General features: G+C 50.2%; 65 protein-coding genes, 1 tRNA gene and 3 rRNA genes (2 of these 69 only partly in view). 59 read left to right on the top strand and 10 right to left on the bottom strand.

What is annotated here, in order from left to right:
* Together LCF41_RS19815 and glyA are read left to right on the top strand one after the other, a co-directional pair.
* Positions 1-726 carry the 3' portion of a YggS family pyridoxal phosphate-dependent enzyme gene (locus tag LCF41_RS19815; protein ID WP_225085994.1) on the top strand. It extends 87 nt beyond the left edge of the window, so the window shows 726 of its 813 coding nt (coding positions 88-813); its start codon lies beyond the left edge, outside the window; the stop codon is at positions 724-726.
* Between the two features lie 32 nt (positions 727-758).
* Positions 759-2,030: a serine hydroxymethyltransferase gene (gene glyA, locus LCF41_RS19810; RefSeq protein WP_225085993.1), complete on the top strand. Its 1,272-nt coding sequence runs from the start codon at positions 759-761 to the stop codon at positions 2,028-2,030.
* A gap of 73 nt (positions 2,031-2,103) precedes the next feature.
* Here glyA and pmrB read toward each other — a convergent pair whose 3' ends face one another.
* From pmrB to eptA, 3 genes are read right to left on the bottom strand one after another with little or no spacing between them, the layout of a single operon-like run.
* Complete coding sequence (gene pmrB, locus LCF41_RS19805) at positions 2,104-3,192, bottom strand: two-component system sensor histidine kinase PmrB (protein ID WP_225085992.1); 1,089 nt, start codon at positions 3,190-3,192, stop codon at positions 2,104-2,106.
* Positions 3,189-3,857, bottom strand: coding sequence for a two-component system response regulator PmrA (pmrA, locus tag LCF41_RS19800; protein WP_225085991.1), 669 nt, complete (start codon positions 3,855-3,857; stop codon positions 3,189-3,191). Before pmrA ends, pmrB begins: the two co-directional genes overlap by 4 nt.
* A complete protein-coding gene (gene eptA / locus LCF41_RS19795; RefSeq protein ID WP_225085990.1) occupies positions 3,854-5,500 on the bottom strand; it encodes a phosphoethanolamine transferase EptA in 1,647 nt (548 codons plus the stop codon). Before eptA ends, pmrA begins: the two co-directional genes overlap by 4 nt.
* 370 nt (positions 5,501-5,870) lie before the next feature.
* On the opposite strand from eptA, the gene LCF41_RS19790 reads away from it, so the two are divergent.
* The 40 genes from LCF41_RS19790 to LCF41_RS19595 all read left to right on the top strand — a co-directional run bounded on the left by LCF41_RS19790 (position 5,871) and on the right by LCF41_RS19595 (position 27,948).
* A complete protein-coding gene (locus LCF41_RS19790; protein ID WP_010296984.1) occupies positions 5,871-6,593 on the top strand; it encodes a helix-turn-helix transcriptional regulator in 723 nt (240 codons plus the stop codon).
* Positions 6,593-6,982 (top strand): sulfurtransferase complex subunit TusD, encoded by a 390-nt coding sequence (gene tusD, locus LCF41_RS19785; RefSeq protein ID WP_225085989.1) that lies wholly within the window; start codon positions 6,593-6,595, stop codon positions 6,980-6,982. The genes LCF41_RS19790 and tusD overlap by 1 nt, the downstream gene beginning before the upstream one ends.
* 9 nt (positions 6,983-6,991) lie before the next feature.
* On the top strand, positions 6,992-7,351 hold the full coding sequence (tusC, locus tag LCF41_RS19780) for a sulfurtransferase complex subunit TusC (protein ID WP_225085988.1): 360 nt from the start codon (positions 6,992-6,994) through the stop codon (positions 7,349-7,351).
* Between the two features lie 18 nt (positions 7,352-7,369).
* Complete coding sequence (gene tusB, locus LCF41_RS19775) at positions 7,370-7,657, top strand: sulfurtransferase complex subunit TusB (RefSeq protein WP_225085987.1); 288 nt, start codon at positions 7,370-7,372, stop codon at positions 7,655-7,657.
* A 131-nt stretch (positions 7,658-7,788) separates the two neighbouring features.
* Complete coding sequence (gene rpsL / locus LCF41_RS19770) at positions 7,789-8,163, top strand: 30S ribosomal protein S12 (protein ID WP_005969567.1); 375 nt, start codon at positions 7,789-7,791, stop codon at positions 8,161-8,163.
* Between the two features lie 96 nt (positions 8,164-8,259).
* Positions 8,260-8,730 (top strand): 30S ribosomal protein S7, encoded by a 471-nt coding sequence (rpsG, locus tag LCF41_RS19765; RefSeq protein ID WP_009111198.1) that lies wholly within the window; start codon positions 8,260-8,262, stop codon positions 8,728-8,730.
* 96 nt (positions 8,731-8,826) lie between these two features.
* Positions 8,827-10,941 carry an elongation factor G gene (gene fusA / locus LCF41_RS19760; protein ID WP_039352652.1) on the top strand — a complete coding sequence of 705 codons (2,115 nt, stop codon included), beginning with the start codon at positions 8,827-8,829 and terminating at the stop codon, positions 10,939-10,941.
* Between the two features lie 69 nt (positions 10,942-11,010).
* The gene (tuf, locus tag LCF41_RS19755) at positions 11,011-12,195 is read left to right on the top strand and encodes an elongation factor Tu (protein ID WP_012772931.1); all 1,185 of its coding nucleotides are present in this window, start codon (positions 11,011-11,013) and stop codon (positions 12,193-12,195) included.
* 276 nt (positions 12,196-12,471) lie between these two features.
* On the top strand, positions 12,472-12,666 hold the full coding sequence (bfd, locus tag LCF41_RS19750; protein ID WP_039349749.1) for a bacterioferritin-associated ferredoxin: 195 nt from the start codon (positions 12,472-12,474) through the stop codon (positions 12,664-12,666).
* A gap of 72 nt (positions 12,667-12,738) precedes the next feature.
* A complete protein-coding gene (bfr, locus tag LCF41_RS19745) occupies positions 12,739-13,212 on the top strand; it encodes a bacterioferritin (protein ID WP_010286186.1) in 474 nt (157 codons plus the stop codon).
* Between the two features lie 299 nt (positions 13,213-13,511).
* Positions 13,512-13,823 (top strand): 30S ribosomal protein S10, encoded by a 312-nt coding sequence (rpsJ, locus tag LCF41_RS19740; protein ID WP_001181005.1) that lies wholly within the window; start codon positions 13,512-13,514, stop codon positions 13,821-13,823.
* Between the two features lie 32 nt (positions 13,824-13,855).
* A complete protein-coding gene (gene rplC, locus LCF41_RS19735) occupies positions 13,856-14,485 on the top strand; it encodes a 50S ribosomal protein L3 (protein WP_010304941.1) in 630 nt (209 codons plus the stop codon).
* Between the two features lie 10 nt (positions 14,486-14,495).
* Complete coding sequence (rplD, locus tag LCF41_RS19730) at positions 14,496-15,101, top strand: 50S ribosomal protein L4 (protein WP_015841926.1); 606 nt, start codon at positions 14,496-14,498, stop codon at positions 15,099-15,101.
* Positions 15,098-15,400, top strand: a complete 303-nt coding sequence (rplW, locus tag LCF41_RS19725; RefSeq protein WP_225085986.1) for a 50S ribosomal protein L23 — start codon at positions 15,098-15,100, stop codon at positions 15,398-15,400. Before rplD ends, rplW begins: the two co-directional genes overlap by 4 nt.
* A gap of 17 nt (positions 15,401-15,417) precedes the next feature.
* A complete protein-coding gene (gene rplB, locus LCF41_RS19720) occupies positions 15,418-16,239 on the top strand; it encodes a 50S ribosomal protein L2 (RefSeq protein WP_010286179.1) in 822 nt (273 codons plus the stop codon).
* A 16-nt stretch (positions 16,240-16,255) separates the two neighbouring features.
* Positions 16,256-16,534, top strand: coding sequence for a 30S ribosomal protein S19 (rpsS, locus tag LCF41_RS19715; protein WP_004929772.1), 279 nt, complete (start codon positions 16,256-16,258; stop codon positions 16,532-16,534).
* 14 nt (positions 16,535-16,548) lie between these two features.
* On the top strand, positions 16,549-16,881 hold the full coding sequence (gene rplV, locus LCF41_RS19710; RefSeq protein WP_180743836.1) for a 50S ribosomal protein L22: 333 nt from the start codon (positions 16,549-16,551) through the stop codon (positions 16,879-16,881).
* A 17-nt stretch (positions 16,882-16,898) separates the two neighbouring features.
* A complete protein-coding gene (gene rpsC / locus LCF41_RS19705; RefSeq protein ID WP_005970274.1) occupies positions 16,899-17,600 on the top strand; it encodes a 30S ribosomal protein S3 in 702 nt (233 codons plus the stop codon).
* A 12-nt stretch (positions 17,601-17,612) separates the two neighbouring features.
* On the top strand, positions 17,613-18,023 hold the full coding sequence (gene rplP / locus LCF41_RS19700; RefSeq protein ID WP_005970273.1) for a 50S ribosomal protein L16: 411 nt from the start codon (positions 17,613-17,615) through the stop codon (positions 18,021-18,023).
* Complete coding sequence (rpmC, locus tag LCF41_RS19695) at positions 18,023-18,214, top strand: 50S ribosomal protein L29 (RefSeq protein ID WP_005970272.1); 192 nt, start codon at positions 18,023-18,025, stop codon at positions 18,212-18,214. The genes rplP and rpmC overlap by 1 nt, the downstream gene beginning before the upstream one ends.
* Positions 18,214-18,468 (top strand): 30S ribosomal protein S17, encoded by a 255-nt coding sequence (gene rpsQ, locus LCF41_RS19690; protein WP_011095505.1) that lies wholly within the window; start codon positions 18,214-18,216, stop codon positions 18,466-18,468. Before rpmC ends, rpsQ begins: the two co-directional genes overlap by 1 nt.
* A 163-nt stretch (positions 18,469-18,631) precedes the next feature.
* On the top strand, positions 18,632-19,003 hold the full coding sequence (gene rplN / locus LCF41_RS19685) for a 50S ribosomal protein L14 (protein WP_000613954.1): 372 nt from the start codon (positions 18,632-18,634) through the stop codon (positions 19,001-19,003).
* Between the two features lie 10 nt (positions 19,004-19,013).
* Positions 19,014-19,328 (top strand): 50S ribosomal protein L24, encoded by a 315-nt coding sequence (rplX, locus tag LCF41_RS19680; RefSeq protein WP_015841924.1) that lies wholly within the window; start codon positions 19,014-19,016, stop codon positions 19,326-19,328.
* A 14-nt stretch (positions 19,329-19,342) separates the two neighbouring features.
* The gene (gene rplE / locus LCF41_RS19675) at positions 19,343-19,882 is read left to right on the top strand and encodes a 50S ribosomal protein L5 (RefSeq protein WP_005970265.1); all 540 of its coding nucleotides are present in this window, start codon (positions 19,343-19,345) and stop codon (positions 19,880-19,882) included.
* Between the two features lie 13 nt (positions 19,883-19,895).
* Positions 19,896-20,201 (top strand): 30S ribosomal protein S14, encoded by a 306-nt coding sequence (rpsN, locus tag LCF41_RS19670; RefSeq protein ID WP_010286114.1) that lies wholly within the window; start codon positions 19,896-19,898, stop codon positions 20,199-20,201.
* A 33-nt stretch (positions 20,202-20,234) separates the two neighbouring features.
* Entirely contained in the window at positions 20,235-20,627 is a 393-nt protein-coding gene (gene rpsH / locus LCF41_RS19665) for a 30S ribosomal protein S8 (RefSeq protein ID WP_005970261.1), read from the top strand.
* Positions 20,628-20,639: 12 nt separating this feature from the next.
* On the top strand, positions 20,640-21,173 hold the full coding sequence (rplF, locus tag LCF41_RS19660) for a 50S ribosomal protein L6 (RefSeq protein ID WP_015841923.1): 534 nt from the start codon (positions 20,640-20,642) through the stop codon (positions 21,171-21,173).
* Between the two features lie 9 nt (positions 21,174-21,182).
* Positions 21,183-21,536 carry a 50S ribosomal protein L18 gene (rplR, locus tag LCF41_RS19655; RefSeq protein ID WP_010286111.1) on the top strand — a complete coding sequence of 118 codons (354 nt, stop codon included), beginning with the start codon at positions 21,183-21,185 and terminating at the stop codon, positions 21,534-21,536.
* Between the two features lie 14 nt (positions 21,537-21,550).
* Positions 21,551-22,051: a 30S ribosomal protein S5 gene (gene rpsE / locus LCF41_RS19650; protein WP_005970257.1), complete on the top strand. Its 501-nt coding sequence runs from the start codon at positions 21,551-21,553 to the stop codon at positions 22,049-22,051.
* A gap of 5 nt (positions 22,052-22,056) precedes the next feature.
* Positions 22,057-22,236 carry a 50S ribosomal protein L30 gene (gene rpmD / locus LCF41_RS19645; RefSeq protein WP_004846568.1) on the top strand — a complete coding sequence of 60 codons (180 nt, stop codon included), beginning with the start codon at positions 22,057-22,059 and terminating at the stop codon, positions 22,234-22,236.
* A 3-nt stretch (positions 22,237-22,239) separates the two neighbouring features.
* Positions 22,240-22,674 carry a 50S ribosomal protein L15 gene (rplO, locus tag LCF41_RS19640; protein ID WP_015841922.1) on the top strand — a complete coding sequence of 145 codons (435 nt, stop codon included), beginning with the start codon at positions 22,240-22,242 and terminating at the stop codon, positions 22,672-22,674.
* 7 nt (positions 22,675-22,681) lie between these two features.
* On the top strand, positions 22,682-24,013 hold the full coding sequence (gene secY, locus LCF41_RS19635; RefSeq protein WP_005970255.1) for a preprotein translocase subunit SecY: 1,332 nt from the start codon (positions 22,682-22,684) through the stop codon (positions 24,011-24,013).
* A gap of 33 nt (positions 24,014-24,046) precedes the next feature.
* On the top strand, positions 24,047-24,163 hold the full coding sequence (rpmJ, locus tag LCF41_RS19630; RefSeq protein WP_002227352.1) for a 50S ribosomal protein L36: 117 nt from the start codon (positions 24,047-24,049) through the stop codon (positions 24,161-24,163).
* A gap of 146 nt (positions 24,164-24,309) precedes the next feature.
* Positions 24,310-24,666 carry a 30S ribosomal protein S13 gene (gene rpsM, locus LCF41_RS19625; protein WP_010286058.1) on the top strand — a complete coding sequence of 119 codons (357 nt, stop codon included), beginning with the start codon at positions 24,310-24,312 and terminating at the stop codon, positions 24,664-24,666.
* Between the two features lie 16 nt (positions 24,667-24,682).
* Complete coding sequence (rpsK, locus tag LCF41_RS19620) at positions 24,683-25,072, top strand: 30S ribosomal protein S11 (protein WP_002919257.1); 390 nt, start codon at positions 24,683-24,685, stop codon at positions 25,070-25,072.
* Between the two features lie 30 nt (positions 25,073-25,102).
* Positions 25,103-25,723, top strand: coding sequence for a 30S ribosomal protein S4 (gene rpsD / locus LCF41_RS19615; protein WP_010286047.1), 621 nt, complete (start codon positions 25,103-25,105; stop codon positions 25,721-25,723).
* Between the two features lie 25 nt (positions 25,724-25,748).
* A complete protein-coding gene (locus tag LCF41_RS19610; RefSeq protein WP_005970247.1) occupies positions 25,749-26,738 on the top strand; it encodes a DNA-directed RNA polymerase subunit alpha in 990 nt (329 codons plus the stop codon).
* Positions 26,739-26,778: 40 nt separating this feature from the next.
* Positions 26,779-27,171, top strand: a complete 393-nt coding sequence (gene rplQ, locus LCF41_RS19605; RefSeq protein ID WP_005970246.1) for a 50S ribosomal protein L17 — start codon at positions 26,779-26,781, stop codon at positions 27,169-27,171.
* Positions 27,172-27,262: 91 nt separating this feature from the next.
* A complete protein-coding gene (locus LCF41_RS19600; protein WP_225085985.1) occupies positions 27,263-27,622 on the top strand; it encodes a DnaJ family domain-containing protein in 360 nt (119 codons plus the stop codon).
* 113 nt (positions 27,623-27,735) lie between these two features.
* Complete coding sequence (locus tag LCF41_RS19595) at positions 27,736-27,948, top strand: alternative ribosome-rescue factor A (protein ID WP_180743850.1); 213 nt, start codon at positions 27,736-27,738, stop codon at positions 27,946-27,948.
* Positions 27,949-27,978: 30 nt separating this feature from the next.
* On the opposite strand, the gene mscL is transcribed toward LCF41_RS19595, so the two are convergent.
* The 5 genes from mscL to def form a co-directional block, all read right to left on the bottom strand.
* Positions 27,979-28,392, bottom strand: a complete 414-nt coding sequence (gene mscL / locus LCF41_RS19590) for a large-conductance mechanosensitive channel protein MscL (protein WP_225085984.1) — start codon at positions 28,390-28,392, stop codon at positions 27,979-27,981.
* Between the two features lie 90 nt (positions 28,393-28,482).
* Positions 28,483-29,859: a Trk system potassium transporter TrkA gene (gene trkA, locus LCF41_RS19585; RefSeq protein ID WP_010304922.1), complete on the bottom strand. Its 1,377-nt coding sequence runs from the start codon at positions 29,857-29,859 to the stop codon at positions 28,483-28,485.
* Positions 29,860-29,915: 56 nt separating this feature from the next.
* Positions 29,916-31,205 carry a 16S rRNA (cytosine(967)-C(5))-methyltransferase RsmB gene (rsmB, locus tag LCF41_RS19580; RefSeq protein ID WP_225085983.1) on the bottom strand — a complete coding sequence of 430 codons (1,290 nt, stop codon included), beginning with the start codon at positions 31,203-31,205 and terminating at the stop codon, positions 29,916-29,918.
* Between the two features lie 66 nt (positions 31,206-31,271).
* A complete protein-coding gene (gene fmt / locus LCF41_RS19575; protein WP_225085982.1) occupies positions 31,272-32,219 on the bottom strand; it encodes a methionyl-tRNA formyltransferase in 948 nt (315 codons plus the stop codon).
* A 23-nt stretch (positions 32,220-32,242) separates the two neighbouring features.
* On the bottom strand, positions 32,243-32,755 hold the full coding sequence (def, locus tag LCF41_RS19570; RefSeq protein ID WP_225085981.1) for a peptide deformylase: 513 nt from the start codon (positions 32,753-32,755) through the stop codon (positions 32,243-32,245).
* A 128-nt stretch (positions 32,756-32,883) separates the two neighbouring features.
* Between def and dprA the strand changes: the two genes are divergently transcribed.
* Genes dprA through LCF41_RS19540 form a run of 6 tightly spaced genes read left to right on the top strand, consistent with a single transcriptional unit; the run spans position 32,884 to position 36,691 of the window.
* Entirely contained in the window at positions 32,884-34,005 is a 1,122-nt protein-coding gene (dprA, locus tag LCF41_RS19565) for a DNA-protecting protein DprA (RefSeq protein WP_225085980.1), read from the top strand.
* On the top strand, positions 33,977-34,450 hold the full coding sequence (locus LCF41_RS19560) for a DUF494 family protein (RefSeq protein WP_225085979.1): 474 nt from the start codon (positions 33,977-33,979) through the stop codon (positions 34,448-34,450). The genes dprA and LCF41_RS19560 overlap by 29 nt, the downstream gene beginning before the upstream one ends.
* Positions 34,451-34,470: 20 nt before the next feature.
* Entirely contained in the window at positions 34,471-35,028 is a 558-nt protein-coding gene (locus LCF41_RS19555; protein ID WP_225085978.1) for a DNA topoisomerase family protein, read from the top strand.
* On the top strand, positions 35,021-35,590 hold the full coding sequence (gene tsaC, locus LCF41_RS19550) for an L-threonylcarbamoyladenylate synthase type 1 TsaC (RefSeq protein WP_225085977.1): 570 nt from the start codon (positions 35,021-35,023) through the stop codon (positions 35,588-35,590). Before LCF41_RS19555 ends, tsaC begins: the two co-directional genes overlap by 8 nt.
* 19 nt (positions 35,591-35,609) lie before the next feature.
* On the top strand, positions 35,610-36,437 hold the full coding sequence (aroE, locus tag LCF41_RS19545) for a shikimate dehydrogenase (protein ID WP_225085976.1): 828 nt from the start codon (positions 35,610-35,612) through the stop codon (positions 36,435-36,437).
* Positions 36,434-36,691 (top strand): DUF1488 family protein, encoded by a 258-nt coding sequence (locus LCF41_RS19540; protein ID WP_225085975.1) that lies wholly within the window; start codon positions 36,434-36,436, stop codon positions 36,689-36,691. The genes aroE and LCF41_RS19540 overlap by 4 nt, the downstream gene beginning before the upstream one ends.
* Here LCF41_RS19540 and LCF41_RS19535 read toward each other — a convergent pair.
* The gene (locus LCF41_RS19535; RefSeq protein ID WP_225085974.1) at positions 36,676-37,224 is read right to left on the bottom strand and encodes a gamma carbonic anhydrase family protein; all 549 of its coding nucleotides are present in this window, start codon (positions 37,222-37,224) and stop codon (positions 36,676-36,678) included. The two genes, LCF41_RS19540 and LCF41_RS19535, sit on opposite strands and share 16 nt — an antisense overlap.
* A gap of 489 nt (positions 37,225-37,713) precedes the next feature.
* On the opposite strand from LCF41_RS19535, the gene LCF41_RS19530 reads away from it, so the two are divergent.
* From LCF41_RS19530 to aceK, 9 genes are all read left to right on the top strand, one after another.
* Positions 37,714-39,255, top strand: a 16S ribosomal RNA gene (locus LCF41_RS19530).
* Between the two features lie 86 nt (positions 39,256-39,341).
* Positions 39,342-39,417 (top strand) — tRNA-Glu (locus LCF41_RS19525).
* 260 nt (positions 39,418-39,677) lie between these two features.
* Positions 39,678-42,583 (top strand): 23S ribosomal RNA (locus LCF41_RS19520).
* A 135-nt stretch (positions 42,584-42,718) separates the two neighbouring features.
* Positions 42,719-42,834, top strand: a 5S ribosomal RNA gene (gene rrf, locus LCF41_RS19515).
* Together the 16S, 23S and 5S rRNA genes with 1 tRNA gene alongside form the textbook arrangement of a ribosomal RNA operon.
* 87 nt (positions 42,835-42,921) lie before the next feature.
* A complete protein-coding gene (locus tag LCF41_RS19510; RefSeq protein WP_225085973.1) occupies positions 42,922-43,293 on the top strand; it encodes a YjaA family stress response protein in 372 nt (123 codons plus the stop codon).
* A 130-nt stretch (positions 43,294-43,423) separates the two neighbouring features.
* Positions 43,424-44,353 (top strand): homoserine O-acetyltransferase MetA, encoded by a 930-nt coding sequence (gene metA, locus LCF41_RS19505; RefSeq protein WP_225085972.1) that lies wholly within the window; start codon positions 43,424-43,426, stop codon positions 44,351-44,353.
* Between the two features lie 282 nt (positions 44,354-44,635).
* The gene (aceB, locus tag LCF41_RS19500; RefSeq protein ID WP_225085971.1) at positions 44,636-46,234 is read left to right on the top strand and encodes a malate synthase A; all 1,599 of its coding nucleotides are present in this window, start codon (positions 44,636-44,638) and stop codon (positions 46,232-46,234) included.
* Positions 46,235-46,265: 31 nt separating this feature from the next.
* Positions 46,266-47,573 carry an isocitrate lyase gene (gene aceA / locus LCF41_RS19495; protein ID WP_225085970.1) on the top strand — a complete coding sequence of 436 codons (1,308 nt, stop codon included), beginning with the start codon at positions 46,266-46,268 and terminating at the stop codon, positions 47,571-47,573.
* Between the two features lie 49 nt (positions 47,574-47,622).
* Positions 47,623-49,350, top strand: coding sequence for a bifunctional isocitrate dehydrogenase kinase/phosphatase (gene aceK, locus LCF41_RS19490; RefSeq protein ID WP_225088233.1), 1,728 nt, complete (start codon positions 47,623-47,625; stop codon positions 49,348-49,350).
* A 341-nt stretch (positions 49,351-49,691) separates the two neighbouring features.
* Here aceK and iclR read toward each other — a convergent pair whose 3' ends face one another.
* Positions 49,692-50,522, bottom strand: coding sequence for a glyoxylate bypass operon transcriptional repressor IclR (gene iclR, locus LCF41_RS19485; protein WP_180742824.1), 831 nt, complete (start codon positions 50,520-50,522; stop codon positions 49,692-49,694).
* Between the two features lie 192 nt (positions 50,523-50,714).
* Between iclR and metH the strand changes: the two genes are divergently transcribed.
* Positions 50,715-54,398 (top strand): methionine synthase, encoded by a 3,684-nt coding sequence (gene metH / locus LCF41_RS19480; protein ID WP_225085969.1) that lies wholly within the window; start codon positions 50,715-50,717, stop codon positions 54,396-54,398.
* 530 nt (positions 54,399-54,928) lie between these two features.
* On the top strand, positions 54,929-55,376 hold the start of the coding sequence (locus tag LCF41_RS19475) for a helix-turn-helix transcriptional regulator (RefSeq protein ID WP_225085968.1). 509 nt of this gene lie beyond the right edge of the window; the window shows 448 of its 957 coding nt (coding positions 1-448); the start codon lies at positions 54,929-54,931; its stop codon lies off the right edge, out of view.

The raw sequence follows: 55,376 nt of genomic DNA, 5'->3' as shown, positions 1-55,376 counted from the left end.
CTGGCGGCGGTTCAGGCTCGCATCGAAGCGGCTTGTCATCGCGTTGGCCGCGATCCCGCCATGGTGCGATTGCTGCCTGTCAGCAAGACCAAACCTGAAAGCCGCCTGCGTATGGCGTATAGGGCAGGTTGTCGGGTATTGGGCGAGAACAAAGTGCAGGAAGCGTACGGTAAATGGGAATCTATGCAGGATTTAACCGATTTACAGTGGTCGGTCATTGGGCACCTGCAAACTAACAAGGCTAAGCTGGTGGCACGTTTTGCTACCGAGTTTCAGGCGTTGGACAGCCTGCGGTTGGCTGAAGCGCTGGATCGTCGTTTGCAGGTTGAAGGACGTTCGCTGGATGTTTTCGTGCAGGTAAATACCTCCGGTGAAGCCAGCAAATACGGCCTGCCTCCTGAGGATGTTCCGACTTTTATTCAGGCGCTTCCCGCCTTCTCTGCGCTACGTGTGCGTGGGTTTATGACGTTGGCGCTGTTCTCCAGCGAAGCCGAACGCGTACGTCAGTGTTTTATACGGTTGCGTCAGTTGCGCGATCGGTTGCAGCAAAATCTCCCTGTCGGCATTGAACTGGATGAATTATCCATGGGCATGTCCGGCGATTTCGAAATAGCCATTGAGGAAGGCGCTACCGTGGTACGCGTCGGTCAGGCAATCTTTGGCGCCCGTCCGTTACCGGATAGCTACTACTGGCCTGACGAACCCCTCACAGAATCACTCGATTAAAAAACCAATGACGAACGTATAGGACGATGCCCATGTATGACGCTTCTCTTACCCTCACCGACTTCGACCCGGAACTGGCCGACGCCATCCGGCATGAAGAACAGCGGCAGGAAACCCACATTGAACTCATCGCCTCAGAGAACTATGCCAGCCCGCTGGTGATGGCGATCCAGAACTCTGTGTTCACCAACAAATATGCGGAAGGCTACCCTGATAAACGCTACTACAGCGGCTGTGAATATGTCGACGTGGCCGAACGTTTGGCTATCGAGCGGGCCAAAGCGCTGTTTGACTGCGATTATGCTAACGTCCAGCCCCATGCTGGCGCTCAGGCTAATGCGGCCGTGTTTCTGGCGTTGACGAATCCGGGTGATACCGTGATGGGCATGAATCTCGCTCAGGGCGGGCATCTGACCCATGGTAACCCCTCCAACTTTTCTGGTCGCCACTACAACATCGTCCCTTATGGATTAAACCCCGATACGGGGCTGATCGACTACGATGAAATGGAGCGTATTGCGTTGGAAACCCGGCCAAGGATGTTAATTGGCGGGTTCTCCGCCTATTCTCGTCACAAAGATTGGGCGCGTATGCGCGCGATTGCTGACAAGGTGGGCGCTATCTTCTGGGTGGACATGGCTCATGTCGCGGGGTTGGTCGCAGCCGGAGAGTACCCGAACCCGCTCCCTCATGCGCACGTCGTCACCAGTACAACCCATAAAACGCTGCGTGGCCCGCGCGGTGGGATTATTTTAGCCAAAGGGCAGAGTGAGGAATTCTACAAAAAGCTTAACTCCGCCGTGTTCCCCGGTATTCAGGGCGGTCCGTTGATGCACGTTATCGCAGCCAAAGCGGTGGCATTCAAGGAAGCGTTGCGTCCCGAATTCACGGTTTATCAACGCCAGGTCGTGGCCAACGCTCGTGCCATGGCTCGCGTCCTCCAACTGCGCGGCTACAAGATTGTCTCTGATGGTACCGACAACCATTTAATGCTGATCGATCTGTCCGCCAGACCCTACACCGGTAAGGATGCCGATGCTGCCCTGAGCGAGGCTTACATCACGACAAACAAGAACTCGGTGCCTAACGACCCGCGTTCCCCCTTTGTGACCTCAGGTCTGCGCATTGGAACGCCAGCCGTGACGACGCGCGGTTTTGGTGTGGTGGAATGCGAACAACTGGCGGGATGGTTATGTGACGTGCTGGATGGGCTGGGCGACGGAAATGACGCATTAACGGCAGTACGCGATCGTGTGCGTCAGCAGGTCGTGGCGCTGTGCCGACGTTATCCGGTGTACCAATAAGGCAGGCGAGGTTGTTGCACAGGGATGTGCCGTCCAACCTTAAAGAAATGTGTGCTACCGCTTATATTGTCGTTCAGACGGCGTCTGGGGATTCGTCAGGGATGGTAAGCACCACGCGGGCGAGGGTGCCGGAACCTTGCGGTCGATTACTCAGGAAAAACTGCCCATCGTGCAATTGAGCAATGCGTGTCACGATACTCAGTCCGAGGCCGATACCGCCATAGCGGCTGTCCATGCGGACAAATGCCTTGCTCAGCTCACCAACCTTGCTTTCATCAATACCCGGACCTTCATCTTCGACCTGCAATTCAAGATGTTGCAATGTTTTCAGACTCACGGTGATCTGGCTGGCTTCCGGGCTATAACGGTAGGCATTTTCTACCAGATTGCGTAACAGTAGCTGAAGGAGGGTGGCATCACCGCGAATGACGGTATCGTCTTGGGGTAAGGTCAACCTCAATGTCTGCTGGCGCTTTTGCAGCATCTCAGTCAGTTCATCCTGCATGGGAAAAATGACGTCTCTCAGTAATGCAACATTCTGGTGATGGCCTGCTGAAAAATCTTGTCCTGCACGGGCGAGTAACAACAACTGCTCGACAGTTTTCACCATTTTATCAATGCGTTTGATAAGGGCGCTGGCGTCAATCTGATGCTGCTGTTGGTATAATTCGAGATGTAACCGAATACCGGATAACGGGGTGCGTAATTCATGTGCGACATCCGCAGTAAATTGCCTGTCGCGTTTCAACGTTTCGTCCAGACGTTGAAAAAGCTGGTTGATACTGTGTGTGACGGCCGCGATCTCTTTTATGTCACTCTGTTGTGGTAAGGGTTCCAGATTTTCGGCGGTGCGCTCCTGTAATTCTTCCTGCAAACGGGAAAGTGGACGAGTGATCCAATTGACCGCCTGAACACACATGAGCAATGTCAGTATAACCATCACCAGACTTGGAACACTCAACGAGGCAATTGCCTCATTAATTTCTTGATCGATCTGTATGTTCTGGGCGCTGGCGCTGAGCGATTTATCGACTAGCAGGTTGATCTGCTCTTCGCTTTCGTGCCAGAGCCAAAATACGCTAATCATTTGGCAAACCAGTAAAATACCACCCAGTGCCAGCACTAAACGCAGACGCATGCTGATGACGGCATCGTCTTTCATGGTTGTTCACCTTTAGTCAGCAGATAGCCAAAGCCTCGTAGGGTTCGGATACGGTCTTTCCCGATTTTTTGCCGCAGGTTATGGATATGCACTTCCAGAGAGTTAGAAGACGGGTCATCGCTCCAGGAGTAAATATCCTGATGCAGAACTTCTCGATGCACCTGAGAGCCTGCTTTTAGTACCAAACGAGACAGTATCGCGAATTCTTTTGGTGTCAGCACGACAGGCTTGCCGTCGACCAAAACCTGCTGATTGTTTAAATCTAGCGTGATGTTGTCAACCTGTATCAAGCTGTTGCTTGAGCCTTGGTTGCGTCGAATCAGCGCGCGTACACGCGCCTGTAATTCCGTCAATGCGAACGGTTTAGCAAGATAATCGTCTGCGCCCACATCCAGCCCATTAACGCGATCGTCGACGTTATCCCGTGCCGTTAAGATGAGCACGGGATGTTGGTAATCGTTTTTACGCCAGCGAGTGAGCAAAGTAAGACCATCTTCGTCAGGTAAACCCAAATCGAGAATAACAAGACTGTAGTGTGCGCTGCTGATGAGCGCATCTGCTTCTTTGGCTGTGCCTGCGCAATCGCAGGCATAACCTTCGTGACTCAATGCCAGTAATAATCCTTCCTGCAACAGCTTATCGTCTTCAACAATCAATAGTTTCATGTTGCCTTGTCCCTGCACGGCTGGAGGATATCGAGCTGAAGCTGATATTCTTTCGTGGCGATAGTAAACATCCCCAGTATGGTATGGAAAAGATTATCTTGCGAATACGCCTGCTGTTTCGCGTTCTGGCGCAGACAGGTGTCCTGAATGGCCTGTTGTTGCTGGTAACCCGGCGATAACCACATCAGCATTGGCACGTGCGTTTGCTGCTGCGGCGCAATAGAGTAGGGCATGCTGTGCAGGTAGATACCGTTTTCTCCTAATGATTCGCCGTGGTCGGACAGGTAAACCAGTGAGGTATTAAATTTATCCTGATGCTGTTTCAATAAATTGATCGCTTTATCCACAACAAAATCGACATACAGGATCGTATTGTCATACGTGTTGGTCAGCGCTTCCTGCGTACAGGTTTGAATCTGGTTGGTATCACACGTTGGGGTAAATTTCTTAAAGGCATCAGGGTAGCGCTGGTAATAGCTCGGGCCGTGGCTACCTATCGTATGTAATACGATAATCCCGTCATTATCGAGCTTATTAATATAGTCTTCGACGCCGTGAAATAACGCTTCATCATGGCATTCGCCGTTGGTGCATAGTTCCGGCAGCTTCAGCGATGTCACATCAACGGTTGGCACACGCGTACAGGCATCTTTGCAGCCGCCGTCATTTTCCTGCCAGAGTACGTTAACCTTTGCCCGTTGTAATATATCCAGCAGCCCTTCCTGATGGCTCGCTAAGTCACCGTTAAAGCTTTGGCGTGGCATGTTGGAGAACATGCAGGGAACAGAGACGCCCGTTGAGGTACCGCACGATGAGGTGTTTTCAAAATAAACCACATTGTCTTTTGCCAGCAGCGGATTCGTTTCTTTCTCGTAGCCGCCCAGCGAAAAGTTTTGTGCCCGGGATGTCTCTCCCACGACCAGAATAACCAGGTTCTTTTTTGCCGTCGGGGACGGTGACGACACTTTGTGAGCATCCAGGCCGATTTGCTCCAGGGGTAAATTAGCCAGCGCGCTGTGTTTATGGTAGGACAAGCTGGCTGCCACAATGTTGCTGGGCGTAATCGCTTTTACCAGCTCTTTGTTATTACGCATGAACGAGGCGTAATCTTTATAAAAGAAGGCCGCGACAGATAAAATGGCGAATAACGAAATAATAACGCTAAGAAAGCGCATGCCAATATAGAGCGTTGTCGGCTTAGCGGGTTTTATTTTTATCCAGATGGCGAGTGCGGCAGGAATGACGCCAATGAAGAATACCCACGTGACAAGCTGTGGCGTAAGCAGTGAAAAAGATTCGCTGGCCGTTGTCTCCAGAATATTCTGGATCATGGTGCGGTCAATGATAATGCCGTAGTTCAACATGAAGTACTGCGCGGCGGCGCCGCTCAGCAGGAAGAAAACAATCACGGCCTTACGCAGATAAGGTACTGCCAGAAGAGTGAAAATAATATTCAGCACCGCGAAGATCACGACGGGCATGCTGAGAAAGAAAGGAATATTGATCCAGTCTGTCATGTCCAGCAGTTGCAGCGTCTGACGATAGTAAGCGATGTTCTGAACCAGAGTAATAAAGGCAGAAAAAATCAGTACGAACGTGATGCTGCTCAGGTGTGGTCTGCCCATCGGTATTCGTTTTTTCATATACGTCTCTCGTGATTTCCATGAGTGAGAGGAAAGAAGACGCAGACTCTAGCGGGATTAAATTAATACAACCTTAAGAGGTAGCCCGTTAAATTCAGGGACGCGAGAGTGGACATTTGCTAGACTATGTCCCTTGTCAATACAAAATAAAGATACCCGTAATACTTCAAGCTGCTTGTGCGTTGGCCGCCCTGACTCACCCCAGTCACTTACCTGAGTAAGCCCCGGGGATTTGTGCGGTTGCTGCGTTACAAGGCCATGAATCGGCCTTGCCCTAAAGGGTCAACGCAGAGCGTTGTTCAAAACGCTAACGTTTTGTCACGCAACTCGAATTATTGTGGGGATAATGATGCTGAGGGTGGTGTCTGCCATGTCTAATTCGCTTGTATCTGGCGAATCTTATGAGCTTGATTTGCTGGATGAACGTCCTTTCAGCCAGACGGACTATGAGATCCTGAAATCATATGAAGCGGTGGTTGATGGCTTGGCCATGTTGATTGGCGAGCATTGTGAGATTGTGTTGCACTCGCTTGAGGATCTTAAATGTTCCGCCGTGCGTATTGCGAATGGAGAGCATACCGGCAGGAAGATTGGCTCGCCGATTACGGATCTTGCATTGCGTATGCTGCATGACATGGCAGGTGAGGATAGCAGCGTATCGAAGGCCTATTTTACCCGCGCAAAAAGCGGTGTGTTGATGAAGTCAGTCACGATTGCAATCCGTAATCGCGATCAGCGCGTGATTGGACTGCTGTGTATCAACATGAATCTGGATGTGCCTTTCTCCCAGATCGTGCAGACTTTTATTCCACCTGAAACGCATGATGCCGCCTCTTCTGTTAACTTTGCGTCATCCGTTGATGACCTTGTTGCACAAACGTTGGAATTCTCTATTGAGGAAGTCAATGCGGATCGCAATGTCTCCAATAATGCGAAAAATCGCCAGATCGTACTGAGCCTGTATGAGAAAGGCATCTTTGATATTAAAGACGCCATCAACCAGGTCGCTGAACGTCTCAATATTTCCAAACACACGGTCTACCTTTATATCCGTCAATTCAAAAGCGGCGACTTCAGCGGGCACGAACGTTGATGCTGAGTTACTGTTTGCTGGTGACTGGCCCTGCCTATGGCACACAGCAGGCGAGCAGCGCGTTGCAGTTTGCGCAGGCGCTGTTGGCGGAGGGGCACAGCTTGAAAAGTGTGTTCTTCTATCGGGAAGGCGTGTTGAATGCCAACCAACTGACGTCGCCCGCTAATGATGAGTTTGATCTTGTACGCGCCTGGCAGCAGTTGGGGGCAACGCATCAGGTGGCGCTGAATGTCTGTGTTGCTGCTGCGCTGCGCCGAGGCGTAACCGATGCACAGCAAGCCACCCAGCTCAATCTTGCCGGTGCAAACCTGCAACCCGGCTTTGTTCTTAGCGGGTTGGGGGAGCTAGCGCAATCGGTGCTGACCTGCGATCGGGTTATTCAGTTTTAAGGTAGTGTTATGAAGCGAGTCGCATTTGTTTTTACGCATTCCCCACATGGTAACGCGTCCGGGCGAGAGGGATTGGATGCGCTGTTGGCGATGTCTGCTCTGACGGAAGACATTGGCGTGTTTTTTGTCGGCGACGGTGTATTTCAACTGCTGCCGCAGCAGCAGCCAGAGCAGATTTTGATGCGTAATTACATCGCAACGTTTGGCGTGCTGCCGCTGTACGATATCGACAGTTGCTATCTGTGCGAAACGTCCGTGCGTCAGCGTGGATTGAATATCGATACCGACTGGGTTTTGGATGTGGAGCTGTTAGCGCCGGAAGCCTGGCGCAGCAAACTGGCTAGCTATCATTCTATCCTTTCATTCTAGCGACGGATCTCTCCATTTATGCTGCATACGCTCTCATGCTCCCCTTATCACGCTGACCTCGATACGCTATTGCGTAGCTTGGGTAACGGCGATGTTGTCGTCCTACTGCAGGATGGTGTTATCGCGGCTCTGGCTGGTGGCAGCATTATCCATCGTCTTCTGGATTCGTCAGTTCCTCTCTATGCGCTCCGGCCTGATGTCGTAGCGAGAGGCATGGCTGAACAAATTTCAAACAGTGTCGTACTCATTGACTATAATAAATTTGTTCAACTGACAGTGGAGCACCCGCAGCAACTCGCGTGGTAACGCTGAATTTTTGTATATTTCTTGACTCCTTCCACTGCCAGCCCTAAAATTCTGCGTCCTCATACTTTGCCTTGCGCAGACATGAGACGATTTATTACGTGTTTACGAAGCAAAACCCAGGAGCTTTTTTAATGGCAACAATTAACCAGCTGGTACGCAAACCACGCTCCCTGAAGGCTGCTAAAAGCAACGTTCCGGCGCTGGAAGCATGCCCGCAGAAACGTGGCGTATGTACTCGTGTATATACTACCACCCCTAAGAAACCGAACTCCGCACTGCGTAAAGTATGCCGTGTTCGTTTAACTAACGGTTTTGAAGTTACCTCCTATATCGGTGGTGAAGGTCATAACCTGCAGGAGCACTCCGTGATCCTGATCCGTGGCGGTCGTGTTAAAGACCTGCCAGGTGTGCGTTACCACACCGTTCGTGGCGCGCTGGACTGCTCAGGTGTTAAAGACCGTAAGCAATCCCGTTCCAAATACGGCGTGAAGAAGCCAAAGGCTTAATGGTTCTCCGTTAAGTAAGGCCAAACGTTTTAACTTAAATGTCAAACTAAACTCGTAGAGTTTTGGACAATCCTGAATTAACAACGGAGTATTTCCATGCCACGTCGTCGCGTCATTGGTCAACGTAAAATTCTGCCGGATCCTAAGTTCGGATCAGAACTGCTGGCCAAATTTGTAAACATCCTGATGGTAGATGGTAAAAAATCTACTGCTGAAGCAATCGTCTATACCGCGCTGGAGACCCTGGCTCAGCGTTCTGGTAAAGATCATCTGGAAGCTTTTGAAGTAGCTCTGGACAACGTTCGCCCGACTGTCGAAGTTAAGTCGCGCCGCGTTGGTGGTTCTACTTATCAGGTACCAGTAGAAGTCCGTCCGGTTCGTCGTAATGCTCTGGCAATGCGTTGGATCGTAGAAGCTGCTCGTAAACGCGGTGATAAATCTATGGCTCTGCGCCTGGCGAACGAACTTTCTGATGCAGCAGAAAATAAAGGTACTGCTGTTAAGAAACGTGAAGACGTTCACCGTATGGCTGAAGCCAACAAGGCGTTCGCTCACTACCGTTGGTAATCCCTTCGTTGTAGTCATGCTAACCAAGCGGGCGCTAAAAATAGCCAACCCGCTTGGGTTAACTAAATTGAACGCCCTAGTATATAGAGGATACAAATGGCTCGTACAACACCCATCGCACGCTACCGTAACATCGGTATCAGTGCGCACATCGACGCCGGTAAAACCACTACTACCGAACGTATTCTGTTCTACACTGGTGTAAACCATAAAATCGGTGAAGTTCATGACGGCGCGGCTACCATGGACTGGATGGAGCAGGAGCAGGAACGTGGTATTACTATCACTTCCGCAGCGACTACTGCATTCTGGTCTGGTATGGCTAAGCAGTATGAACCGCATCGCGTAAACATCATCGACACCCCAGGACACGTTGACTTCACTATCGAAGTAGAACGTTCTATGCGTGTACTTGATGGTGCGGTAATGGTTTACTGCGCAGTTGGTGGTGTTCAGCCACAGTCTGAAACCGTATGGCGTCAGGCAAACAAATATAAAGTTCCACGCATTGCGTTCGTTAACAAAATGGACCGCATGGGTGCTAACTTCCTGAAAGTTGTTGGTCAGATCAAAACCCGTCTGGGCGCGAACCCTGTTCCGTTGCAGTTGGCGATTGGTGCTGAAGAAGGTTTCACCGGTGTTGTTGACCTGGTGAAAATGAAAGCCATCAACTGGAACGATGCCGATCAGGGCGTGACCTTCGAATACGAAGATATCCCGGCTGATATGCAAGATCTGGCTGACGAATGGCACCAGAACCTGATTGAGTCCGCAGCTGAAGCTTCTGAAGAGCTGATGGAAAAATACCTGGGTGGCGAAGAACTGACTGAAGAAGAGATCAAAAAAGCTCTGCGTCAGCGCGTTCTGAACAACGAAATCATCCTGGTAACTTGTGGTTCTGCATTTAAGAACAAAGGTGTTCAGGCGATGCTGGATGCGGTAGTGGATTACCTGCCATCTCCAGTTGATGTACCTGCGATCAACGGTATTTTGGATGACGGTAAAGACACGCCGGCTGAGCGTCACGCAAGTGATGAAGAGCCGTTTGCTGCGCTGGCGTTCAAAATCGCTACCGACCCATTTGTGGGTAACCTGACGTTCTTCCGCGTGTACTCTGGTGTTGTTAACTCCGGTGACACCGTACTGAACCCAGTTAAATCAGCACGTGAACGTTTTGGTCGTATCGTTCAGATGCACGCTAACAAGCGTGAAGAGATCAAAGAAGTTCGTGCAGGCGATATCGCTGCTGCTATCGGTCTGAAAGATGTAACGACGGGTGACACTCTGTGTGATCCAGACAACGTCATCATTCTGGAGCGTATGGAATTCCCTGAGCCGGTAATCTCCATCGCTGTAGAACCAAAAACCAAAGCTGACCAGGAAAAAATGGGTCTGGCATTGGGCCGTCTGGCTAAAGAAGACCCGTCTTTCCGTGTATGGACTGACGAAGAATCTAACCAGACTATCATCGCTGGTATGGGTGAATTGCACCTCGATATCATCGTTGACCGTATGAAGCGTGAATTCAACGTTGAAGCGAACGTGGGTAAACCACAGGTTGCTTATCGTGAAGCGATTCGTGCGAAAGTTACCGATATCGAAGGTAAACACGCCAAGCAGTCTGGTGGTCGTGGTCAGTATGGTCATGTTGTTATCGACATGTACCCACTGGAGCCGGGCTCAAATCCGAAAGGTTACGAGTTCATCAACGACATCAAAGGTGGTGTAATTCCTGGCGAATACATCCCTGCCGTTGATAAAGGTATCCAGGAGCAACTGAAAGCGGGTCCTCTGGCTGGTTACCCAGTGGTTGATCTCGGTGTGCGTCTGCACTTCGGTTCTTTCCATGACGTTGACTCCTCTGAACTGGCGTTTAAACTGGCTGCTTCTATCGCCTTTAAAGATGGCTTTAAGAAAGCAAAACCTGTTCTGCTTGAGCCGATCATGAAGGTTGAAGTTGAAACGCCGGAAGAGAACACTGGTGACGTTATCGGTGACCTTAGCCGTCGTCGTGGTATGCTGCGCGGTCAGGAATCCAACGTTACTGGCGTTGTGATTCACGCTGAAGTTCCGTTGTCTGAAATGTTCGGATACGCAACTCAACTGCGTTCTCTGACCAAAGGCCGTGCTTCTTACTCCATGGAGTTCCTGAAGTACGATGATGCGCCTAACAACGTTGCTCAGGCCGTAATTGAAGCCCGTGGTAAATAAGCCTCAGGGTTAAAACAAAATCCCGTGCTCTCTCCATAGGGGGAGAGCATTTGAGTAAGGAATATCGCCGTGTCTAAAGAAAAATTTGAACGTACAAAACCCCACGTTAACGTCGGTACTATCGGCCACGTTGACCATGGTAAAACTACTCTGACTGCTGCAATCACTACCGTTCTGGCTAAAACCTACGGTGGTAACGCGCGTGCATTCGACCAGATCGATAACGCGCCAGAAGAAAAAGCACGTGGTATCACCATCAACACGTCTCACGTTGAATACGATACCCCGTCTCGCCACTACGCGCACGTTGACTGCCCAGGACACGCCGACTATGTGAAAAACATGATCACCGGTGCTGCCCAGATGGACGGCGCGATCTTGGTTGTTGCTGCGACTGACGGCCCAATGCCTCAGACGCGTGAGCACATCCTGCTGGGTCGTCAGGTTGGCGTACCTTTCATCATCGTGTTCCTGAACAAATGTGACATGGTTGATGACGAAGAGCTGCTGGAACTGGTTGAGATGGAAGTGCGTGAGCTGCTGTCTCAGTACGACTTCCCAGGCGACGACACGCCAGTCGTTCGTGGTTCTGCGCTGAAAGCGCTGGAAGGCGAAGCTGAGTGGGAAGCAAAAATCATCGAACTGGCAGAGCACCTGGATTCTTATATCCCAGAGCCAGAGCGTGCAATTGACAAGCCGTTCCTGCTGCCAATCGAAGACGTATTCTCCATCTCCGGCCGTGGTACCGTTGTTACCGGTCGTGTAGAGCGCGGTATCGTTAAAGTCGGTGAAGAAGTTGAAATCGTGGGTATCAAAGACACCGCGAAATCTACCTGTACCGGCGTAGAAATGTTCCGCAAACTGCTGGACGAAGGTCGTGCAGGTGAGAACGTTGGTGTTCTGCTGCGTGGTATCAAGCGTGAAGAAATCGAGCGTGGTCAGGTACTGGCTAAGCCGGGTTCAATCAAGCCACACACCAAGTTCGAATCAGAAGTGTATATCCTGAGCAAGGATGAAGGCGGCCGTCATACCCCGTTCTTCAAAGGCTACCGTCCTCAGTTCTACTTCCGTACAACTGACGTAACGGGCACCATCGAACTGCCAGAAGGCGTAGAGATGGTAATGCCGGGCGACAACATCAAAATGGTTGTTACCCTGATCCACCCAATCGCGATGGATGACGGTTTGCGTTTCGCAATCCGTGAAGGCGGCCGTACAGTAGGCGCGGGCGTTGTTGCTAAAGTTATCGCTTAATCGCTGATAAGCTTAATGCATGAAAAAGGCACTTCGGTGCCTTTTTTTATGGCGGAGATTCAGAGCTACACCCGTCGTATCGTCGTAAGCAACATTGAAAATTGCTTACGGCGATTTTTTATATCTGAACGATAAGATGTAAATTGAAATAAAAACAATTCTTATTTACAATGTGTCGATTGATTAAAAAATCGCTAGGAGCGGTTTCAAATACCGTTTGCAGTGTCCCGAAAGGTAGCGTGAAAGACACTCGCGATAACGATGAGTCATTTCGGTATGTATGTTTGTTTGTGCAACGCAATTTCTGACAAAACTATTCGTAATGCTGTTCGTCAGCACCAGCCTCAATCCATGCAGCAGCTACGCAAACTCGTTCCTATTGGTACAGACTGCGGTAAGTGCATTCGTCAGGCGCGTGTCATTTTCGAGGAAGAACAAGCCAAAATTCCTGACATGTATGAAGTAGCATAAAATGTAGGGTCGTTTTTTTGACTCTCTGCTTACCGGTTCTACACTTTAAGAACTGGAGCGGAGGAGCATGTCATGAAAGGCGATAAAAAAGTCATTACACACCTGAATAAGTTATTGGGCAACGAGCTGGTAGCCATTAACCAATATTTTCTTCATGCCCGAATGTTTAAAAACTGGGGCTTAACCCGTCTTAACGATCACGAATATCATGAGTCTATTGACGAAATGAAGCACGCTGATCGCTACATTGAACGTATCCTGTTTCTTGAAGGCATTCCAAATTTACAGGATTTGGGGAAGTTAAACATTGGTGAAGATGTTGAAGAGATTTTACGTTCTGATCTTCAACTTGAGTTGGATGGTGCAAAGAATCTGCGCGAGGCGATTGCCTATGCTGATTCGGTGCATGACTACGTCAGCAGGGATTTAATGATAGAAATTCTTGCCGATGAAGAAGGGCACATTGACTGGCTGGAAACTGAGTTGGATTTGATTTCACGCCTTGGTATACAAAACTATCTTCAAGCGCAGTTAAAAGCTGAGTAACATAGCGTCATAAATCGCCCTATAGCCTAACTCCGGCCGGACTCAGACACATTGCTCCGGCCGCGTTTAAAATCATTTCATCCTGCTTGTTGCTTCCTCAGCCAATTTGCGTATAATGCGCGAGCTTACCAAAACAAGGTAAGCCTGATTCAATCAGAATCAGGGGTCGATATTCGTTTATTGACCAAAACAATACTCCCGATATGGGGGTTATGTGCTAACGATTACACTCCCCCATCAATCGAAATGGGTGTGAGGAGTAATTATTTACGTTTATAAATAATTGGAGCTCTGGTCTCATGCAGAACCAAAGAATCCGTATCCGCCTGAAAGCGTTTGATCATCGTTTGATTGATCAATCAACTGCGGAAATCGTCGAGACTGCTAAGCGCACTGGTGCGCAAGTACGTGGTCCGATCCCGCTGCCGACCCGCAAAGAGCGCTTTACCGTTCTGATCTCTCCGCACGTCAATAAAGATGCGCGCGATCAGTACGAGATTCGCACTCACAAGCGTCTGGTTGACATCGTTGAGCCAACCGAGAAAACCGTTGATGCTCTGATGCGTCTGGATCTGGCTGCTGGTGTAGACGTGCAGATCAGCCTGGGTTAATCAGGTCATTGAGCGATTGAGAGGTTGAAACAATGATTGGTTTAGTCGGTAAAAAAGTGGGCATGACCCGTATCTTCACTGAAGATGGCGTATCTATCCCCGTAACCGTTATCGAAATTGAAGCAAACCGCGTCACTCAGGTTAAAGACCTGGCTAACGACGGTTACCGCGCTGTGCAAGTAACTACTGGTGCTAAAAAAGCAAACCGTGTTACTAAGCCAGAAGCAGGTCACTTTGCTAAAGCTGGCGTAGAAGCTGGCCGTACTCTGCGTGAATTCCGTTTGTCTGAAGGCGAAGAGTTCACTGTAGGTCAGAGCATCAGTGTTGAAATTTTCGCGGACGTTAAAAAAGTAGACGTTACTGGTACATCTAAAGGTAAAGGTTTTGCTGGCACAGTTAAGCGCTGGAACTTCCGTACCCAGGATGCTACCCACGGTAACTCCTTGTCCCACCGCGTTCCGGGTTCTATCGGTCAGAACCAGACTCCGGGCAAAGTGTTCAAAGGCAAGAAAATGGCAGGCCAGTTGGGTAACGAACGTGTAACTGTTCAGAGCCTGGACGTAGTGCGTGTTGACGCTGAGCGCAACCTGCTGCTGGTTAAAGGTGCTGTACCGGGAGCTACCGGTAGCGACCTGATCGTTAAACCAGCTGTGAAGGCGTGAGGAGATAGCAATGGAATTAGTATTGAAAGACGCGCAAAGCGCGCTGACTGTTTCCGAAACTACCTTCGGTCGTGATTTCAACGAAGCGCTGGTACACCAGGTTGTTGTTGCTTATGCAGCAGGTGCCCGTCAAGGTACTCGCGCCCAGAAGACCCGTGCTGAAGTAACTGGTTCCGGTAAAAAACCTTGGCGTCAGAAAGGTACTGGCCGTGCGCGTTCTGGTTCTATCAAGAGCCCGATCTGGCGTTCCGGTGGTGTGACCTTCGCTGCTAAGCCTCAGGACCACAGTCAGAAAGTTAACAAAAAGATGTACCGCGGCGCGCTGAAAAGCATCCTGTCCGAACTGGTACGTCAAGATCGTCTGATCGTTGTCGAGAAGTTCTCTGTAGAAGCACCGAAAACTAAGTTGCTGGCTCAGAAACTGAAAGAAATGGCACTGGAAGACGTGCTGATCATTACCGGTGAACTGGATGAGAATCTGTTCCTGGCTGCGCGTAACCTGTACAAGGTTGACGTGCGTGATGCAGCTGCAATCGATCCAGTTAGCCTGATCGCCTTCGACAAAGTCGTTATGACTGCTGACGCAGTTAAGCAAGTTGAGGAGATGCTGGCATGATCCGTGAAGAACGTCTGCTGAAAGTACTGCGCGCGCCGCACGTATCTGAAAAAGCATCTACCGCGATGGAAAAAACTAACACCATCGTTCTCAAAGTTGCTAAAGACGCGACTAAAGCAGAGATCGTTGCTGCTGTCGAGAAACTGTTCGAAGTAGAAGTTAAAGGCGTAAACACCTTGGTAGTTAAGGGTAAAGTTAAGCGTCACGGACAGCGTATTGGTCGTCGTAGCGACTGGAAAAAAGCTTACGTCACCCTGAAAGAAGGCCAGAATCTGGACTTCATCGGCGGCGCTGAGTAAGTCGGAGGAGAAAGACAATGGCAGTTGTTAAATGTAAACCGACATCTCCGGGTCGTCGCCACGTTGTTAAAGTGGTTAACCCTGAGCTGCACAAGGGCAAACCTTATGCCCCGTTGCTGGAAAAGAACAGCAAATCCGGTGGCCGTAACAACAATGGCCGCATCACTACCCGTCACATCGGTGGTGGTCATAAACAGCAATATCGTCTGATTGACTTTAAACGCAATAAAGATGGTATTCCTGCGGTTGTTGAGCGTCTGGAGTATGATCCGAACCGTTCCGCGAATATCGCGCTGGTTCTGTACAAAGACGGCGAACGCCGTTACATCCTGGCGCCGAAAGGCCTGAAAGCCGGCGACCAGATCCAATCTGGCGTTGATGCTGCGATTAAAGCGGGTAACACCCTGCCGATGCGTAACATCCCTGTCGGTTCAACGGTTCACAACGTAGAAATGAAACCAGGTAAAGGCGGCCAATTGGCTCGTTCTGCTGGTGCTTACGTTCAGATCGTTGCTCGTGACGGTTCTTACGTTACCCTGCGTCTGCGTTCTGGCGAAATGCGTAAAGTCGAATCCGACTGCCGCGCTACGCTGGGCGAAGTTGGCAACGCTGAGCACATGCTGCGCGTTCTGGGTAAAGCTGGTGCTGCACGCTGGCGTGGTGTTCGTCCTACCGTTCGCGGTACGGCAATGAACCCAGTCGACCACCCACACGGTGGTGGTGAAGGTCGTAACTTTGGTAAGCACCCGGTTAGTCCGTGGGGCGTTCAGACCAAAGGTAAGAAGACCCGCAGCAACAAGCGTACTGATAAATTTATCGTACGTCGCCGTACTAAATAATCTTAGAGGATAAACCATGCCACGTTCTCTCAAGAAAGGTCCATTTATTGACCTGCACTTGCTGAAGAAGGTAGAGAAAGCGGTGGAAAGCGGTGACAAGAAGCCTTTGCGCACTTGGTCCCGTCGTTCAACGATCTTTCCAAACATGATCGGTTTGACCATCGCTGTCCATAATGGTCGTCAGCACGTACCAGTGTTTGTTTCCGATGAAATGGTCGGTCACAAGCTGGGTGAATTCGCGCCGACTCGTACTTATCGCGGCCATGCGGCCGATAAAAAGGCCAAGAAGCGCTAAGGTAGGAGGAAGAGATGGAAACTATCGCTAAACATCGCCACGCTCGTTCTTCTGCTCAAAAGGTTCGCCTGGTGGCAGACCTGATTCGCGGTAAGAAAGTGTCGCAAGCTCTGGAAGTTCTGACCTACACCAACAAGAAAGCTGCTGGTCTGGTTAAAAAAGTGCTGGAGTCTGCTATTGCTAACGCAGAACACAACGATGGCGCTGACATTGATGATCTGAAAGTCGCGAAAATTTTCGTAGACGAAGGCCCAAGCATGAAGCGCATTATGCCGCGTGCTAAAGGTCGTGCGGATCGCATCCTGAAGCGTACCAGCCACATTACTGTGGTTGTGTCCGATCGCTGAGACTCTGGAGACTAGCAATGGGTCAGAAAGTACATCCTAATGGTATTCGCCTGGGTATTGTCAAACCTTGGAACTCTACCTGGTATGCGAATACCAAAGAATTCGCTGACAACCTGGACAGCGACTTTAAAGTTCGTAAATACCTGACGAAGGAACTGGAGAAGGCTTCCGTTTCTCGTATCGTTATCGAACGTCCTGCAAAAAGCATCCGTGTGACTATTCACACTGCTCGCCCAGGTATCGTAATCGGTAAAAAAGGTGAAGATGTTGAAAAACTGCGCAAAGTCGTAGCGGATATCGCTGGCGTACCTGCACAGATCAATATCGCAGAAGTTCGTAAGCCTGAACTGGACGCAAAACTGGTTGCTGACAGCATCACTTCTCAGCTGGAACGTCGTGTCATGTTCCGTCGTGCTATGAAGCGTGCGGTACAGAACGCCATGCGTCTGGGCGCTAAAGGTATTAAAGTTGAAGTAAGCGGCCGTCTTGGCGGCGCTGAAATCGCACGTACCGAATGGTACCGCGAAGGTCGTGTTCCGTTGCACACACTGCGTGCGGATATCGACTACAACACCTCCGAAGCGCACACCACTTATGGTGTTATCGGTGTGAAAGTGTGGATCTTCAAAGGTGAGATCCTGGGTGGTATGGCTGCCGTTGAACAACCGGAAAAACCGGCTGCTCAACCTAAAAAGCAGCAGCGTAAAGGCCGCAAGTAAGGAGAGTCGCTGATGTTACAACCAAAGCGTACAAAATTCCGTAAGGTGCACAAGGGCCGCAACCGTGGTCTGGCGCAGGGTACGGATGTTAGCTTCGGCACTTTCGGTCTGAAAGCTGTTGGCCGCGGTCGCCTGACTGCTCGTCAAATCGAAGCTGCACGTCGTGCCATGACCCGTGCTGTTAAGCGTCAAGGTAAGATCTGGATCCGTGTATTCCCGGACAAACCGATCACCGAGAAACCGCTTGAAGTTCGTATGGGTAAAGGTAAAGGTAACGTGGAATATTGGGTTGCCTTGATTCAGCCAGGTAAAGTCCTGTACGAAATGGACGGTGTGCCGGAAGAGTTAGCCCGTGAGGCATTCCAACTGGCAGCAGCGAAACTGCCTATCAAAACCACCTTTGTAACTAAGACGGTGATGTAATGAAAGCAAATGAGCTGCGTGAAAAGAGCGTTGAAGAGCTGAACACTGAACTGCTCGGCTTACTGCGCGAGCAATTTAACCTGCGTATGCAGGCTGCCAGTGGTCAACTGCAACAGACTCACCTGGTAAAACAAGTGCGTCACAATATTGCACGTGTTAAGACTTTACTGACTGAGAAGGCGGGTGCGTAATGACCGATAAAATCCGTACTCTGCAAGGTCGTGTTGTAAGTGACAAAATGGAGAAATCCATGGTTGTTGCTATCGAACGTTTTGTGAAACACCCGCTTTACGGTAAATTCATCAAGCGTACGACTAAGCTGCACGTACATGACGAGAACAATGAATGTGGTATCGGTGACGTGGTTGAAATCCGCGAATGCCGCCCACTGTCCAAAACTAAGTCTTGGACACTTGTTCGCGTTGTAGAGAAAGCGATTCTGTAATAAAGTAGCGCTCTTCTCTTATGATAAACGGCTCTGCAAAGGGCCGTTTATTTTTTCTACCCATACCAAGGAAGCGGTGTTATAATGCTGCGCCCTCAATTATGGGGTATTTAATGGCCCGAAAGGGTCCTAAAGTAGTAGTTGACATTAGCGGAGCACTAAAATGATCCAAGAACAGACTATGCTGAATGTGGCCGATAATTCCGGTGCACGTCGCGTAATGTGTATCAAGGTTCTAGGTGGCTCGCACCGTCGCTACGCAGGCGTCGGCGATATCATCAAAATTACCATCAAGGAAGCAATTCCTCGCGGTAAGGTGAAAAAAGGCGATGTTCTGAAGGCGGTAGTGGTGCGCACCAAGAAGGGTGTTCGTCGCCCGGACGGTTCTGTCATTCGCTTCGATGGCAATGCTTGCGTTATTTTAAACAATAACAGCGAACAGCCTATCGGTACGCGTATTTTTGGGCCGGTAACTCGTGAACTGCGTAATGAGAAGTTCATGAAAATTATCTCTCTGGCACCAGAAGTACTTTAAGGAGCGAATCATGGCAGCGAAAATCCGTCGTGATGACGAAGTTATCGTGCTAACCGGCAAAGATAAAGGTAAGCGCGGTAAAGTAAAAAATGTCCTGTCTGCTAGTAAGGTCATCGTTGAAGGTATTAACCTGGTTAAAAAACATCAGAAGCCGGTTCCGGCCCTGAATCAACCAGGTGGCATCGTTGAAAAAGAAGCTGCAATTCAAGTTTCTAACGTTGCAATCTTCAATGCGGCAACTGGTAAGGCTGACCGTGTAGGCTTTAGATTCGAAGACGGCAAAAAAGTCCGTTTCTTTAAATCTAACAGCGAAACTATCAAGTAATTTGGAGTAGTACGATGGCGAAACTGCATGATTACTACAAAGACGAAGTAGTTAAAAAACTCATGACTGAGTTTAACTACAATTCTGTCATGCAAGTCCCTCGGGTCGAGAAGATCACCCTGAATATGGGTGTTGGTGAAGCGATCGCTGACAAGAAACTGCTGGATAACGCAGCAGCTGATCTGGCAGCAATCTCCGGTCAAAAACCGTTGATCACCAAAGCACGCAAATCTGTTGCAGGCTTCAAAATCCGTCAGGGCTATCCGATCGGCTGTAAAGTAACTCTGCGTGGCGAACGCATGTGGGAGTTCCTTGAGCGTCTGATTTCCATTGCTGTACCGCGTATTCGTGACTTCCGTGGCTTGTCTGCCAAGTCATTCGATGGTCGTGGTAACTACAGCATGGGTGTGCGTGAGCAGATCATCTTCCCGGAAATCGACTACGATAAAGTCGATCGCGTTCGTGGTTTGGACATTACCATTACCACTACTGCGAAATCCGATGATGAAGGCCGTGCGCTGTTGGCCGCCTTTAACTTCCCATTCCGCAAGTAAGGTAGGGTTACTAATGGCTAAGCAATCCATGAAAGCACGCGAAGTTGTTCGTGTGAAACTGGCTGAAAAATACCGCGCTAAACGCGAGGAATTGAAAGCTATCATCTCTGGTGTGAACTCATCCGACGAAGATCGTTGGGATGCTGTTCTTAAGCTGCAGACTCTGCCGCGTGATTCCAGCCCGTCTCGTCAGCGTAATCGCTGCCGCCAAACTGGTCGTCCGCACGCTTTCCTGCGGAAGTTCGGGTTGAGCCGTATCAAGGTCCGTGAAGCCGCTATGCGCGGTGAAATTCCGGGTCTGAAAAAGGCTAGCTGGTAATTGTCACCAATTGAATCACGGGAGTAAAGACAGATGAGCATGCAAGATCCGATCGCGGATATGCTGACCCGTATCCGTAACGGTCAAGCCGCGAACAAAGTTGCGGTCACCATGCCTTCCTCCAAGCTGAAAGTGGCAATTGCCAACGTGCTGAAGGAAGAAGGCTACATTGAAGATTTCAAAATCGAAGGCGACACCAAGCCAGTTCTGGAATTAGAACTTAAGTATTTCCAGGGCAAAGCTGTGGTAGAAAGCATTCAGCGAGTAAGCCGTCCAGGTCTGCGCATCTATAAAAGAAAAGATGAGCTGCCAAAAGTTATGGCCGGTTTGGGTATCGCAGTTGTTTCTACCTCTAAAGGTGTTATGACTGATCGTGCAGCTCGCCAGGCTGGTCTTGGTGGCGAGATTATCTGCTACGTAGCTTAATCGGGAGGAAAAATGTCTCGTGTTGCAAAAGCACCCGTCGTCATTCCTGCCGGCGTAGAGGTAAAACTCAACGGTCAGGATATTTCGATTAAGGGTAAAAACGGCGAGCTGAGTCGTAAGATCCACGATGCTGTTGAAGTGAAACAAGCTGACAACGCTCTGACTTTCGCCCCGCGCGAAGGTTTCGTTGACGGATGGGCCCAGGCGGGTACCACTCGCGCTCTGTTGAACGCAATGGTTATCGGTGTTACCGAAGGCTTCACTAAGAAGCTGCAACTGGTTGGTGTTGGTTACCGTGCTGCTGTTAAAGGCAATGTGGTTAACCTGTCTCTTGGGTTCTCACACCCAGTAGATCATGCACTGCCGGCAGGTATTACTGCAGAATGCCCAAGCCAAACTGAAATCGTACTGAAAGGTGCTGATAAGCAGGTTATTGGTCAGGTTGCTGCGGAATTACGCGCCTACCGTCGTCCTGAGCCTTACAAAGGCAAGGGTGTCCGTTACGCCGACGAAGTCGTGCGTACCAAAGAGGCTAAGAAGAAGTAAGGTAACACTATGGATAAGAAAGCAGCTCGTATCCGTCGTGCGACCCGCGCACGCCGCAAGCTCCAGGAACTGGGTGCGACGCGTCTGGTGGTACATCGTACTCCACGCCATATTTATGCGCAGGTCATCGCACCGAACGGTTCTGAAGTCCTGGTAGCCGCTTCTACTGTAGAAAAAGCTATCGCTGAACAACTGAAGTCTACCGGTAACAAAGACGCAGCAAGCGCAATAGGTAAAGCTATTGCAGAGCGCGCGTTAGAAAAAGGCATCAAAGATGTCTCTTTCGACCGTTCCGGTTTCCAATATCATGGTCGAGTCCAAGCACTGGCAGATGCTGCCCGTGAAGCTGGCCTTCAGTTCTAAGGTAGAGGTGTAAGATGGCTCACATCGAGAAACAAGCTGGCGAACTGCAGGAAAAGCTGATCGCGGTAAATCGCGTATCTAAAACCGTTAAAGGTGGTCGTATTTTCAGCTTCACCGCACTAACTGTAGTGGGTGATGGTAACGGCCGCGTTGGTTTTGGTTACGGTAAAGCTCGCGAAGTTCCAGCAGCGATCCAGAAAGCGATGGAAAAAGCCCGTCGCAATATGATGAATGTCGCGCTGAACAACGGCACCCTGCAGCACCCAGTTAAAGGTGCTCACACGGGGTCTCGTGTGTTCATGCAGCCAGCTTCCGAAGGTACCGGTATTATCGCCGGTGGTGCAATGCGCGCCGTTTTGGAAGTTGCAGGGGTTCACAACGTATTGGCTAAAGCCTATGGTTCCACTAACCCGATTAACGTGGTTCGTGCAACGATTGATGGTTTGGCCAACATGAAGTCCCCGGAAATGGTCGCTGCCAAGCGTGGTAAATCCGTTGAAGAAATTCTGGGGTAATGACCGTGGCAAAGACTATTAAAATCACTCAAACCCGTAGTGCAATCGGTCGTCTGCCGAAACATAAGGCGACACTGCTTGGCCTGGGTCTGCGTCGTATTGGTCATACTGTTGAGCGTGAGGATACTCCTGCGGTTCGTGGTATGGTCAACGCGGTTTCCTACATGGTTAAAGTGGAGGAGTAACAGATGCGTTTAAATACTCTGTCTCCGGCCGAAGGTGCTAAACACGCACCGAAGCGTTTAGGTCGTGGTATCGGTTCTGGCCTGGGCAAAACTGGCGGCCGTGGTCACAAAGGTCAGAAATCTCGTTCTGGCGGTGGCGTACGTCGTGGTTTTGAAGGTGGTCAGATGCCTTTATATCGTCGTCTGCCGAAATTCGGTTTTACTTCTCGCAAAGCGATGATCACATCAGAAGTTCGTCTGTCTGATCTTGCTAAAGTAGAAGGCGACGTAGTTGACCTGAATACGCTGAAAGCCGCTAATGTTATTGGCATTCAGATTGAATTTGCGAAAGTGATTCTGTCTGGTGAAGTTGCTCGTCCGGTAACGATTCGTGGTCTGCGTGTCACTAAAGGTGCTCGTGCTGCTATCGAAGCTGCTGGCGGTAAAATTGAGGAATAAGTAGCAGATGGCCAAACAACCAGGATTAGATTTTCAGAGTGCTAAAGGCGGAGTTGGTGAACTGAAGCGCAGACTTTTGTTTGTTATCGGTGCGCTAATTGTTTTCCGTATTGGCTCTTTTATTCCGATTCCTGGTATTGATGCCACTGTGCTTGCCAAATTGCTTGAACAGCAGCGAGGCACCATCATTGAAATGTTTAACATGTTCTCTGGTGGTGCTCTCAGCCGTGCTTCTATCTTTGCTCTGGGTATTATGCCGTATATTTCGGCGTCAATTATTATCCAGTTACTGACGGTGGTTCATCCTGCGTTAGCTGAAATAAAGAAAGAAGGGGAAGCTGGACGTCGTAAGATCAGCCAGTATACCCGTTACGGTACCTTGGTATTGGCCATATTCCAGTCGATCGGTATTGCTACTGGTTTGCCGAATATGCCTGGAATGCAAGACTTGGTGATAAATCCAGGTTTTGCTTTCTACTTTACCGCTGTTGTGAGTCTGGTTACTGGGACAATGTTCCTGATGTGGCTGGGAGAACAGATTACTGAACGTGGTATCGGTAACGGTATTTCGATCATAATCTTCGCTGGTATTGTCGCGGGTTTACCGCCGGCCATTGGCCATACCATCGAGCAAGCTCGGCAAGGCGACCTGCACTTCCTCCTGTTGCTGTTGGTTGCAGTTTTAGTGTTTGCAGTAACCTTCTTCGTTGTTTTCATTGAGCGTGGTCAACGTCGTATCGTCGTTAATTATGCGAAACGTCAACAAGGTCGTCGTGTTTATGCAGCACAGAGTACGCATTTACCGCTGAAAGTGAATATGGCTGGGGTTATTCCCGCGATCTTCGCTTCCAGTATTATTCTGTTCCCTGCCACGATTGCATCTTGGTTTGGGGGCGGTACCGGTTGGAACTGGCTGACAACTATTTCGCTGTATTTGCAGCCCGGACAACCGCTTTATGTGTTACTCTATGCGTCTGCAATCATCTTCTTCTGTTTCTTCTACACTGCGTTGGTTTTCAACCCGCGTGAAACAGCAGATAACCTGAAGAAGTCCGGTGCATTCGTGCCAGGAATTCGTCCGGGAGAGCAAACGGCGAAATATATCGATAAAGTGATGACTCGCCTGACTCTGATTGGTGCGATGTATATTACTTTTATCTGCCTGATCCCGGAGTTTATGCGTGACGCAATGAAAGTACCTTTCTATTTCGGGGGTACATCTTTATTGATCGTTGTTGTCGTCATCATGGACTTTATGGCTCAAGTGCAAACTCTGATGATGTCGAGTCAATATGAGTCTGCATTGAAGAAAGCAAACCTGAAAGGCTATAACCGTTAATTAGGTGAGCTTGAGAAGTTACGGAGAGTAAAAATGAAAGTTCGTGCTTCCGTCAAGAAATTATGTCGTAACTGTAAGATTGTTAAGCGTAACGGTGTCGTTCGTGTGATCTGCAGTGCCGAGCCGAAGCATAAACAGCGTCAAGGCTGATTATCTCGCATATTTTTCTTGCAAAGTTGGATTGAGCTGGCTAGATTAGCCAGCCAATCTTTTGTATGTAACTGCAACATTATTTGAGTATCCTGAAAACGGGCTTTTCAGAATGGTGTTGCTGTATAAAATTGTAGGAGTGCATAGTGGCCCGTATAGCAGGCATTAACATTCCTGATCATAAACATACCGTTATTGCGTTAACGTCGATTTTCGGTATCGGTAAAACCCGTTCGCAGGCTATTTGTGCTGCAACAGGAATTGCCGAAGATGTTAAGATCAGTGAGCTGTCTGAAGAGCAAATCGATAAGCTGCGTGACGAAGTTGCCAAGTTTGTTGTAGAAGGTGATCTGCGTCGTGAAGTTACCCTGAGCATCAAGCGTCTTATGGACCTTGGTACTTATCGTGGTTTGCGTCATCGTCGTGGTCTGCCGGTTCGCGGTCAGCGTACCAAGACTAACGCCCGTACCCGTAAGGGTCCGCGCAAACCGATCAAGAAATAATCGGGGTGATTGAATAATGGCAAAGGCACCTATTCGTGCACGTAAGCGTGTAAGAAAGCAAGTCTCTGACGGTGTGGCTCATATCCATGCTTCTTTCAACAACACCATCGTAACCATTACTGATCGTCAGGGTAATGCGCTGGGTTGGGCAACTGCCGGTGGTTCCGGCTTCCGTGGTTCTCGTAAATCTACGCCGTTCGCTGCTCAGGTAGCTGCAGAACGTTGCGCAGAGGCCGTGAAAGAGTACGGTATTAAGAACCTGGAAGTTATGGTTAAAGGACCTGGTCCGGGCCGTGAGTCTACTATCCGCGCATTGAACGCGGCTGGTTTCCGCATCACTAATATTACTGATGTGACTCCGATCCCTCATAACGGTTGTCGTCCGCCGAAAAAGCGCCGCGTATAACGCCGCTTTTAGGATTGTTGGAGAAAGAAAATGGCAAGATATTTGGGTCCTAAGCTCAAGCTGAGCCGTCGTGAAGGCACCGACCTGTTCCTGAAGTCTGGTGTTCGTGCGATCGATTCCAAGTGTAAAATTGAACAAGCTCCTGGCCAGCACGGTGCGCGTAAACCGCGTCTGTCTGACTATGGTGTACAGTTGCGTGAAAAGCAAAAAGTTCGCCGTATCTACGGTGTTCTGGAGCGTCAGTTCCGTAACTATTATAAAGAAGCTGCACGTCTGAAAGGCAACACAGGTGCAAACCTGCTGCAACTGCTGGAAGGTCGTCTGGATAACGTTGTTTATCGTATGGGTTTTGGTGCCACTCGTGCTGAAGCACGTCAGATGGTAAGCCACAAAGCTATCATGGTAAACGGTCGCGTTGTTAGCATCGCTTCTTATCAGGTATCCCCGAATGACGTAGTCAGCATCCGTGAGAAAGCTAAAAAGCAATCTCGCGTGAAAGCCGCTCTGGAGCTGGCTGAACAGCGTGAAAAGCCAACTTGGCTGGAAGTTGATGCTGCCAAGATGGAAGGTGTGTTCAAGCGTATTCCTGAACGTACCGATCTGTCTGCGGACATTAATGAACACCTGATCGTCGAGCTTTACTCCAAGTAAAGCTTAGTACCAAAGAGAGGACACAATGCAGGGTTCTGTGACAGAGTTTCTAAAACCGCGCCTGGTTGATATCGAGCAAGTGAGTTCGACGCACGCCAAGGTGACCCTTGAGCCATTAGAGCGCGGCTTCGGCCATACTCTTGGCAACGCACTGCGCCGTATTCTGCTTTCATCCATGCCAGGTTGCGCGGTGACCGAGGTTGAGATTGATGGTGTACTGCATGAGTACAGCACCAAAGAAGGCGTACAGGAAGATATCCTGGAAATCCTGCTCAACCTGAAAGGGCTGGCGGTGAGAGTTCAAGGCAAAGATGAAGTTATTCTTACCCTGAATAAATCTGGCATTGGCCCTGTGACTGCAGCCGACATCATCCATGATGGTGATGTCGAAATCGTCAAGCCGCAGCACTTAATTTGCCACCTGACCGATGAAAATGCATCTATTAGCATGCGTATCAAAGTTCAACGTGGCCGTGGTTATGTGCCGGCATCTGCCCGTATTCATACGGAAGAAGATGAGCGCCCGATTGGTCGTCTGTTAGTTGATGCTTGCTACAGCCCTGTAGAGCGTATTGCCTACAATGTTGAAGCGGCTCGTGTAGAACAGCGTACTGACCTGGACAAGCTAGTCATCGAAATGGAAACCAATGGCACGATCGATCCTGAAGAGGCGATCCGCCGTGCGGCAACCATTCTGGCTGAACAACTTGAAGCTTTTGTTGACTTACGTGATGTTCGTCAGCCAGAAGTTAAAGAAGAGAAACCAGAATTCGATCCGATTCTGCTGCGCCCTGTTGACGATCTGGAATTGACTGTCCGCTCTGCTAACTGCCTTAAGGCAGAAGCTATCCACTACATCGGTGATCTGGTACAGCGTACCGAGGTTGAGCTGCTCAAAACGCCTAACCTTGGTAAAAAATCTCTTACTGAGATTAAAGACGTACTGGCTTCCCGTGGTCTGTCTCTGGGCATGCGCCTAGAAAACTGGCCACCGGCAAGCATTGCTGATGAGTAACCAGATCACAGGTTAAGGTTTTACTGAGAAGGATAAGGTCATGCGCCATCGTAAGAGTGGTCGTCAACTGAACCGTAACAGCAGCCATCGTCAGGCTATGTTCCGTAACATGGCTAGTTCTTTGGTTCGTCATGAAATCATCAAGACGACCCTGCCGAAAGCGAAAGAGCTGCGTCGCGTTGTTGAACCGCTGATTACTCTTGCCAAGACCGACAGCGTTGCTAATCGTCGTCTGGCATTCGCCCGTACTCGTGATAACGAGATCGTGGCAAAACTGTTTAATGAACTGGGCCCGCGTTTCGCGAGCCGTGCCGGTGGTTACACTCGTATTCTGAAGTGTGGCTTCCGTGCTGGTGACAATGCGCCGATGGCATACATCGAGCTCGTTGATCGCTCAGTCTCTCAGACAGAAGAAGTTGCTACTGCAGAGTAATCTGTAAGAGCATAAAAAAACCGGGGAAACCCGGTTTTTTTACATCTGGAATAAACTAAGCTCTATTAATGAAAACAGGTAAGAGATTGCCATGTGGTTGATTGATGAGTTAGTTGAAAAACATATCCGCAAGGCTCAGGAAGATGGTGTTTTTGATAATCTTTCAGGTTCCGGCAGTCCTTTGATTCTTGATGATGATAGCGGCATACCACAGGAACTAAGAACCGCCTATCGGTTGCTCAAGAATGCTGGCTATTTACCTGTAGAACTTCAAGAAAGAAAAGCTGCTTTACAGCTAACCGACTTTCTTAAAACGATATCCCGCGATTCTCCTGAATATGAGGAAGCTTCCCGGCGCTTGCGTATGTTGGAAATCAGCTTGCAGCAGAAAGGGATCAATACTGATTTTCTACATCAGGATTACAAAATACAACTCAATAAGAAATTCTAGCTGCCAGAAGAATTCGCTGGAGTGCTATTCTCATCTTTCCATTTCGGCTATATACTCCGTCTGATTTATTTATCCATATACAATTCATTAGCCCAACTTTCTTAGGAGTGATGATGACCACATATCGTCATAAGCGTGGGAAAATCCAGGACAACGCCATTGAGGCACTGTTACATGACCCACTGTTTCGCCAACGTATTGAAGTAAATGAAAAAGGGAAAGGAAGTTATCGTAGAAAAGAAAAACATGTGAAGAAAGGTAGTTGGGAGGCCAGTGGTAAGCAATCAAGCGATTATTTACCTCTGGCCTTCCTGCTTTCTGTGTAACGAAAGCAAGAGTTGCTAGACACTCAGCTCTTATTGTTTAGGTTGTTGTTCTTTCAGTAAGTCGCGAATTTCAGCTAACAGATTCTCTTCAGCACTAGGCTTAGGCGGTGCAGCTGGCGCATCTTCCTGCTTACGGCGTAGCTTGTTCATGAGTTTGATTGCCATAAAGATTGCGAAAGCGACGATGACAAAATCGAAGATATTTTGAATGAAAGCGCCATAGTTCATGACAACGGCAGGAATGTCGCCTTGGGCATCACGAAGGATTAGGCTGAATTGTTTAAAATCAACCCCGCCAATCAAAAGTCCAAGTGGCGGCATAATAATATCTGATACCAACGAAGAGACAATTTTGCCGAAAGCAGCACCAATAATGACACCCACCGCCAAATCGACAACGTTGCCACGCATGGCAAACTCTCTGAATTCTTTGATGATGCTCATATCCATTCTCCTTGCCAAAAATATAAATTAATTCTAACCAATCGCCGTATCTTTGCCAGATTATCGATTCGCGATAAATCTGTTCCTACATTACAAAAAGAAGGGACTTGGTTGAAATAGTCGTTCAACATCAGGTACAAATTTTTTGTCCGCTAAGAACATAATGACATGATCGCCTTGCTCTATTTTGCTATTTGCATTGGCAATAATGACGTCATCACCACGAACAATTGCGCCGATAGTGGTACCCGGTGGAAGCTTAATATCTTCGATCATTCTTCCAACAACTTTCGATGTGCCCTCATCACCGTGGGCGATGGCCTCAATTGCTTCAGCCACACCACGGCGCAAGGAGGATACGCTAACGATATCTGCCTTACGGACATGGCTGAGTAGCGCAGAAATGGTTGCCTGCTGTGGGGAGATAGCGACATCAATGACGCTACCCTGGACCAGATCGACATAAGCCCGGCGCTGGATGAGCACCATGACTTTTTTCGCCCCCATACGTTTGGCCAGCATCGCTGACATAATATTCGCTTCGTCATCATTGGTAATGGCGATGAATACATCAATTTGCTCAATATGTTCTTCGGCAAGGAGCTCCTGGTCTGAAGCATCGCCGTGAAATACCACCGTATTTTGCAGAAGTTCAGCCAACTCAACTGCACGATCTGCATTACGTTCTATCAACTTGATGCTGTAGTCTTTTTCTAACCGTTGAGCTAATCCAGCACCGACGTTACCTCCGCCAACGATCATGATCCTTTTATACGGTTTCTCAAGGCGCTGTAATTCGCTCATCACTGCGCGAATATGTTGGGAAGCAGCGACAAAAAACACTTCGTCACCGGCTTCGATGATAGTGGAACCCTGTGGGCGAATTGGACGATCGTGACGGAAAATAGCCGCAACGCGAGTGTCTACATGAGGAATGTGTTCACGGAGAGAGGTGAGGGCATTACCAACCAATGGGCCGCCATAATAAGCATTAACCGCTGCAAGACTCACTTTGCCTTCAGCGAAGTTGACGACCTGAAGTGCTCCGGGATATTCGATCAGTTTGTAGATGTTATCGATCACCAGTTGCTCTGGCGAGATCAGGTGATCGATGGGAACCGCTTCGGGCAAAAACAGCTGTTCTGATTCACGAATGTATTCAGCGGCACGAATGCGTGCAATCCGGTTTGGGGTTTTAAAAAGAGAATAAGCAATCTGGCATGCTACCATATTCGTTTCATCTGAATTGGTAACGGCGACCAGCATATCGGCATCTTCTGCCCCTGCTTCACGCAGCACTCGTGGGTGAGAGGCATAGCCCGTAACGACACGCAGGTCAAACTTATCCTGAAGCTGGCGTAACCGATTAGCATCAGTATCAACGACAGTGATGTCATTGTTTTCACCCGCTAAATTTTCCGCCAGTGTTCCGCCGACCTGACCCGCGCCAAGAATGATAATTTTCATAATAAGCCATGCCGTTTATTAATTGCTGTCTGTTGCAGACAATACTGGGTTCAATATCAGTTTTTTACCAGCTTCGCATAAAAGAAACCATCGCCACTATCGGCATGGGGAAGCATCTGTATACCTGGCATTTCTCTTGTACCTGTATCAACCAGTTTTGCATCGGCATGGCGAGTTAGGAAATCCGTAACTTGTTGAGCATTTTCTTGCGGCAGAATGGAGCAGGTAGCATAGACCATTGTGCCGCCGGTTTTGAGATGTGGCCAAATGGCATCAAGGATCTCTTTTTGTAGTGCAACCAGCTCTTCAATGTCTCTGTCTCGGCGCAACCACTTAATATCAGGATGACGACGAATCACACCCGTGGCTGAGCACGGGGCATCCAACAGAATGCGATCAAACACACGCCCTTCACACCATGAATCGGGGTAACGTCCATCGCCTTGTTTTACTTCGGCATGCATTTGTAACCGCAGTAAATTTTCTTTTACTCGGCCTAAACGTGTTTCATCTACATCGACAGCGAGTACATGAGATTTTGGTGCCGCTTCTAAAATGTGTGTCGTTTTTCCGCCAGGTGCAGCGCAGAGATCGAGGATCTGTTCGCCATCTTGTGGATCGAGCCAATAGACGCAGCCTTGAGCCGATGCATCTTGTACCGTTGCCCATCCTTGAGAAAATCCTGGCAATTGATCGACCGCACAGGGAGAGGCAAGTCGTATCGCATCGCTGTATTCAGCATGAGGAAATGCCTCGATACCCTCTTGTACTAACAAGTTTAAATACGCTTCACGTGTGTGGTGTAATCGATTCGCACGTAACCACATTGGGGGGCGTTGATTATTCGCCTCAACGATGTTTTGCCAGTGATTTGGATAGGCACGCTCAATGCGCGCCAGCAGCCAGCTTGGATGCAGGTAGTGGGACGAGTGAGTTGCCTCACGTTGAATCAGTTCTTCCTGCTGACGCTGAAATTGGCGTAATACACCATTAATCAGCCCCTTGAGTTGCGGTTTTTTTAACGCCACAGCACCTTCTACTGTTTCAGCCAGCGCTGCATGTGGCGGGATCCGCGTATATTGCAGTTGGTAGATGCCGACCATGATGAGGTAGTGCAGCGTGCGCTGTTTACCCGTCAGGGGCTTTGACATCAGTTGCTGAATACACCATTCCAACTGTGGTAAAATGCGTAATACGCCAAAGCAAAGCTCTTGCAAAAGTGCGCGATCTTTATCGGAGACTTCACGCTGATGAACGGGTAATAAGGCGCTGAGCGACTGTCCCTGATCCAGAACCTGTCCCACCACTTTTGCGGCAATGCTGCGTAAATTGTATGAGCTTTTCATGTGTTAGCGATGACGTATACGTAAAAAGAGAGGATATACCGGCATGACGCCGGTATGAAAAATAGATTAGTTCAGTGTATTACCGGGAACGAACCACTCACGACGTGAGTTAAGCAGATCCTGTGCACTCATTACTTTTTTGCCAGCAGGCTGCAATTCCTGAATATTCAAGATACCCGCAGCTGTTGCCACCTGAATACCTTGTTTATCTGCCTGAAGGATGGTTCCGGGCAATGAGCCATGTGCTGTGGTCATGACTTCCGCTTTCCAGACTTTCACCGGTTGTTCATCTACTGTGAAATAACTGACTGGCCAGGGATTGAAAGCACGAATACAGCGCTCAAGCTGCTCAGCAGATAACTGCCAGTTTAGGCGAGCTTCTTCTTTGCTGAGTTTTTCTGCATAGGTAGCAAGGGCGTCATTTTGCGCTTCAGCGACAGCGCTGCCATCAGCAAGTTGTTCCAGCGTTTCCAATAAGCCACGTGGTCCCAGCTCAGCAAGTTTATCGTACAACGTTGCGCTGGTATCTTGAGGCAGGATGGGGCATGAAATTTTGTGCAGCATTGCGCCAGTATCGAGTCCGACATCCATTTGCATGATCGTCACACCGGTTTCACTATCCCCAGCCCACAGTGCGCGCTGAATTGGCGCCGCACCACGCCAGAGAGGCAACAGAGAACCGTGGACATTAATGCAGCCAAGGCGCGGCATGGATAATACGGGCTGCGGCAGAATTAAGCCGTAGGCGACAACGACCATAACATCGGCATTTAACGCCTGAACCATCGCCTGATTTTCTGCCGGTCGCAGAGATTTGGGCTGAAAAACAGGGATGCTATGTTGCTCTGCGAGTACTTTTACCGGGCTGGGGGTGAGCTTGTTGCCCCTGCCTGCTGGGCGATCGGGCTGGGTGAAAACGCCAACGACCTCATGTCCTGATGATAAAAGCGCGTCAAGGTGACGCGCTGCAAAGTCAGGGGTGCCGGCAAAGATTATGCGTAAAGAATCAGACACGGTGCTTCCTGTCAGGATGAAAATTAGCGGGCCCGGCTATTCTGCTTAGCCAGTTTTTCCAGTTTTTGACGAATGCGCTGGCGTTTAAGTGGGGAAAGGTAATCGATAAACAGTTTCCCAACCAGATGATCCATTTCATGCTGAATACAAATGGCAAGTAGCTCACTTGCTTCAAGTTCGAACGTTTTACCTTCACGATCCAATGCACGCACTTTTACATGCTCTGCACGAGGAACCAGCGCACGCGTTTCAGGGATCGACAGGCAACCTTCTTCAATACCCGTATCGCCGCTCTTTTCAATCAGTTCGGGATTGATCAGCACCAGCCGTTGGTTTCGTTCTTCAGAAACGTCAATGACAATGATGCGTTGATGAATATCCACTTGTGTTGCGGCCAGCCCAATACCTTCTTCTTCGTACATGGTATCGAACATATCATCCACGATACGTTGAATATCTGCATTGACTTCTTTTACGGGCTGCGCAGTGATGCGGAGCCGCTCGTCTGGAAAATGTAATACCTGCAAAACTGACATATATGTTTAGATCTGTATCTGAATAGTGAGAGAGTCTTAGCGCTCATTCTAGACATTTCCTGCCCCGATTGACAGCATCAGCTCTGAATTGCACCACTTATCTGAACATAGCGGAATAAGGGACGCTGATGCTATCAACGGAAATTTGGCTACGTATGACGGGCGTAAGGCACCTGGGCGCTTTACGTGCTCGGGCTATTGTCAGAAAACTTATTGATTTAAAGGCGTTCGATAACGAGAGCCTGAGTGCGTTAGGCCTGTCTGATGATCAAATAGAACAATTCTGTTCCTATGATCGTAAGACCTTGGAAGAAACACTCAATTGGTTGTCTTATCCTAATCATCATATCGTGACGTGCGAAGATGCCCTGTATCCCTTTCTGTTGAGCAACATTCGTGATTTTCCACTGTTGCTTTTTGTATCTGGCTCTCCTGAGTTATTGGCATCGCCACAAATATCGATTATTGGTAGCCGAGGCTGCAGTGCTTACGGTGAACGCTGGGGAGGATTTTTTGCTCAAGAACTTGCCGCAAGTGACCTCACAATAACAAGTGGGTTAGCCATTGGCATTGATGGTATTGCTCATCGGGCTGCTTTGGATGCAGGGGGGAGAACCATTGCCGTATTGGGAAGTGGGTTGGAGAATATTTATCCCAAGCGGCACGCTAAGCTTGCAGAACGTATTTGTGGCACTGGCGGTGCATTGGTCTCCGAATTTCCCCTTGCGATGCCGCCTTTCCCAACCAACTTTCCCAGAAGAAATCGCATCATTAGCGGACTAGGGTTGGGTGTTCTGGTCATTGAGGCATCTATCCGCAGCGGATCGCTGGTCACGGCGCGTTATGCTTTAGAACAAGGACGGGAGGTTTTCGCTCTGCCAGGGCCAATAGGTAATCCTATGACTGAAGGGACGCACTGGTTGATCCAGCAAGGAGCCTGCCTGGTTACACATCCGAAGGATATTCTTGAGCAGTTGGTGAGTGAGCTACAGTGGCTGTCAATGGAAAGCGGGAAAACTATTTCTAACGAAGAAGAGGATGGCGAATTGCCATTTGCCGACGTGTTGGCTAACGTAGGAGATGAGGTTACACCTGTTGACGTTGTCGCTGAACGTGCCGGCCAACCTGTGCCAGAGATAGTCACCAAGCTATTAGAGCTGGAGTTAGCAGGATGGATCGCAGCAGTACCCGGCGGCTATGTCCGATTAAGGAGGGCAGGCCATGTTCGACGTACTCATGTACTTGTTTGAGAGCTACATCCACAATGAAACTGAAATGCGTGTCGATCAGGATACGTTAACTGATGACCTCACCCGCGCTGGATTCGATCGTAACGATATCTATAGCGCGTTGAGTTGGCTGGAAAAATTGGCCGATATTCAGGAAGGGCAGACTGCTCCGCTTTATTTGGCGAACGATCCTCTGGCTATGCGGATCTATATGCAGGATGAAGAGTTGCGTCTTGATGCGGAATGTCGTGGCTTTTTATTGTTCCTTGAGCAAATTCAGGTTCTGAATCTTGAAACGCGGGAGATGGTCATCGAACGCGTCATGGCGTTGGAAACGCAGGAGTTTGATCTGGAAGATCTGAAGTGGGTCATCCTCATGGTGCTTTTCAATGTGCCTGGCTGTGAGAATGCCTATCAGCAAATGGAAGAATTACTCTTTGAGGTCAATGACGGTTATGTGCAATAGCCAGAGGGATAACATTTCGAATGGCTAAGCCCGTACTGTTTGCTGAAAGAAAACAGGAAATATGTCCAGACTGTGGGTCAGTGCTGGTTATCCGTTCTGGTCGGCACGGCCCGTTTCTCGGCTGTTCTGCGTATCCAGAATGCGAATTCATTCGCCCACTGAAAGCACAGGCTGATGGACATATCGTCAAAGTGTTGGATGGGCAGCAATGCCCACTTTGTCAGTCGACATTGGTACTCAGGCAAGGCCGTTATGGGATGTTCATCGGCTGTGGCAATTACCCTGAATGCCATCATACCGAGACTATCGATCGCCCTGATGAAACGGCGATTCGATGTCCACAGTGTCATGAAGGTACGTTGTTACAACGTAAGTCTCGCTACGGCAAGGTGTTTCATTCTTGCGATCGCTATCCCGATTGTCAGTTTACGTTAAACCATAAACCGATAGCGGGTGAGTGTCCTTCTTGCCATTACGCCTTATTGTTTGAGAAAAAAACGGCACAAGGTACCAAGCTATTTTGTGCCAGTAAATTATGTGGAAAGCCGATAGCGGCAGAAGTTGATAAGAATGAGTGATGTCTCTGATGAACTAATGATTCCCGTTTTACGGGAATTACATAACCAGCAGGTTATTGCGTACCCGACTGAAGCAGTATTCGGGTTGGGCTGCGATCCTGATAGTGAAGTGGCGGTTAATCGCCTGCTAGCGTTAAAACAGCGCCCTTGGCAAAAAGGACTGATCTTGATTGCGGCAGATTTTAGCCAACTGGCTCCTTATATTGATGACAGCGCGTTATCCGATGAGCAGAAAGCTATGATGTTTTCCACATGGCCTGGTCCGGTTACTTGGGTATTGCCTGCAAAACGCACGACTCCGCAGTGGTTAACGGGGCAATTTTCTTCACTTGCGGTGCGCGTTAGCGACCACCCGTTAGTCAAAGAACTGTGCCAGCGTTACGGTAAACCGCTGGTGTCGACTAGCGCCAATTTAAGTGGTCAACCTCCTTGCCGCACGGCTCAGGAAGTTTCTCAACAGTTTGGTGATGATTTTCCTGTGCTAGTTGGGGATGTCGGCGGAAGAATGAACCCATCAGAAATCAGGGATGTATTAACAGGCGAACTTATTCGTCAGGGGTAACGGTAAGTTGGAGGGGAACGTGTCTGAAGTAACGTCTTTTGCAGTTTTTGGCAATCCGATTGCACATAGTAAATCACCTCGCATACATGAGCTATTTGCTGCACAGACGGGGATAACGTTGACGTATGAGCGCGTTTTAGCGCCTCTGGATGATTTTGAGCAGGTGCTACGCCAGTATTTTCTCGATGGCGCAGGCGGTGCGAATGTGACTGCGCCCTTTAAAGAACGTGCCTTTGCCGAAGCCGATGAATGTAGCGAATGCGCGGCGCTTGCTGGGGCGGTCAACACATTGAAGAGGCTGAGTGACGGTCGCCTGTTTGGTGATAATACAGATGGCATTGGTTTACTTAGCGATCTGCAACGATTGGCGCTGGTAAAGCCGTTGGATCGTGTGTTGCTGGTTGGTGCTGGTGGTGCAGCGCGAGGGGTTATCCAACCCTTACTGGCCTATGGCTGTACGATTGTGCTGACGAATAGGACGTTTTCCAAGGCTGATGAATTAGTTAAGATCTTCAGTGGCATTGGAGATATTCAAGCTGTTGCTCTCGACGATTTACATGGCCAGTCATTCGATCTGATCATTAATGCGACATCTTCTGGGATGTACGACAGTATTCCTAACTTACCGCCAGAACTCATTTCGCCTGATACAGGTTGCTATGACATGTTCTATCTGCCGCAACTGACACCTTTTTTGTCATGGTGCGTACAGCATGGTGCTATCCGCTATGCAGATGGTTTGGGAATGTTAGTGGGGCAAGCGGCCCATGCGTTTAAGCTTTGGCATGGCGTGATGCCTGATGTGGAACCCGTGATCGGTTTACTCAAGCAGGATCTTGCAAAGTGAATCAGGCGATCCAGTTCCCAGATCGTGAAAGTTGGGATGATAAGGTAATGGCGATCCGCTTTCCCGTTTTAGTGAATGGCTTTCAGCAGGAATGTCTAGTGAGCGCAACACAGCTCCAGCAACGCTATGGCGGCGATAGCCCTGAACAGTGGCTGGCGCTGTTCAGGGAGTATCGATGGGATCTTGAAGATGAATTGGAAAAAATGATCGTTGCTGAAGAATGGGATGGTGAAGGCTGCTACTCGTTGTCCTGAGCAAGATATTCATCTTTCCAACGAACATAGTTGTTTGCCGAGTAAATCAACCCCTCTATTTCTTCTTGAGTTAGCGGTCGGATTTTTTTAACTGGGCTGCCGAGGTATAGATGTCCCTTCTCTAGCCGCTTTCCAGGGGGGACCAGGCTACCGGCGCCGATCATGACATCATCCTCAATAACGGCGCCATCCAGGAGTATTGACCCCATTCCTACCAGAACCCGATTTCCTATTTGGCAACCATGCAACATCGCTTTATGGCCTACAGTGACATCTTCCCCAATAATAAGCGGGTTACCTTCTGGCTTTTTCTCTGAACAGTGGGTTACATGGAGCACGGATCCATCCTGAATATTACTCCTGGCACCGATAGTGATGTAGTTAACATCACCGCGTATGGCGACAAGGGGCCAGACACCGACATCATCGCCTAGTGTTACTTTGCCAATCACCACGCTGGAATGATCGACCATGACTCTTTCTCTTAAAACGGGAGAAATACCGTTATAACGGCGGAATGTTTTTGCGCTCATCGACAACCTCGTAGTTATTTACCACATTACTGATTATTCGCATTACAGACAAAATATCGACAGATATGAGACACCGGCAACTGAAAAGTGGGGTGGATCGAGTAAGATCTCATCGAAAGGGTCGAAAAACAGGCGAACAGAAAAAAAGATCAAGAAAGTTGTTGTGTAACGAAAACGGATCCCTATAATGCGCCTCCATCGATACGGTGCTGTGAACACACAACCGGGTCGATAAAGAAAGAGGAAACGCTTTAAAATAAACGTTGACTCTGCAGGTGATAAGCGTAGTATACGCCACCTCGCGAAGTGGTTAAGGCCGCAACGCGACGCTCTTTAACAATTTAATCAGACAATCTGTGTGGGCACTCACAAGACCGTATCTTGACGATATAAAAAGTCTTGAAGAGTGAACAACAGTAAATTCATTACGAATAAACAGTTTTAATTCTTTGAGCATCGCTGACGAGTTCAGCAAATCAAACAAATCTTAAATTGAAGAGTTTGATCATGGCTCAGATTGAACGCTGGCGGCAGGCCTAACACATGCAAGTCGGGCGGTAGCACAGAGGAGCTTGCTCCTTGGGTGACGAGCGGCGGACGGGTGAGTAATGTCTGGGAAACTGCCTGATGGAGGGGGATAACTACTGGAAACGGTAGCTAATACCGCATAACGTCTTCGGACCAAAGCGGGGGACCTTCGGGCCTCGCGCCATCAGATGTGCCCAGATGGGATTAGCTGGTAGGTGAGGTAATGGCTCACCTAGGCGACGATCCCTAGCTGGTCTGAGAGGATGACCAGCCACACTGGAACTGAGACACGGTCCAGACTCCTACGGGAGGCAGCAGTGGGGAATATTGCACAATGGGCGCAAGCCTGATGCAGCCATGCCGCGTGTGTGAAGAAGGCCTTCGGGTTGTAAAGCACTTTCAGCGGGGAGGAAGGCGGTGAGATTAATACTCTCACCGATTGACGTTACCCGCAGAAGAAGCACCGGCTAACTCCGTGCCAGCAGCCGCGGTAATACGGAGGGTGCAAGCGTTAATCGGAATGACTGGGCGTAAAGCGCACGCAGGCGGTTTGTTAAGTCAGATGTGAAATCCCCGAGCTTAACTTGGGAACTGCATTTGAAACTGGCAAGCTAGAGTCTTGTAGAGGGGGGTAGAATTCCAGGTGTAGCGGTGAAATGCGTAGAGATCTGGAGGAATACCGGTGGCGAAGGCGGCCCCCTGGACAAAGACTGACGCTCAGGTGCGAAAGCGTGGGGAGCAAACAGGATTAGATACCCTGGTAGTCCACGCTGTAAACGATGTCGATTTGGAGGTTGTGCCCTTGAGGCGTGGCTTCCGGAGCTAACGCGTTAAATCGACCGCCTGGGGAGTACGACCGCAAGGTTAAAACTCAAATGAATTGACGGGGGCCCGCACAAGCGGTGGAGCATGTGGTTTAATTCGATGCAACGCGAAGAACCTTACCTACTCTTGACATCCAGAGAACTTAGCAGAGATGCTTTGGTGCCTTCGGGAACTCTGAGACAGGTGCTGCATGGCTGTCGTCAGCTCGTGTTGTGAAATGTTGGGTTAAGTCCCGCAACGAGCGCAACCCTTATCCTTTGTTGCCAGCGGTTAGGCCGGGAACTCAAAGGAGACTGCCAGTGATAAACTGGAGGAAGGTGGGGATGACGTCAAGTCATCATGGCCCTTACGAGTAGGGCTACACACGTGCTACAATGGCGTATACAAAGAGAAGCGACCTCGCGAGAGCAAGCGGACCTCATAAAGTACGTCGTAGTCCGGATTGGAGTCTGCAACTCGACTCCATGAAGTCGGAATCGCTAGTAATCGTAGATCAGAATGCTACGGTGAATACGTTCCCGGGCCTTGTACACACCGCCCGTCACACCATGGGAGTGGGTTGCAAAAGAAGTAGGTAGCTTAACCTTCGGGAGGGCGCTTACCACTTTGTGATTCATGACTGGGGTGAAGTCGTAACAAGGTAACCGTAGGGGAACCTGCGGTTGGATCACCTCCTTACCAAGAAGATGTGGGTTGAGTGAAGTGCTCACACAGATTGTCTGATGAAAATAACGAGCAAAAGCGTCAACAAAGTACGGTGTCGTGTCCCCTTCGTCTAGAGGCCTAGGACACCGCCCTTTCACGGCGGTAACAGGGGTTCGAATCCCCTAGGGGACGCCAGCGCATCCGACCATTCCGGTGAAAGCGGGGGTCTTCAGTAAGTAATCTGCTTACCTCATATCTTAAAACTGATTAGCGATAGTCAGGGTTTAAGATATTGCTCTTTAACAATCTGGAACAAGCTGAAAATTGAAACATGACAGCTTAATATGCATGACTGCCTTCGGGTGAGTTGTGATGATTCTGTCTGTCAATGAGTCTCTCAAATAATCACAGCACGATAATGACTTTGATTTATCAAAGACACCTTCGGGTTGTGAGGTTAAGCGACTAAGCGTACACGGTGGATGCCTAGGCAGTCAGAGGCGATGAAGGGCGTGCTAATCTGCGATAAGCGTCGGTAAGCTGATATGAAGCGTTATACCCGACGATACCCGAATGGGGAAACCCAGTGTGTTTCGACACACTATCATTAACTGAATCCATAGGTTAATGAGGCGAACCGGGGGAACTGAAACATCTCAGTACCCCGAGGAAAAGAAATCAACCGAGATTCCCCCAGTAGCGGCGAGCGAACGGGGAAGAGCCCAGAACCTGAATCAGTTTGTGTGTTAGTGGAAGCGTCTGGAAAGTCGCACAGTAAAGGGTGATAGTCCCGTACACAAAAATGCACAAGGTGTGAGTTCGATGAGTAGGGCGGGACACGTGACATCCTGTCTGAATATGGGGGGACCATCCTCCAAGGCTAAATACTCCTGACTGACCGATAGTGAACCAGTACCGTGAGGGAAAGGCGAAAAGAACCCCGGCGAGGGGAGTGAAATAGAACCTGAAACCGTGTACGTACAAGCAGTGGGAGCCTACTTGTTAGGTGACTGCGTACCTTTTGTATAATGGGTCAGCGACTTATATTCTGTAGCAAGGTTAACCGTTTAGGGGAGCCGCAGGGAAACCGAGTCTTAACTGGGCGTTAAGTTGCAGGGTATAGACCCGAAACCCGGTGATCTAGCCATGGGCAGGTTGAAGGTTGGGTAACACTAACTGGAGGACCGAACCGACTAATGTTGAAAAATTAGCGGATGACTTGTGGCTGGGGGTGAAAGGCCAATCAAACCGGGAGATAGCTGGTTCTCCCCGAAAGCTATTTAGGTAGCGCCTCGTGAATTCATCTTCGGGGGTAGAGCACTGTTTCGGCTAGGGGGTCATCCCGACTTACCAACCCGATGCAAACTGCGAATACCGAAGAATGTTATCACGGGAGACACACGGCGGGTGCTAACGTTCGTCGTGAAGAGGGAAACAACCCAGACCGCCAGCTAAGGTCCCAAAGTCATGGTTAAGTGGGAAACGATGTGGGAAGGCACAGACAGCCAGGATGTTGGCTTAGAAGCAGCCATCATTTAAAGAAAGCGTAATAGCTCACTGGTCGAGTCGGCCTGCGCGGAAGATGTAACGGGGCTAAACCATGCACCGAAGCTGCGGCAGCGACACTCAGGTGTTGTTGGGTAGGGGAGCGTTCTGTAAGCCTGCGAAGGTGGCCTGTGAGGGCTGCTGGAGGTATCAGAAGTGCGAATGCTGACATAAGTAACGATAATGCGGGTGAAAAACCCGCACGCCGGAAGACCAAGGGTTCCTGTCCAACGTTAATCGGGGCAGGGTGAGTCGACCCCTAAGGCGAGGCTGAAAAGCGTAGTCGATGGGAAACAGGTTAATATTCCTGTACTGGGTGTTACTGCGAAGGGGGACGGAGAAAGCTAGGTTATCCGGGCGACGGTTGTCCCGGTTTAAGCGTGAAGGTGGGTGACTTTGGTAAATCCGGGTCATCGTTAACACTGAGGCGTGATGACGAGTCACTACGGTGATGAAGTAACTGATGCTACGCTTCCAGGAAAAGCCTCTAAGCTCCAGGTAACACCGAATCGTACCCCAAACCGACACAGGTGGTCAGGTAGAGAATACTCAGGCGCTTGAGAGAACTCGGGTGAAGGAACTAGGCAAAATGGTGCCGTAACTTCGGGAGAAGGCACGCTGGTGTAAGGTGAAGTCCCTTGCGGATGGAGCTGAGACCAGTCGAAGATACCAGCTGGCTGCAACTGTTTAATAAAAACACAGCACTGTGCAAACACGAAAGTGGACGTATACGGTGTGACGCCTGCCCGGTGCCGGAAGGTTAATTGATGGGGTTATCCGTAAGGAGAAGCTCTTGATCGAAGCCCCGGTAAACGGCGGCCGTAACTATAACGGTCCTAAGGTAGCGAAATTCCTTGTCGGGTAAGTTCCGACCTGCACGAATGGCGTAATGATGGCCAGGCTGTCTCCACCCGAGACTCAGTGAAATTGAACTCGCTGTGAAGATGCAGTGTACCCGCGGCAAGACGGAAAGACCCCGTGAACCTTTACTATAGCTTGACACTGAACCTTGAGCCTTGATGTGTAGGATAGGTGGGAGGCTTTGAAGTGTGGACGCCAGTCTGCATGGAGCCGACCTTGAAATACCACCCTTTAATGTTTGATGTTCTAACGTGGGCCCGTAAACCGGGTTGCGGACAGTGTCTGGTGGGTAGTTTGACTGGGGCGGTCTCCTCCCAAAGCGTAACGGAGGAGCACGAAGGTTAGCTAATCCTGGTCGGACATCAGGAGGTTAGTGCAAAGGCATAAGCTAGCTTGACTGCGAGAGTGACAGCTCGAGCAGGTGCGAAAGCAGGTCTTAGTGATCCGGTGGTTCTGAATGGAAGGGCCATCGCTCAACGGATAAAAGGTACTCCGGGGATAACAGGCTGATACCGCCCAAGAGTTCATATCGACGGCGGTGTTTGGCACCTCGATGTCGGCTCATCACATCCTGGGGCTGAAGTAGGTCCCAAGGGTATGGCTGTTCGCCATTTAAAGTGGTACGCGAGCTGGGTTTAGAACGTCGTGAGACAGTTCGGTCCCTATCTGCCGTGGGCGCTGGAAGATTGAGAGGGGTTGCTCCTAGTACGAGAGGACCGGAGTGAACGCACCACTGGTGTACGGGTTGTGATGCCAATTGCATTGCCCGGTAGCTAAGTGCGGAAGAGATAACCGCTGAAAGCATCTAAGCGGGAAACTTGCCTCGAGATGAGTCTTCCCTGGGTACTTGATACCCCTGAAGGGCCGTTGAAGACGACGACGTAGATAGGCTGGGTGTGTAAGCGTAGCGATACGTTGAGCTGACCAGTACTAATGACCCGAGAGGCTTAACCTTACAACACCGAAGGTGTTTTGAGTGATGATGACTCATAAAAAACAATACTCAGCTTGTTCGAAGATTGGTTCTGATGGTTGTGCAGAGAGAAGCGAAAGCGACTGAAGTGCGACGGTTGGAATGAAACAGAATTTGCCTGGCGGCGATAGCGCGGTGGTCCCACCTGACCCCATGCCGAACTCAGAAGTGAAACGCCGTAGCGCCGATGGTAGTGTGGGGCTTCCCCATGTGAGAGTAGGGAACTGCCAGGCATCAAATAGTGGAAGGCCCCTGTCGAAAGACAGGGGCTTTTTGCTGTCTGCGTTTTGGAGAAGACAACACCGTCAGGAAGACCCATCATGAATCTCTATATCCAAATCCGTAAAAATCAAATAACCGTACGTAATCTTGCCACTCAGCGTGAGGTTTCCACGCAGAGTGCATTTAGTAACAATAGAATTTTGGTCGCTGATTTTATGAATGCCGCAGAGACTCTACGGGGTGTTGTTCGTCAGGTTGCTCCCTGTAATTGGTGTAACTGGTTCAGTAGCACAACACTACTGATTCACGCTCTGGAGATGAATGAAGGAGGGCTTTCTCCTGTAGAGGAACGCATACTTCAGGAGATCACCGTCATTAGCTATCGTAAATCTAGGCTCATTGTTATTTCTAGCGCTGTTCCTCTGAGTGATTCTGACGCGCTCAAACGTATTCAGCAGAAGTCGTTCTGATGGTGCATACTGAATCTCGTGAAACATTTTCACCTTATGCGCTGAGCACTCGACATTAGAACGAAAACTCGCTATCTTCGGGCATCTGGATGTCTAAACGTTTAAACGTATGCTTTGAGGATATAAGGTTATGCCAATTCGGGTTCCTGATGAGTTACCAGCCGTCAATTTTCTGCGTAATGAGAACGTCTTTGTCATGACGTCCTCGCGTGCTAAAACGCAGGAAATACGTCCCCTCAAAGTGCTGGTGCTGAACCTGATGCCTAAAAAGATCGAGACTGAAAACCAGTTTCTGCGCCTGCTATCCAATTCGCCATTACAGATCGATATTCAACTGCTACGTATCGATAGTCGTGAATCGAAGAATACGCCAGCCGAGCATTTGAATAACTTCTACTGTGATTTCGAGGACATTCAGGATGAAAACTTTGATGGCTTGATTGTCACTGGCGCCCCGCTGGGATTAGTCGATTTCTGCGATGTTGTTTATTGGCCACAGATCGCACGTGTCATTGAGTGGGCAAAAGAGCATGTTACCTCCACATTATTCGTGTGTTGGGCTGTGCAGGCTGCTCTCAATATCCTCTACGGTATTCCCAAGATGACCCGTAAGGAAAAGCTATCTGGCGTTTATTCTCATCAAACGTTACAACCCCATGCATTGCTGACCCGTGGCTTTGACGAAACGTTCCTGGCACCACATTCGCGCTATGCGGATTTTCCGGTTGATGTGATTCGCCAGCATACAGATTTGGATATTTTGGTTGAGTCAGAGCAAGCGGGCGCCTATCTGTTTGCCAGCAAAGATAAGCGTTTGGCGTTTGTTACCGGACACCCAGAGTATGATGCCCTCACGCTAGCGGGAGAATTTTTCCGTGATTACGACGCCGGATTGGATCCGGCGGTTCCGGTTAACTATTTCCCTGACGACAACCCTGAACTGGCACCGAAAGCGAGCTGGCGTAGCCACGGACATCTGCTGTTTGTTAACTGGCTGAATTACTACGTCTACCAGATTACGCCTTATGATTTACGTCGCATGAACCCTACGTTGGACTAAGTCATCTCCCTTCTTTTCTCTAAGGCACCTTTTAAGGTGCCTTTCTTTTTGTGCTGAATTATTTCATTTCTATTGATGAGTGAAAGTCATTTCTTTTCTCTTTCTATTTTTATCTTCATATTTATTAATAAGTTATTTTTAAAAAATGATAAAAATGGAAATTGTTTTTGATTTTGTTTTTTATTGTATTACGCTTAATTCTGTCGGCTAAGAAATGTACATACTGGTTTGCCGATTTGGCGGTTGTTGATGAATGAAGCGGAATCTGAAAAGGAACCACGAATGATGCAGCAGACGATAAACAGAGAATTGGCGTTTAGTCAGCGTTTTGGCGAAGGTGAGAAGCAAATTCTTACGGAGGAAGCGATTGATTTTTTAACGGAGCTGGTCGCGCATTTCACACCGGCACGTAATCAGTTGCTCGCCGAACGGCAGGTCCAGCAGCGTAATATCGATCAGGGTAAGCTACCTGATTTTATTTCAGAAACGGCTTCCATTCTTGATAAAGCGTGGACAATACGCGGTATTCCCGATGACCTTCAGGATCGTCGTGTTGAGATTACCGGCCCGGTCGAACGCAAGATGGTAATCAATGCATTGAATGCCAATGTGAAGGTTTTCATGGCGGACTTTGAGGATTCACTGTCGCCGGGATGGGAAAAGGTCATTGACGGGCAAATCAACTTACGTGATGCCGTACGCGGTACGATTTCCTATATCAATGAAACAGGAAAAATCTACCAGTTGAAACCCAATCCTGCCGTATTGATTTGCCGTGTGCGCGGCTTGCATCTGCCCGAAAAACATGTGTCCTGGCAGGGGGAAGCGATCCCCGGCAGCCTGTTCGACTTCGCGCTGTATTTTTTCCATAACTATCAGGAATTACTGAAGAAAGGGAGTGGCCCTTATTTCTATCTGCCAAAGACGCAGTCATGGCAGGAAGCGGCCTGGTGGAATGATATTTTCTGCTATACCGAAGATCGTTTTGACCTGCCACGCGGGACGATTAAAGCAACGGTGTTGATTGAAACGCTGCCTGCTGTTTTCCAGATGGACGAAATCCTCTACCACTTGCGCGATCATATCGTTGGGCTGAACTGCGGCCGCTGGGACTACATCTTCAGCTATATCAAAACATTAAAGAACCACGGCGATCGCGTTCTGCCTGACCGCCAGTCGGTGACGATGGAAAAACCCTTCCTTAGCGCTTACTCACGGCTGTTGATCAAAACCTGCCATCGCCGTGGTGCGTTCGCCATGGGTGGGATGGCGGCGTTCATCCCAAGTAAGGACGCGGAACGTAATAACTGGGTGTTAGACAAGGTTCGTAAAGACAAAGAGCTGGAAGCTCACAATGGGCATGATGGCACCTGGGTGGCTCATCCGGGGCTGGCAGATGCGGTAATGGAGGTGTTCGATCGGGCGTTAGGTGAGCGTAAAAATCAGCTCGATATTCGCCGTGAGCAAGACGCCCCCATTCGCGCCGAGGAATTGCTGGAGCCTTGTCCGGGAGAGCGCACGGAAGTGGGGATGCGCGCGAATATCCGTGTTGCGGTGCAATACATCGAAGCATGGATATCCGGTAATGGCTGCGTCCCGATTTATGGGCTGATGGAGGACGCAGCGACGGCAGAAATTTCCCGTACCTCAATTTGGCAGTGGATTCGTCACGGCAAGACATTGAGCGATGGTCGCGTGATCACCAAGGCGCTGTTCCGCCAGATGTTGGCCGAAGAGATGTTTGTGATTCAGGAAGAGCTCGGTGATGCCCGTTTCAGCGGAGGGCGTTTTGATGATGCCGCCCGGCTGATGGAGCAAATTACCACGCAAGATGAGCTGATCGACTTCCTGACACTACCCGGCTACGCACTGCTTGATTAACCCTGACTGATAATAAAAAGGAACCTCTGCTATGACGACCTCTCGTACCCAACAAGTCCAGCATATTGAAAAAGAGTGGAAAACCGCCCGCTGGGAAGGCATTACGCGCCCTTACAGCGCAGAAGATGTGATTAATCTACGGGGCTCGGTGAACCCGGAATGTACGCTCGCGCAGCTCGGTGCAGCTAAGTTGTGGAATCTGCTGCATGGTGACGCCCGCAAAGGCTATGTGAATTGCCTGGGGGCGCTGACGGGAGGGCAGGCTTTACAGCAGGCGAAAGCCGGTATTGAAGCGATTTATCTTTCCGGCTGGCAGGTGGCGGCTGACGCCAATCTGGCGTCGAGCATGTATCCCGATCAGTCGCTCTACCCGGCGAATTCTGTGCCTGCGGTGATTGAACGCATCAATAATACGTTTCGGCGTGCCGATCAGATCCAATGGGCAAACCACATTGAGCCGGGCGACAAGCGCCATACCGACTACTTCCTGCCGATTGTGGCAGATGCGGAAGCGGGATTCGGCGGCGTGCTTAACGCATTTGAGCTGATGAAATCGATGATTGAAGCGGGAGCCGCAGCGGTTCACTTTGAGGATCAACTGGCATCGGCGAAGAAATGCGGCCACATGGGCGGTAAAGTGCTGGTTCCCACTCAGGAAGCGGTTCAGAAGCTGATTGCCGCGCGTCTGGCGGCGGATGTGTTGGGGGTGCCTACTTTACTGGTTGCGCGAACCGATGCGGATGCGGCGGATTTGCTGACGTCTGACTGTGATAAATACGATCGTGATTTCATCACCGGAGAACGCACGGTAGAGGGATTCTATCGTACCCGTGCGGGGATTGAGCAGGCTATCAGCCGCGGTTTGGCCTATGCACCTTATGCCGATCTGGTGTGGTGTGAAACGTCTACACCGGATTTATCGCTGGCGCGCCGTTTTGCTGAAGCTATCCACGCGAAGTTCCCCGGTAAGCTGCTGGCATACAACTGTTCACCTTCCTTTAACTGGAAGAAGAATCTGGATGACAGCACGATTGCGCGTTTTCAGGATGAGTTGTCGGCGATGGGTTACAAGTATCAGTTCATTACGCTGGCGGGTATCCACAGTATGTGGTTCAACATGTTTGACCTGGCGCATGCCTATGCGCAGGGTGAAGGGATGAGACACTACGTAGAAAAGGTACAGCAGCCTGAGTTTGAAGCGATTAAGGATGGCTATACCTTCTCATCGCATCAGCAGGAGGTAGGGACCGGCTACTTCGATAAGGTGACAAACATCATTCAGGGAGGCGAGTCTTCGGTGACGGCGCTGACGGGATCGACGGAAGAACAGCAGTTCTGATCCTAACCCGGTCAGTGAACCGCTGGCCGGGTTTCATCTGGAGATCATGATGACGCGTGACCTTGAAAAGCTGGTGGCGCAGACGATCCTGCAAGGGTTTGATGCGCAATATGGACGTTTTCTCGAAGTGACGGCGGGGGCGCAGCAGCGCTTTGAACAGGCTGACTGGCCTGCCGTACAACAGGCAATGAAACAGCGTATTCATCTATACGATCACCACGTTGGTTTGGTGGTTGAACAGTTGCGCTGTATTACCGGTATCCGCTGTGATGACGCGGATTTTTTGGCGCGAGTGAAGCATATCTACACCCGATTACTACCGGACTACCCGCGTTTTGAGATTGCTGAGAGTTTCTTTAATTCCGTCTACTGTCGGCTGTTTAACCATCGGGAACTGACGCCGGATAAGCTATTTGTTTTCAGTTCTCAGCCTGAACAGCGTTTTCGTGAGATTCCCCGACCTATCGCCAAGACATTTATGCCAACCGACGGCTGGCAGAACATGTTGGAAAAATTGTTGGGTGATGTGCCGCTGCGGTTACCGTGGGAAGATTTGCCACGTGATATTGGTTATATCGCGGCGTATTTACAGCGCACTTTCTCTGCGGAGCAGCTGGCTCAGGCGACATTACAGGTGGCTAACGAGCTGTTTTATCGCAACAAAGCGGCCTGGCTGGTGGGCAAGTTGTCGCTCCCTGGCGGTATTTTTCCGTTCCTGTTGCCGATTCACCACAATGAGCGCGGTGCGCTATTTATTGATACCTGCTTAACCAGTCAGGCGGATGCCAGCATTGTGTTTGGCTTCGCCCGTTCTTACTTCATGGTGTATGCCCCGCTGCCGTCTGCGCTGGTGGCCTGGCTGCGGGATATTTTGCCGGGGAAGACGACGGCGGAGCTTTATTTGGCTATTGGCTGCCAGAAGCACAGTAAAACCGAGTATTACCGTGAATATCTGCACTACATTGCTGAATCAGAAGAGCAGTTCATCATCGCGCCCGGCGTGAAAGGGATGGTGATGCTGGTGTTTACGCTGCCTTCTTTCGATCGCGTCTTTAAGGTCATCAAAGATCGTTTTGCGCCGCAGAAAGAAGTGAGCGCGGAGCGGGTCATGGCGTGCTATCAACTGGTGAAAGAGCACGATCGCGTTGGGCGCATGGCGGATACGCAGGAATATGAAAACTTCGTGATTGATAAGCATCGCATCAGCCCGGAACTGCTGGATGAGCTTTGGCATGAGGTGCCAGAGAAGCTGGAAGATCTGGGCGATCGGTTGGTGATTCGGCACTTGTACATGGAACGCCGGATGACGCCGCTGAATCTCTATCTTGAGCAGGCAAATGCACAGCAGTTGCATGATGTGATTGAAGAGTATGGTAATGCCATCAAACAGCTGGCGGCGGCGAACATTTTCCCCGGCGACATGCTATTCAAGAATTTCGGCGTCACGCGTCATGGGCGGGTTGTGTTTTATGACTACGATGAAATTTGCTACATGACCGAGGTGAATTTCCGCAAAATACCACCGCCGCGTCACCCGGAAGATGAACTGGCCGCAGAGCCGTGGTACAGCGTTGCGCCGAATGATGTGTTTCCCGAAGAGTTCCCCCATTTCCTGTGTAGCGACCACCACATTCGCGCGCTGTTTGAGGAAATGCACGGCGATCTGTTTTGCGCGGATTACTGGCGGGCGCTACAGCAGCGTATCAGGGAAGGGCACATTGAGGATGTGTACGCCTACCGGCGGAGGAAGCGTTTTAGTCAACGAATAGAAATTTGAACAGTTCCCTTCTTCGGTTCGTTTATATTCTGTTTCAGAGAGCGTTTCGTGCGCCACAGCACCGCCATTCTTATGCGATACCGTATACGCGCCCGACGTAGGGCGGCTCAGTCGCCGCCGCCCTACGAACCCAGGCTTCCGGCTAAATTATGCCGCTACGCGGTGCCATCGGTGTTCATGATCGCTATTCGAGCCGTCAGTGACGCGTTCCTGACGCGGCACTGACTTTCGCGACGTCCTGTCGCTCACTCGGCGATCATGCTCACCGCTGCATAATTTTTACGCCGGATAATGGTAAAGCACGCCATAATTGGCAGCTTATTACGAGGAACACACCTTATTCATAACCCGCTGTATTCCTGCATCACCTGCTTGGCGGCTTTGATCACCAGTGCGCCGAGCTCCGTGACGCGGTCGTCCGTGATGCGAGATACGGGGCCGGAGATGGAAATGGCGGCGAAGGCGTCGTGGTGTTCATCCAAAATGCAGGCCGCGATACAGCGTAGCCCCAGCGCGTGCTCTTCGTCATCGAAGGAATAGCCCTGCTTGCGAATCAGCGACAGGTTTTCCTTCAGGGCTTGCGGCGAACTAAACGTGTGTGGCGTGTAGCCGTGCAGCCCTTTTTTGTGCAGCAACTGAGCGACCTGTGCATCAGGCAAATGCGCCAGAAAGGCTTTCCCGGCACCAGAAGCATGCATCGGCAGCTTACCGCCGATCGGCGCAGACATACGCATCAGTGCCGTGCACTGCACCTGATCGATAATGATCGCCTGGCTGTCGGTCTTATCAAGCACGGCCAGATTGACGGTTTCGCCCGAATCTTCCATCAGCTTGCGTACTATCGGATGCACAATCGCTAGCAGGTTGCGGCTTTGCAGAAAGCTACTGCCGACGATAAACGCGTGTGAGCCAATCGTCCACAGCCCCAAATCGCCAACCTGACGCACAAAGCCCTGCTGTTGCATGGTCGTGAGCAAGCGATGGGTCGTAGAATTCGGTAAACCTGCCTGTTGAGCGAGATCGGTTAGCGCCACGCTGCCGTTTGCTCTGGCGATATACTCCAGCAGCGTCAGGCCACGGGTCAGCGACTGAACCTGCCCGGTCGGCTGTGCGGTAGCGCCCGTGCTGGATCGGGGTTTTTTCCCTCGTTTGGCTGGCTCTGGTGGCGTCATGGCGTCGATTCCTTTTTATGGTAATGGAATTGATTTTCGTTTTTTTGCCGCAGAATGCAACTCTTCTTTCTCTGGGTTTTTTATCGGCAAATGATCTGAAAAGTCTCATGCTGCACGGCGTTAGTGTGTTCATTACTTATGCTAGGATAGACGCAATAGATAGCGTATTTATTGGCCGGGAATGGGGTTCGCGTGAGTAATCGGGTAGATGAATTACGGCGCCAGTTGGCGCAACGCATTATGGTGCTGGATGGTGGTATGGGAACCATGATCCAGGGTTATCGCCTACAGGAAGCAGATTATCGCGGCGAGCGCTTTGCCGACTGGCCGAGCGATGTGAAGGGAAATAACGATCTGCTGGTGCTCACCAGGCCGCAGGTGATTAGCGAAATCCATGATGCTTATCTGGAAGCTGGTGCCGACATTCTCGAAACCAACACCTTCAATGCCACCACCATTGCGATGGCGGACTATGATATGCAGTCGCTGTCGGCGGAAATGAATACCGTCGCCGCACAGCTCGCGCGCGCCAGCGCGGATAAATGGACGGCATTAACGCCGCATAAACCGCGTTATGTCGCGGGTGTGCTCGGCCCGACCAACCGTACTGCGTCGATCTCTCCCGATGTAAACGATCCGGCGTTTCGCAACGTCAGTTTTGATCAACTGGTGGAGGCGTATCGCGAATCGACACGCGCACTGATCGCAGGCGGCGTCGATCTGATCATGATCGAAACCATTTTCGATACCTTGAATGCCAAAGCGGCGAGTTTCGCGGTCGAAAGCGAATTTGAGGCATTAGGGATCACATTGCCGGTGATGATTTCCGGCACGATCACGGATGCGTCAGGGCGTACGCTATCCGGCCAGACAACAGAAGCGTTTTACAACTCTCTACGCCATTCGCGCCCGCTCTCGTTCGGTCTGAACTGTGCGCTGGGGCCGGATGAACTGCGCCAGTATGTCGCCGAGCTGTCACGTATTTCAGAATGCTATGTGAGCGCTCACCCCAATGCAGGCCTGCCCAACGCCTTTGGGGAGTACGATTTAGATCCGGCCGATATGGCGAAACATATCGGCGAATGGGCGCGTTCCGGCTTTCTGAATATTGTTGGCGGCTGCTGCGGATCGACACCTGCACACATTGCCGCGATGGCGAAAGTGGTGGAAGGCGTGCCGCCGCGCAAGCTGCCGGAGATTCCGGTCGCCTGCCGCTTATCCGGCCTGGAACCGCTGACTATCGATGCTAAAACCCTGTTTGTTAACGTCGGGGAACGGACGAACGTTACCGGCTCTGCGCGTTTTAAACGACTGATCAAAGAAGAGAAATACAGCGAAGCGCTGGATGTTGCCCGTCAGCAGGTAGAAAGCGGCGCGCAGATCATCGATATCAACATGGATGAAGGCATGCTGGATGCGGAAGCGGCGATGGTCCGTTTCCTGAACCTCATTGCCGGCGAACCGGATATTGCCCGCGTGCCGATCATGATCGATTCCTCAAAATGGGACGTGGTTGAGAAAGGGCTTAAATGCATTCAGGGCAAAGGGATTGTTAACTCGATCTCCATGAAGGAAGGCGTGGAGGCCTTTGTCCACCATGCCAAACTGGTACGGCGCTATGGTGCCGCCGTGGTGGTGATGGCCTTTGATGAAGTCGGTCAGGCGGACACCCGCGCGCGTAAAATTGAAATCTGTCGCCGAGCCTACCGCATCCTGACGGAAGAAGTTGGTTTTCCACCGGAAGATATCATCTTCGACCCGAACATTTTCGCCGTGGCAACGGGGATCGATGAACACAACAACTACGCGGTGGATTTCATTGAGGCCTGTGCAGACATCAAGGCGCAGTTGCCCCATGCGATGATCTCCGGCGGCGTGTCTAACGTTTCCTTCTCATTTCGCGGCAACGATTTGGTGCGTGAAGCGATCCACGCCGTCTTCCTTTATCACGCGATCCGCAACGGCATGGACATGGGGATCGTGAATGCCGGGCAGTTGGCGATCTATGACGATCTCCCTGCGGAACTGCGCGATGCGGTGGAGGATGTGATACTTAACCGCCGCAGCGATGCCACCGAACGTATGCTTGAACTGGCAGAAAAATACCGCGGCAGCAAAACAGAAGATGAAGGCAGTAAAACGCAGGCGGAATGGCGCGGCTGGGATGTGAAGAAGCGTCTGGAATATTCTCTGGTTAAAGGCATTACCGAATTTATCGAGCTGGACACTGAAGAAGCGCGCCAGCAGGCTGCACGGCCGATAGAGGTGATTGAAGGTCCGCTGATGGATGGCATGAACGTGGTCGGTGATCTGTTTGGCGCGGGGAAAATGTTTTTGCCGCAGGTGGTGAAATCTGCCCGCGTGATGAAGCAGGCGGTGGCCTATCTCGAACCCTATATTGAAGCCAGCAAGGCCAAAGGGACGTCAGCTGGGAAGATCCTGCTGGCGACGGTTAAAGGCGATGTTCACGACATCGGTAAGAATATCGTCGGCGTGGTGCTGCAATGTAATAACTACGAAATTATCGATCTGGGCGTGATGGTGCCGACGGATAAGATCCTGAAGACCGCGCGTGAAGAGAACGTCGATATTATCGGGTTGTCCGGGCTGATTACGCCGTCGCTGGATGAAATGGTTAACGTGGCGAAAGAAATGGAGCGTCAGGGCTTTACGCTGCCGCTGCTGATTGGCGGCGCGACGACCTCTAAAGCGCATACCGCCGTGAAGATTGAACAAAACTATAGCGGCCCGACGGTCTACGTACAGAATGCCTCCCGCTCTGTCGGTGTGGTGTCAGCGCTGCTGTCCAGTACGCAATATGACGACTTTGTCGCACGCACCCGTAAAGAGTACGAAACCGTGCGTATTCAGCACGCGCGTAAAAAACCGCGAACGCCGCCGGTGACGCTGGAAGCGGCTCGCGCTAACGCCTCCGATTTAGATTGGGAAAACTACACGCCGCCAGTGGCGCATCGTCTGGGCGTTCAGGAAGTGACGGCCAGCATTGAAACGCTGCGCAACTACATCGACTGGACGCCGTTCTTTATGACCTGGTCACTGGCGGGAAAATATCCTCGCATTCTGGAAGATGAGGTGGTGGGAGAAGAGGCTAAACGCCTGTTTGCTGATGCCAACGCGATGCTGGATGACTTATCCGCGAGCAGTACGCTGAACCCCCGTGGTGTGGTGGGCTTATTCCCGGCGAACCGCGTTGGGGATGACGTCGTGATTTATACCGATGAACGGCGTGAAACGGTGCTGTCAGTCAGCCACCATCTGCGCCAGCAGACGGAGAAAACTGACTTCCCGAATTATTGCCTGTCCGACTTCGTGGCGCCGAAGTCTAGCGGTAAGCCAGATTATCTCGGTGCCTTTGCGGTAACTGGCGGGCTGGAAGAAGATACGTTGGCCGATCAATGGGAAGCTCAGCATGATGATTACAACAAGATCATGGTGAAGGCGATCTCTGACCGTCTGGCGGAAGCCTTTGCGGAATACCTGCATGAGCGTGTGCGTAAGGTGTACTGGGGCTATGCGCCGAATGAGAACCTCAGTAATGAGCTGCTGATTCGAGAAAACTATCAGGGTATTCGCCCTGCTCCGGGCTATCCGGCCTGCCCGGATCACACGGAGAAAGTGCAAATCTGGCAACTGTTGGATGTGGAAAAGCATACCGGCATGAAGTTAACCGAATCCTATGCCATGTGGCCGGGTGCATCGGTATCCGGCTGGTATTTCAGCCACCCCGACAGCAAATACTTCGCTGTCGCACAAATCCAGCACGATCAGGTAGAAGATTACGCGGTGCGCAAAGGCATGGAAGTGAGCGAGGTAGAGCGCTGGTTAGCACCAAACCTCGGCTATGATGCGGATTAAGTTTCGACGTAAGTCGAGTATGACAATATCAGCCTCGGAGATTTAGCCATCTCAACTATGCCTGTGAGGGGGCGTTTCGTGCGTGATAAGCCACATGATTTCTCTGTGGCACTAGCGCCACGCCCGACATAGGGCAGCTCAAACGCCGCTTGCCCTATGTACCCAGGCTATTGGCTGAAATCCTGCCGCTACGCGGTGCCTTCGGAATCATTGAACGCTTATCGAGCCGCCAGTGACGCGTTCCCTACGCGGCACTGGCTTTCGCGACGTCCTGTCGCTCACTCGGCGTTCACTGATACCTCAGCATGATTTCTGATGCCAGCCAAAGAACCTTCCCTACGCTAGCTAAGGTGTTCAGAATTTAGAACACCATTTCAATGAGAATAGTTATCAGTCTTATTGATGCGCTTGCGGCACAATGCTAAGGTGAATAACGATCTTTGTAGCGAATACGTCGCTGCGTCACGCTATGTCCGTTAACCGCAGGCCTGATTCTGGGCGTTAAACAGGATGAGGGTATTTTCCCGCTCATGCTCAAACGACTCTTTTCCATTGAGGATTTCTTCGACATCGGCGAACGCTACGGGATCGATTACCACTTCCCGCAGCTGTCGTCTTGCCGCGATCGCACGAAAGAAAAACGTATCGTCGTGCAGGGTGATGTCGAAGAAATGACGCTCTCCTCCGGTATTTGCCTGACGAATTCCAACGTGCGCGTGTTGCAGCCCTACGAATCGACGTCTTTGCACTGTTGCCCGTTTTATACGCTGGTGGTGCTGGAAGGGTGCGTTGCATTGCGCCTGAGCGGTAAGGAGTTTGTGGTGCGAGCCGGTATGGCATTCAGCACTCGGCTGGGAGACCCGTTAGTCATGAACGCCAGCCACCTTGCGGATTGCCACCTTCGCACCGTATCACTGGGTATTTTTCCCACCACTTTCGCTTTGGATCCGCTGTTGGGCTCGCTGCTGAACGAGTGGG

Origin of the sequence: Pectobacterium colocasium, from assembly GCF_020181655.1 — a bacterium.
Taxonomy (GTDB): Bacteria; Pseudomonadota; Gammaproteobacteria; order Enterobacterales; family Enterobacteriaceae; genus Pectobacterium; species Pectobacterium colocasium.
The sequence above is the reverse complement of the archived record's forward strand: the minus strand, read 5'-3'. Positions and strand labels throughout refer to the sequence as shown.

Bases quoted from the DNA above. Each gene is read 5' to 3' on its own strand.
- glyA (WP_225085993.1), top strand. From the start codon at position 759: ATGTATGACGCTTCTCTTACCCTCACCGACTTCGACCCGGAACTGGCC.
- pmrB (WP_225085992.1), bottom strand. From the start codon at position 3,192: ATGAAAGACGATGCCGTCATCAGCATGCGTCTGCGTTTAGTGCTGGCA.
- pmrA (WP_225085991.1), bottom strand. From the start codon at position 3,857: ATGAAACTATTGATTGTTGAAGACGATAAGCTGTTGCAGGAAGGATTA.
- eptA (WP_225085990.1), bottom strand. From the start codon at position 5,500: ATGAAAAAACGAATACCGATGGGCAGACCACACCTGAGCAGCATCACG.
- LCF41_RS19790 (WP_010296984.1), top strand. From the start codon at position 5,871: ATGTCTAATTCGCTTGTATCTGGCGAATCTTATGAGCTTGATTTGCTG.
- tusD (WP_225085989.1), top strand. From the start codon at position 6,593: ATGCTGAGTTACTGTTTGCTGGTGACTGGCCCTGCCTATGGCACACAG.
- tusC (WP_225085988.1), top strand. From the start codon at position 6,992: ATGAAGCGAGTCGCATTTGTTTTTACGCATTCCCCACATGGTAACGCG.
- tusB (WP_225085987.1), top strand. From the start codon at position 7,370: ATGCTGCATACGCTCTCATGCTCCCCTTATCACGCTGACCTCGATACG.
- rpsL (WP_005969567.1), top strand. From the start codon at position 7,789: ATGGCAACAATTAACCAGCTGGTACGCAAACCACGCTCCCTGAAGGCT.
- rpsG (WP_009111198.1), top strand. From the start codon at position 8,260: ATGCCACGTCGTCGCGTCATTGGTCAACGTAAAATTCTGCCGGATCCT.
- fusA (WP_039352652.1), top strand. From the start codon at position 8,827: ATGGCTCGTACAACACCCATCGCACGCTACCGTAACATCGGTATCAGT.
- bfd (WP_039349749.1), top strand. From the start codon at position 12,472: ATGTATGTTTGTTTGTGCAACGCAATTTCTGACAAAACTATTCGTAAT.
- bfr (WP_010286186.1), top strand. From the start codon at position 12,739: ATGAAAGGCGATAAAAAAGTCATTACACACCTGAATAAGTTATTGGGC.
- rpsJ (WP_001181005.1), top strand. From the start codon at position 13,512: ATGCAGAACCAAAGAATCCGTATCCGCCTGAAAGCGTTTGATCATCGT.
- rplC (WP_010304941.1), top strand. From the start codon at position 13,856: ATGATTGGTTTAGTCGGTAAAAAAGTGGGCATGACCCGTATCTTCACT.
- rplD (WP_015841926.1), top strand. From the start codon at position 14,496: ATGGAATTAGTATTGAAAGACGCGCAAAGCGCGCTGACTGTTTCCGAA.
- rplW (WP_225085986.1), top strand. From the start codon at position 15,098: ATGATCCGTGAAGAACGTCTGCTGAAAGTACTGCGCGCGCCGCACGTA.
- rplB (WP_010286179.1), top strand. From the start codon at position 15,418: ATGGCAGTTGTTAAATGTAAACCGACATCTCCGGGTCGTCGCCACGTT.
- rpsS (WP_004929772.1), top strand. From the start codon at position 16,256: ATGCCACGTTCTCTCAAGAAAGGTCCATTTATTGACCTGCACTTGCTG.
- rplV (WP_180743836.1), top strand. From the start codon at position 16,549: ATGGAAACTATCGCTAAACATCGCCACGCTCGTTCTTCTGCTCAAAAG.
- rpsC (WP_005970274.1), top strand. From the start codon at position 16,899: ATGGGTCAGAAAGTACATCCTAATGGTATTCGCCTGGGTATTGTCAAA.
- rplP (WP_005970273.1), top strand. From the start codon at position 17,613: ATGTTACAACCAAAGCGTACAAAATTCCGTAAGGTGCACAAGGGCCGC.
- rpmC (WP_005970272.1), top strand. From the start codon at position 18,023: ATGAAAGCAAATGAGCTGCGTGAAAAGAGCGTTGAAGAGCTGAACACT.
- rpsQ (WP_011095505.1), top strand. From the start codon at position 18,214: ATGACCGATAAAATCCGTACTCTGCAAGGTCGTGTTGTAAGTGACAAA.
- rplN (WP_000613954.1), top strand. From the start codon at position 18,632: ATGATCCAAGAACAGACTATGCTGAATGTGGCCGATAATTCCGGTGCA.
- rplX (WP_015841924.1), top strand. From the start codon at position 19,014: ATGGCAGCGAAAATCCGTCGTGATGACGAAGTTATCGTGCTAACCGGC.
- rplE (WP_005970265.1), top strand. From the start codon at position 19,343: ATGGCGAAACTGCATGATTACTACAAAGACGAAGTAGTTAAAAAACTC.
- rpsN (WP_010286114.1), top strand. From the start codon at position 19,896: ATGGCTAAGCAATCCATGAAAGCACGCGAAGTTGTTCGTGTGAAACTG.
- rpsH (WP_005970261.1), top strand. From the start codon at position 20,235: ATGAGCATGCAAGATCCGATCGCGGATATGCTGACCCGTATCCGTAAC.
- rplF (WP_015841923.1), top strand. From the start codon at position 20,640: ATGTCTCGTGTTGCAAAAGCACCCGTCGTCATTCCTGCCGGCGTAGAG.
- rplR (WP_010286111.1), top strand. From the start codon at position 21,183: ATGGATAAGAAAGCAGCTCGTATCCGTCGTGCGACCCGCGCACGCCGC.
- rpsE (WP_005970257.1), top strand. From the start codon at position 21,551: ATGGCTCACATCGAGAAACAAGCTGGCGAACTGCAGGAAAAGCTGATC.
- rplO (WP_015841922.1), top strand. From the start codon at position 22,240: ATGCGTTTAAATACTCTGTCTCCGGCCGAAGGTGCTAAACACGCACCG.
- secY (WP_005970255.1), top strand. From the start codon at position 22,682: ATGGCCAAACAACCAGGATTAGATTTTCAGAGTGCTAAAGGCGGAGTT.
- rpmJ (WP_002227352.1), top strand. From the start codon at position 24,047: ATGAAAGTTCGTGCTTCCGTCAAGAAATTATGTCGTAACTGTAAGATT.
- rpsK (WP_002919257.1), top strand. From the start codon at position 24,683: ATGGCAAAGGCACCTATTCGTGCACGTAAGCGTGTAAGAAAGCAAGTC.
- rpsD (WP_010286047.1), top strand. From the start codon at position 25,103: ATGGCAAGATATTTGGGTCCTAAGCTCAAGCTGAGCCGTCGTGAAGGC.
- LCF41_RS19610 (WP_005970247.1), top strand. From the start codon at position 25,749: ATGCAGGGTTCTGTGACAGAGTTTCTAAAACCGCGCCTGGTTGATATC.
- rplQ (WP_005970246.1), top strand. From the start codon at position 26,779: ATGCGCCATCGTAAGAGTGGTCGTCAACTGAACCGTAACAGCAGCCAT.
- LCF41_RS19600 (WP_225085985.1), top strand. From the start codon at position 27,263: ATGTGGTTGATTGATGAGTTAGTTGAAAAACATATCCGCAAGGCTCAG.
- LCF41_RS19595 (WP_180743850.1), top strand. From the start codon at position 27,736: ATGACCACATATCGTCATAAGCGTGGGAAAATCCAGGACAACGCCATT.
- mscL (WP_225085984.1), bottom strand. From the start codon at position 28,392: ATGAGCATCATCAAAGAATTCAGAGAGTTTGCCATGCGTGGCAACGTT.
- trkA (WP_010304922.1), bottom strand. From the start codon at position 29,859: ATGAAAATTATCATTCTTGGCGCGGGTCAGGTCGGCGGAACACTGGCG.
- rsmB (WP_225085983.1), bottom strand. From the start codon at position 31,205: ATGAAAAGCTCATACAATTTACGCAGCATTGCCGCAAAAGTGGTGGGA.
- def (WP_225085981.1), bottom strand. From the start codon at position 32,755: ATGTCAGTTTTGCAGGTATTACATTTTCCAGACGAGCGGCTCCGCATC.
- dprA (WP_225085980.1), top strand. From the start codon at position 32,884: ATGCTATCAACGGAAATTTGGCTACGTATGACGGGCGTAAGGCACCTG.
- LCF41_RS19560 (WP_225085979.1), top strand. From the start codon at position 33,977: ATGTTCGACGTACTCATGTACTTGTTTGAGAGCTACATCCACAATGAA.
- LCF41_RS19555 (WP_225085978.1), top strand. From the start codon at position 34,471: ATGGCTAAGCCCGTACTGTTTGCTGAAAGAAAACAGGAAATATGTCCA.
- tsaC (WP_225085977.1), top strand. From the start codon at position 35,021: ATGAGTGATGTCTCTGATGAACTAATGATTCCCGTTTTACGGGAATTA.
- LCF41_RS19535 (WP_225085974.1), bottom strand. From the start codon at position 37,224: ATGAGCGCAAAAACATTCCGCCGTTATAACGGTATTTCTCCCGTTTTA.
- LCF41_RS19510 (WP_225085973.1), top strand. From the start codon at position 42,922: ATGAATCTCTATATCCAAATCCGTAAAAATCAAATAACCGTACGTAAT.
- metA (WP_225085972.1), top strand. From the start codon at position 43,424: ATGCCAATTCGGGTTCCTGATGAGTTACCAGCCGTCAATTTTCTGCGT.
- aceB (WP_225085971.1), top strand. From the start codon at position 44,636: ATGATGCAGCAGACGATAAACAGAGAATTGGCGTTTAGTCAGCGTTTT.
- aceA (WP_225085970.1), top strand. From the start codon at position 46,266: ATGACGACCTCTCGTACCCAACAAGTCCAGCATATTGAAAAAGAGTGG.
- aceK (WP_225088233.1), top strand. From the start codon at position 47,623: ATGACGCGTGACCTTGAAAAGCTGGTGGCGCAGACGATCCTGCAAGGG.
- iclR (WP_180742824.1), bottom strand. From the start codon at position 50,522: ATGACGCCACCAGAGCCAGCCAAACGAGGGAAAAAACCCCGATCCAGC.